This is a genomic window from Streptomyces sp. PA03-6a (assembly GCF_033792765.1).
In the GTDB taxonomy this organism is placed as follows: Bacteria; Actinomycetota; Actinomycetes; order Streptomycetales; family Streptomycetaceae; genus Actinacidiphila.
Window position 1 is genome coordinate 1 of the sequence record NZ_JARAVK010000044.1, and the last position, 47444, is coordinate 47444.

Consider the following 47444-nt stretch of genomic DNA (forward strand, 5'->3'; position numbering starts at 1 on the left):
CCCCAACAACGCCTAACCCCCGAACCCCCGCAAACAACACGCAGGACTGGAGTACAGCCGTGGAATACCGTTTGCTGGGACGCTCAGGGCTGCGAGTGTCGGCCTTGTCTCTGGGCACCATGACCTTCGGAGGCAAAGACGTCTTCGGCAACGTCGGCAACACCGACGTTGCCGGTGCAAAGAGGCAGATCGACATGAGCCTCGACGCCGGTGTGAACCTGATCGACACCGCCGACATGTACTCCGGCGGAGCCTCCGAGGAGATTCTCGGACAAGCCCTCGCCGGCAGGCGTGACAGAGTCCTGATCTCGTCCAAGGTACGACTGCCGATGGGCGACGGACCGAATGACGAGGGCCTGTCCCGGCATCACATCCTCCATCAGGCCGAGGCAAGCCTGCGAAGGCTCGGCACGGACCACCTGGACATTTACCACGTGCACCAGTGGGACGGCCTGACCCCTCTAGAGGAAACCATGCACGCGCTTGACAGCCTCGTGCGCTCTGGGAAGGTCCGGTACCTGGGCGTCTCGAACTATTCGGGCTGGCAGTTGATGAAGGCGCTGTGCACGGCCGACGCGCACGGGTACCAACGGTTCATCAGCAATCAGATCTACTACTCGTTGGAGTGCCGGGACGCGGAGTACGAACTTGTGCCCGTGTCCCTTGACCAAGGCCTCGGCATTCTCGTCTGGAGCCCGCTGGCCGGCGGCTTGCTGACGGGCAAGTACCGACGTGACCAGCAACCGGCCGACGGCCGTCACTTGACCGAATGGTCCGAGCCTCCCGTGCGCGACGAGCACAAGCTCTACGACACCATTGAGACCATCGTGGACATCGCCTCCGTGCACGGCACCTCACCAGCCCAGGTCGCCCTGGCTTACCTGCTGGCCAAACCGGGCGTGACGTCGCTGGTCGTCGGAGCCCGCAAGAACGAGCAACTGGCAGACAACCTCGGCGCGATCAATCTGCATCTGGCCCAAGAGGACATCGACCGGCTCGACAAGGTAAGTGCGCCACACCTGATCTACCCCCATTGGCACCAGGCCAACTTGGTCTCCTCCCGTTTCAGCGAACCGGACATGGCGCTGCACCGTCCGGCCAGGTGAGACCCTGGGTTCGTGGGGTCGCTTCGCGACGCCAGCGGATCAGCGACGCGTAGGCGCGAGTGCAGACGGACGTCCTGTGCCGGGCACCCGGGGACCGTTGCCCCGGGTGCCCGCCACATTCCTGTGCGCCTTCCCGATCAACCACTACCGCACGGTGTCGTTACCTACTACCCGGGTGCAGGTAGGCACTGTTGATCGTCTGCCGCACACCATTGCCCGTTGCATCCGTCGCAGTGACCCGCAGTGTCACGTAGGCGTCGCCACGTATCCGCGACGGCCGTTCGACGGTTGCGGTGACGTGCTTATCGCCACGGCGGTCAGTGCGAGCGGTTGTCCAGGTCTTCCCGTTGTCGTACGAGGCCTCGACGTTGACCGTCACGCCCCTCGGGGCAGCCAGGCCGTCGGGCATGCGGACGTCAATACCGAGAGAGTGCGTGCGCTGCGGGCCCACGGCGTTGCGCTGGTCCACCGCCACCGAATAGTCGACCTGGAGCAGCGGAAGCAGGGTCTCGCGCGTTGCGGTATCCGAACGGAACGTCCAGGACGTTTCGGTGCTGGTGCTGAACTGCCAGTCGTCGGAGTTACGCGCAGTGCTCAGGTCCAACCGGTAACCGGCTTCGCCCGAAGGCACCTCGAAGTCGCCCCACGCCCCGTTGTCGGATTCCGCGAGGCGATGACCGTTCCTGAACAGTTCCGCGTGGGCCACGTCGTCTGCGCTGGCCGACCGGGTGCCGATGCCGCCGGACGCGTCATGCTCGGCGAAGGACCAGTGGCCGGCACCGGAGTCAGTGAACTCCGGAATGTGGAAGGACATGGTGTCGCCGTTGCGTGCCGAGGCGGGCCAGCCCGCCAGACCGCGCGGGATCGACGGCCGCACGGGAGCTGCGAACCACTGTTCAGTGGAGTGCTGTCCAGGCCGGTAGGTGTGTGTTGCGTCCTGCATGCCGGCAGATAGTGCAATGTCGCGGTAAGGAACGACGTTGTGGTGCACAGTGTGCCTCCACAGCGTGTCCCCAGCCGACACATATTCGACGCGGTCCTGCCCCATCGGCACGTAGCGGCTGTGGTGCATGTCCAACACGATGAGGCTCGGCTGCGACGGCCGCCAGCCGAAGCGCTGCTCGCTGCCCCATGCGGCGGCACCGGTACGCGTGTAGGTGCTGTTCACCACCGCGCTGTTCCGGTCGGAGACCGTGTACACCACGCGCTCGGGTACGCGTCCCTTGGAAACCTGCATCACGTCATACAGGTAGGGGCTGCGCACTGTTCCGGTGAACTCGACCGTGATGGTGCGCTTCCTGGCTCGCTCCAGCAGGTCGGTCCCTTCCGCCGTCCCGGCACGCACGACGGGCAGAGGCAGCCTCTCACCTTCCGGAACCCACACAGTCCAGGGATAGAAGGACTCGGGCATAACGAACATCAGAGCCGTGGCGCCCGCGTCCGCGGCAGCCTGCGCCAGTTCCTGCTCCTTACCGAAGTTGAAGCGAATGACGGCGAGCTTTCCGCGCACGCGGGCAGCCTTCAGCTCGGCTGCCGTACCCGCACCGGCGTCCACTGCGGTCAGGCGGACACCCTTGTCATCGAAGACCGGGGAAGCCGGCACGTAGTACGGGGTGAAGGCCGCTGCAGCACCCGAGGCCTTCGCCCGGAGTTGCGGTGCCGTCATCTGCCAGCGCGAGGCGAACTCGAATTCACCATCGGTGACCTCAGCCGTGGGGCTGACGTAGATGCGCTTGAAGACGTCGAAGGCCATCACGCCCTGGCTGAGGCCCCTACCGTCGATGCTGCGGTACATGCTGTAACTGAGAGGGCCATGCTGCTCGGCAGGCTTGGGCGTGCGTATCTCCACCTTGGTGACCCGAGAGGCGTCGAGCGTCACCGTCATGTCCCTGGTCACCTTCACCTGCGGATTGACGACCTCGACCAGTTCCTGCCCGTCGGCAGCTCGCTCCTGCATGGGGAGGTTCAGCTGGTAGGTACCCTCCTCAACCTCTGCCACCGCGGGTTCCAAGCTGGTGTATGTGGCGTATCCGTCAGCACCCCAGATTGTCGGGAGGGCCGGCATGACCTTGCCATCACGGTCGCGGGAGACCACCGTGAGCCGGTGCAGTGGGGCCCGCACCACAAGAGAAGCCGTGGTGTGGGCAAGCACCTTTCCGTCCGCACCAGTGGCGGTGATGTAGCCGTAGTAGTTGCCACGAGTTGCGTCCGCGGCATCCGTGCGCAGCGGCACATCAGCGGCAGCACCGGGGGCCAGATGCACACTGGTCGAATGGGGTGCGATGACGCTGCCGGGCAGCGCACGCCCCGTCTCCGTGGCCAGGGCGACAGACAACTTCAGGTCGAGGGGCTTGTCACTGGTGTTGGTGTAGCGCAGGGTCGCCGCCTGCGGCAGACCGCCAGTGCCGCCCGTCTGCAGGGCAGGCAGGCTGACAGTCCCGGTGGCCGTGAGCGGGCCGCCGGCCGTGGCCAGGTCGATGCGGCCGCCGCCCTGCTCGGTCACCTTGGTGCCGGGCACAGTGTGGGCGGTACTGATGAGCGCGTCCTTGAGCTGCTGCGCGCCCCAGTCCTGGTGCTGCTGCGCCAGCAGTGCGGCGGCACCGGCGACGTGCGGGGTGGCCATGGACGTGCCGGAGGCTGAGGTGTAGTTGGCGTCGATCGGGGTGCCCATGGTGGTGCCCGCGGCGCGGGCAGCGACGATGCCGACGCCCGGTGCGGTGACGTCGGGCTTGACCGCCTGGTCGCCGAAGCGGGGGCCGCGGCTGGAGAAGTCGGCGAGGGAGTCGTCCCGGTCGACGGCGCCGACGGTCAGCGCCGCGTCGGCCGCGCCCGGCGAACCGACGGTGGACGGCCCCGGGCCGGCGTTGCCCGCGGCCACGACGAAGAGCGCATTCGAGGAGGCGGTCAAGGCGTTGACAGCCTGGCTCATCGGGTCGGTGCCGTCGGTCTCCATGTCTGCGCCGAGGCTCATGTTGACGATCTTGGCGTGCTCGGCAACGGCCCACTCCATGCCGTCGATGACCTGGGACTCGGAGCCGGAGCCGTCGTCGCCGAGCACCTTGCCGATCAGCAGGTCGGCCTTGGGCGCCACGCCCCGCCGGGTGCCTGATGAGGCTGCGCCGGTGCCGCCGACGGTGGCGGCGACATGGGTGCCGTGGCCGAAGTGGTCTTCTGTATTCGCGCTGCCGGAGAAGTCCTTTGACTCGGTAATCCGGCCGGCCAGGTCCGGGTGGTGGGAGTCCGCACCGGTGTCCAGCACGGCCACCTTGACGCCCTGGCCCTCGTACCCGGCTTTCCAGGCGGTGGGGGCGTTGATCTGCGCCGTGCTCCGGTCGAGTACCGGAGCCACCTTGCCGTCCAGCCAGATTCGGGGGGTCGCGGCGACGCGGGCAGCGGCCTTGGCGTCGCCTCGGTTCAGCGTCTTCCAGAAGGCGCCGAGGTCGTCGTCCGCCACCTGCAGCGATCGCGCGCCGATGCTGTCCAGCCGGCGTTCGGGGGCCGAAGTCGCGTTGAATGCGGCGATCCGATCTGCAACGGCAGCCGCTGCTTCCGCGCTCTTCGCGGTCACCTTGGCACTGTCCGACCGCGGGGCTGCCGAGACGATCAACGGCAGCGACGATGCCCGGTCCTCGTCGTACCCCTGGGCGATAAGGTCGGTGACCTCGAAGAGGCGACGGTCCAGCGTCCCGCCTGCGACCAAGTCCGCGGCGTCCGAGGGCAGCACGGTCAGCGGGCCGCCGTCTTCCTCGAATGTGCGAAAGACGATGCTCTCACGGCCCGGACCGGGCTCCACAGACGCGGTACGACGGCCGTCGGTGCCAGGTGTCACCGTCACCCGGTCGCCGGTTATAAGTCGCACGCTGGCAGAGCGGCTTCCCGGCGCGGCGACAGGATTGGCCGCGCTCTCCTCAGACGGCCGGGCGAAGGCGGACGGTACGCCCCCGGCAGTCAGCAGCAATCCCGTCGATATCGCCGCCGTCAGGCGGATCCATGCCATCAGCCAAGCACCCTTTTTGGTATGGCTGGACATCGCCTGCCGATGGCTCGATCGATCCATCACCAGCAGATGCCACAGCTTTGATGAAGCGCACTGCACCGCGAACTCGTTCTCATAAGAGATGAACCGCAACAGGATCCATGAGCGACTCACGGAGGGCAGGCGGGCCACAATTCACGTCGAAGAAGGCGTGTGGGCGGTCCGAGCAGATCACACTCGGCATCGGGCTCCATCGAAATGAGCCGCAACCTACCGGACACTCGACCCGCGTGCCAGAATCCTCACTACGCTGTGCCGGTGAGTAACAGATCGCCATTCCGGCCGGGGCCTTGAAGTGGCCAAAGCAAATAGGATCTCACTTACCGGACTCGCGATCTCCGTCGGCATGGCTCTGACCTATACCGGACCTTGCAAACTCACACACGGCTCCTGCGGCGCATGTGCTGACGAACCAGGCGACCCGCTGAAACACACCTGGGGGTAGGGATCTGGGCGGATCGCTGGAAGCCTGACCGATCCTAGAGAGCACTTGCGCACGCGGATAGACCACCGAGGTCACTCAGTTGTAGATCAGCGACAGCCAACAGGACTGACATCCCGCACTGTCGGCGGGTGTGCTGCTGCCCACACCTCTGCGACTTGTGTCTCTGATCGCCAGGTGGCGAACGCAATCCGCAACAGTCTTCTCGGCCTGACGGCGCCCCGCGTCAACACACCTGGCGTCTCAGATCCGCTCGCAAAGTCAACCCAGGTCGGGCGAGGCGCGAAACGCCCCCAGCGTTCACGCCTCGTCGCCATTCCCCCCGACGAGATATGCCGGAGAGGCAGCAATCTCACGCCAAAAATCAATGATCATACGCTCAAACCGCAACCCCACCTCCACGGTTGCCCGCTGGGGCGAGCCTGCTGGCAGAGTTCCGGAGGCAACCAACCGCTCGTACTCCTCCAGTCGGCCCTCGTGAGCCCGGATCTGCTCGGCTGCGAGCCCGCTGATCGCTTCAACCGTGTCGGCGGTGTCAGTCGCATCCTTACCACACGTCTGGGGCTGAAAGTAAAGCCTCAGCAATCCCTCGTCGTGGATCTCGGTGGTCGCCTGCGTCGGGGCAGCAAGCCACCGGCACAGCTCCTGTCGCCCCTCCTCGGTCAGTGACAAGGTGCGCCGATGACGGCCCCCAACCTCTTGATGCTCAGCGACCAGCCCGCGCCGCGCCAGCCGTCCCGCCTCCGCATACAGCTGCGAGCGGGGGAAACCCCAGAAGTATCCAATGCTCTGACGGATCCTCTGATCAAGCTGGTAGGCGGTCGATCCGCCGTGCCGGCTCAGCAGGCCGAGGACGACATAGGCACTGACCGGCAGTGCGGTGGGCATCGCTGTCTCCCGATTCAGACCAACCATCTAAAAACTAATATTCCCGCATAAACGTCCACACCGTACCATGGAATTTGACGGTGCAAGGGAATCAACGCGACTACCGCAAGTTATCCGGCCCGAGGGACGCCCTATTGGACGCACAACCATGGCCGTCCGCCACCCCCTAGAAATGCAGTGGAGTCCAGCGCCAGTCCGTCATGCCGAGCAATTGACGGCACTTCTGCACGCAGTTCATCGGCAGTCCCGGACTGATCCTCCCTGCAAGGCACTACACCTACTCAGCGCCTACAACCTCACCGTCTGGTGCGATCTGGCAGACAGGCTCGGTCCAAGTACATCGGCCGGATCGTGGCAGGGTGACACCGACAGCACGCATTCCTCGTGCTCCCGGCACGGCGGCAACGACGACCTCCACGACGATGCGGACTACCCGATCTCGTCGTCGGCGATCCAGTTGCCGTGGAAGCCGAAGGGCACGCGACGCGGCAGGTGGACCCGGGCCACCGGGGCGGCGGCAATGTCGGCCGCGTCGAGCACGACCAGTTCCGCCCGGTTCACGCCCTCGTCGTGGACGACGGAGAGGATCCAGCCGTCGTCCTCGCCCGCGGCGTCCGCTCGTGGCACAAAGGCGGGCTCCATGGTGACCCGGCCCGGCCCGTAGTCATGGGTCGCGGCTTCCCCGGTGTGGGTGTCGACCTTGACCAGCGGTCCCGCGCCGAATCCCTCGGTGCGGCTGCGCTCCACGTCGTCGGTGATCATCAGTGCGTGGGCACCGAATCCGGCGAACCATCCGTAGCGGTGCGGACGGCCGGTCAACGCACGGTCGATGCGCGGGAACTCGACCCGGTAATGGCTGATCAGCTCCTCGTTGACGGTGCCCAGCGCGGGGTTCACCGTCCAGCGCACCAGCGTCGGCTCGGCGTCGCCCGGTCCCAGCACGTCCCGGGCGAACATCTCGTCGTAGCGGATGACGTCCATGGTCAGTGAGCCGTCGGCGTTGTCGTAGGCGTTGAGGACGTGGAAGACGAAGCAGAGTGGCGCCTCGACCCACCGCACCTGGCCGGCCGTGCCGCCGACGGGGAGGACTCCGACCCGCGGAGGGTGGCTGTCGTCCCAGGTGTAGGGCAGGTTGGAGACCGGTTCTCCGGCCCGCGCGCGGCGCTCGGCGGCGGCCACGGTGACCGGGAGGTCCAGCACCACGACGCGGGTCTCGGTCAGCGCCATGTCGTGGACCATGGGCCCGTCGGCGGCCTCGATGTCGGCGCAGTGCCTGGCCTCACCGTCCGCGCCGATCACGACATACCGGACGGCCCTGAAGCGCGGGTTGTAGGTCATGGCGTGCATGGCACCGGTCGCGGGATCGGTCTTCGGATGGGCGGTGAAGCCCCGGCTGAGGGCTCCGTCGCAGTCCCAGACGGCCATGCGGGCGAGGTCGGGGCAGATCTGCACCGGCGGCTTGCCGGCCTCCACGAGGGTGAGGATGCGTCCGGCGTGGCTCACGACGTTGGTGTTCGGCGAGCCGCGGTCGCTCGTGACGAACCGGCTGCGGTACCACTCGGCCTCGCCGTCGCGCAGCCGGATGCCGTGCACCAGCCCGGCTCCGGTGAACCAGTGGTGGGTGGCGGGGTCGGCGTCGCCGCGCGGGTTCGGCCCGATGCGCAGGTAGCGGCCGTTCAGATCACGCGGCAGCTCACCGGTGACGGACAGATCGGTGGTGCTCACCTCCTCCGCCAGGGGCGCGTAGTTGCCCTCGAGATACCGGTTCGCCGGATCCGCGCCGCTCATCGTGCCGCCTTCCCGTGGGGGTGGCTCAACACATGCCCCGACCGCAAGTGGTAGCTGGGGTAGTGGAGCCAGGTAAGTCGCCAGTACGCGAAAGCCCGTCAACGATCTTGGATTCGGCGCCCATGACGAGCTCGCAGGGACCGACACTGGTGAGGGGCCAAGCAACTGAGCAGCACTAAAGGCAGCACTGCTACTACAAAACCAAACTAACTCTAATGTACCTCTGCGCAGAATTGTCGTCACTCCGAAGCGGGTGCAAGCCCCTGCCATGACTGGCGGCCGGGACCCATGCCGTCCATTGCCTGGGCCCACGATCGGCCGGAACAGATCGCGCGCTGGCACCGGAGACGGATCAGTCGCCGTCAGCGACCGATCCCCGGCAGTCAGCCCGGTACGTCATAGGACCGGTTCCAGCCAGTTTCGGCAACGGCATAAACCTCCGGATCATCGCAAATTATTTCTTGTATCCGTCGCCCGATTTCTTCCATGGGCGTACTCATCGGCTGATCGGAAACCATTGGATGCGCTGCCGAAATCTGCAGGCTCACCATGAGAATCCAGGCATCCTGTCGAGTGAGGCTGAACGCGACCGGAGGCATATCCTGCCATCGCGCATATGCGCTGGTCATCAACTCCACGCCCGCCGCATCACGTTCACCCCGATCCGCGTCCACAACAGGCCTCCTCTGCACCTTGAATTAATGAAACTTTGAATTGACGGCTGCCGAATTCACTTCCGCGGTCGACAATCACGCCGAGGTTTCACGGTCAGGCTGGACGACGATGTGGTCGGGTTCGAGGTCAAGAAGGACACGGTTGCGGATGTCCAGTGCTGTGGTGAAGTCGCGCGGCAGTTGGAGGCGGCCGGTGCGGTCCACTGTGGCGAATTCGCGAGCATGGGTGGTGGTGTTGCCTTGATCGTCGGTGGTGGTGTGACGCAGGGTCTCGGACGCGGTGCGGCCGTCTCGAATGGCGACGGTGCGGTCCACCGCCTGGGCGACGGCCTGGTCGTGTGTGACGATGACGACGGTGGTGCCCAATTCCTGGTTGGCGCTGCGAAAGGCTGCAAACACCTGTTCGGCGGTGGCGGAGTCAAGTTGACCAGTGGGCTCGTCGGCCAGGAGCAACGCGGGCTGGTTGGCCAGGGCGACGGCAATGGCAGTGCGTTGCTGCTCACCGCCGGACATCTGCTGCGGGCGACTGTCGGCACGGTGGGCTACACCGACCAGATCCAGGAGTTCCCAAGCCCGGGCGCTGCGGTCCTTGCGGCTCTTGCCAGTGCCGGCCAGGCGCATGGGCAGGACGACGTTCTGCAGGGCGGTGAGGTACGGCAGGAGATTGCGGGACGTCTGCTGCCAGACGAAGCCCACGACTTCACGCTGATAGCGCAGGCGGGCACGGCCGTCCAGGGCGAGCAGGTCGTAGCTGGCTACGGAGGCGGCACCAGCAGTGGGCGTGTCCAGTCCTGCCAGGACATTGAGCAAAGTGGACTTACCTGATCCCGAGGCGCCGACCAAGGCCATGAGTTCACCACGTGCAACCAGGAGGTCCAGACCCTGCAGTGCCTGAACCTCGACGCCCTGGGCCGTGAAAATGCGCACCAAGCGGTCGCAGACGATAAGTGCGTCGTGTCCGTAAGCGGGGAGATCGCGGTTGGCCGCGACACGTCGTTCGAGTTCCGCCAGGGTCACTCCGCCTCCCTCAGGACTGCCGGCGGAGTTGCTAGGCGAGTTGGTCTTGTACGTCATGATCGGTCCCCGATCCGCAGTTCCGTTCCTTCGCCACGCCGCCCCGTGGCCCAGGCTTGTACCGCCAGGACCGCACAAGCCAGTGAGACGAGCGCGACCGATGGCAGGAGCAGGGACCCCAGGTCGGTGCGCAGTACCGCTGCCGAGATGTCGGTAGCGGGTGAGGTGGTCGTGAAGGCCAACGCCTTCAAGTCGATGCCTGGCCGCAGCAACCGGACGGTGGCCAAGCCGACGAGGATGCCACCGATCGCCCCGAGCACGATCTGTGGCAGCATCTCCAGGACCGCCAACGACTGCCGTTGACGGTTGGTCATGCCCATCGTGCGCAATCTGGCCAGCAGCGTCCTCCGCTGAGGGGCGTTGTGGAGCAGCGACAACAGAAGTCCCAAAGCACTGAACACAGCAGCAGCCGCGACCGCCGCCAGGTACAGCTTCCGCGCACCTGCCTGCAACGCAGTCGTACTTCCGTATGCATCCCGCTCCTCCAAACGGAGCAGGACCCGCGCCTCGGGCGCGGAATCGCGTACGGCCTCACGCAAAGCCATGCCGTCGATCTCGGCGCCGGTGACGAAAAGCGTTGTCGGCCGGGTTGCTGCTGCAGCCGCACGAGGATGCGCCCGACGTACTGATGCCTCAGAGATGATCAGGAACTCGCGACCCGCGATGGCCGGGGTCGCATCCACCGTGCCTGCAATCTGGACCTCGATCCCCGCCGTCACAGAGGTTTTGATGATCGTACGGTGGCCGAGCTCCCGAGCGATACGCGGTGAAGCAATGACGGGAGCCGGGCCCCGGCCGGGGTCGTCCAGCGCTGTCGCCTGGAACGACTCCCCCACGCGGGTGTATTCGGACAGGCGTGCGTAGCGTTCCGGGTCCACAACAGCGATGTCATATCTCGTGCCTGTCGCCATCACTGTCTGCCCGGTCTCCACACGTACCCCAAGCATGTCATGCACACCGCGAACGTGACGGACACGTGAATCCAGTCCCTTCGGCAGGGCGACGTACGACTGCACGCGCGCATCCGCACCGACCTTGACCACCGCCGCGTGGTCGCGCCCGTTCGCGACGCCCGCAAGGACGGAACCTCCGAAGGACGCCACAGCCAGGGCGATCAATACCGTCACCAGCGGCAATGCCGCAGTCGAGGGAGCGCGTCCCGCGCTCGCGATGCCGATCTGAAGAAGAGCGCCCTTCAAGCGCGTTGCAGGACGCCCCATGAGCCGTACAGGCAGCGGGTACACACGCAGGAGAACCAGCGCAGCGATCACCGCGACCAGGACCGGAGCCGCAGCCATGAGGAGGTCCGCACCACCGTCGGTCCCCCTGCGGCGCAACGAGAAGACCGCACCAGCCACGACGACGGCGACCGCCAATTCGGCCACGGTCCTGCGTCGCGACGGACGCGCCGCAACCAGATCCTCCCGCTGCTCGCGCCGAAGTCTGCGGGCGGCCGCGACGCCACGTAGCGGCAGCCCGACGCAGGACAAAATGGCCACGACCGCCGCCGCAAGTGCAGCGAATCCCCAGCGCTCGGTGGGCACCACAAGCAATGCCACTGTCAGTCCCAGAGCCGCTGACGGCAGCGCGACCACCGCGCTCTCGCCAAGTAGTTGGGCGCCCAGGCCCGGCAGGGCAATGCCCCGGGCGCGCAGCAGCTTCAACTCGGCGCGCCTACGGGCCACCTGGAGCCCGGCGGCCATCAGGAGCACGAGCACCGCGACTGTACCGACACCCACGGCAGCGACCAGAATGAGCGGTTGAACCGCAGCACGCTCACGAAGAAAGGGCGCCAACGACGCCCCCAGACCGTCCTCCTCCACAGTCAGGGCACGCTGCTGAGTCAAGGCCTGCAGCCTGGCAGAGCCAGGGCCGGCGTTGAGTGCGGAGATCTGGGCTTGGACCGCAGGGACGTCGCGCGCGGTGAGCCTGTCAATGGCGGCCGGATGGTGCCAGTACGCCACGGCGCCACTGTTAAGGCGGAGCAGGGCGCTCGTGGCACTCGGGGCGATCAGCGCTGTGAAATGCCAGTAGGCGACTACCTCTGGGTAAACGCTCGGCTTCACGATGCGAGCCGGCGCGCGCAGGGCCGGCTCTGCGTTCCAGTACGCGGCCTGCGGAGAGCGGGGGGTCACGATACCGGTGATCCGGATCGTCAGCTTCGAGCCGGCCACATCCATCAGATGGACCGCTGATCCGGTGTGCAGCCCCATGCGCTTGGCGGTGCGGTCGGTGACAACAGCCTCGACTGCCCCACTGTCCTTGTCACCGGACCGTGGCAGTCGCCCGGCTACCACCCGTACGTTCCGTTCAACGTTCGGCTGCGTGACCAGCGTCATCCGGGGATCAAGTTGCGGATGCTTTCCCAGCCTGGGCAAGCCGGGGTCCTTGGCCGGGATTTCGTCCCCGCTGCGCACCCCGTAAACCGTCTGGCCCCCGTCCAGCACCAACGGTGGACGAATGACTTGCTGGAAAGCTGCCTCGCGCTTGCCAAGGGCATCCGGCGTGAGCAATGCCTCGGCATTGTTGGGGGTCGACAGCCGCGACACCTTCTGTGACATCGTAACGCTGCGGGCCGCTACGGGTGCCTGACGCAACGTGTCACGCAGTGCGTCGTTCTCGTATCTATCCATAGCTCGGGGCAATGCAGCCGCCATGAACGCCGTCATCATCACAAGCGCGGCGGTTGCGGCCGTCCAGCCGGGCGCGGACAGCAATCGCGTACGGATCCACGAAACGTCACCGTTACCGCCGCCGCGAAGCCGAGGTTCGGCCATGTCATTCCCCTCCCTGACGGCGCAGCGCCTGCACCGGATCCGCAGAGCGCAACGCCATCAATCCCACGACCAGCAGTGGCGCGGCTGCAACGACGAGGAGCAGTGTGGCCAGCGAACCGATCGGGAATTCGACGAGAACCGCGGGGACGGGTGCGTCTGCCTTGGCCGTGAGCACAATCAGCGGGACCACCAGCCGGGTCAGCAGCCCACCGAGCACCGCCCCTACTCCCACTGCTACGAGCACCAGCAACCCCTGCTCGACTGCGACGACCCGCGCCAGCGCCCTGCGCGCAGCACCAAGTGCGCCCAGGAGTGCCATTTCCTGCGCGCGCTCGCGCATCGTGCTGGCCGCAGCAGCGGCAAAACCCACTGACGCCAGCACCGCCGCCGCCAAAGCCACTGCGAGCAGAGCCGACAGGGGCCCGGCGCCCAGTGGATCGCGCTGCAACTGCACCCGCACTTCGTCACGCACAAGCATGGAAGTGATGTCGCCACGTGCCCGCAGCGCAGCCGCCACTTGCGGCGCAGCACCCTGCGCGGTCGCGATCCACCACTCGCCCGGCTGCAGACCGGTTTGGTCGAGCCCCGCAAGGGCCCGGTTTACCGTGCGGAGGTCCACAAGCAGGGCCCCGCCGTCGGTGTCGGCAGACGCAGCAAAGGTAGTCGGTAGGGCACGTACCGCCGCGTTGACGCGTACATTCAGTTTCTCACCGCCGATGTCAACGTTCACGGCGTCGCCCACGTGAGCGTTGACCGCGCGCAGGAACGCATCAGTGGCCAGCGCAGGCACGGGGTCCTTCAGAGATGCGCCGACCTGGAGGCTGACCACGGCACCCCACGAACCGGGCGAACCGTAAGCCTGCAGGGGGTCCTCACCTGTGTCATACCGCACGGACAGAAGCCCGTCGCCCGCTGAACTTGGCGTCTCCACCTGCATTTCTCGCTGCTCGCTCCCTGTCTCCTCCTGCACGGCCGAGGCGCCAGTCAGGGACTTGGCGGACCACGGGGCGTCGTCGGTGACAGGCACCGCCTTGGTATTGCCGTCGGAGGTGACCGCAGTCAGCGCGGTGACCGTGAGCCGGTGCTCCTCAGCGTGCGGAGGCACGCGATAGCCAGCCTTTAGAGAGGTGAGGCGCAGTGGCCCGGCCGGCCCGGCACTCAATGCGGGCCCGGTCTCGGCGGCGAAGTCCGCCTCCAGTATGTGTTGCTCGCCGTCCGCGGGTACGTCTCCCAGTGCAAAGCCGTAGGGCGTGCCGTAGCGGTCGGTGAATGTGGCTGACATCCGGTCCGTTACGGTGCCCTTGATGTGCTTGCCATGCGGGCCCGAGGCTTGCAACCGCACGGCGACTCTCAACCGTGTAGTGTCCTTCGGCACCGTGAACCATCCGGCATCGCGGGCAGTAGCGTAGTCCGCAGGCCGTAGGGCCTTCTGCAGGTCCAAGGACCTGTCCCTCAGGTCTTTGCGGAACGACATTGTGTCGGCGGCAACTGCGCTGTCCATCGCCAGGACGCTCACCTCGCGGTCGCCCGGGAGAGGCGTCAGCGTACGGGCGACGGGGGTGATATGCCTGATCCCCGGCACGTGGTCGTACACGCCGCCCAGGCCAAAAGGGCTGGTGGAGGTGCCGGTGACTCGGACGTCGGAGCCCACGGCAAAGTCGGCTTGGTCGCTCTGAGAACGCGTCCAACTGGCGTTCTCACCGACTGCAAAGATGCCTATGGACGTGGCAAACACCAACAGGACCACCGGAGCGGTCCCTCGTCCGGGACGCCTGGCAAGCTGCCATCCGGTCAGGGCCATTGCCAACCCCCGGGCCCGCGCGGCTTGTCGCTCCCCGAGACGTGCAGCCAGCGGCAGCAGGCGCAGCGCGAGCACCGCGCCCGCCAACAGACACAGCGCGGGCGCAACGACCAGGATCGGATCCACTCCCAGGGCGCCTCCGGTACCGACGGTGAGCGTGCCTGCCCCAGCGCCCCTTCGGGAAAGCTGCCAGAAAGCAAGAACGGCGACGACCAGTAGGGCAAGCTCGGCACCGGTCCGCAGTGCGCCGGGAAGGGATCGTCGACCGACGCCAGCGCTGTGCTCACTCGAGTATGTTCCCGGGCGCCGCAACGACGGGCCCACAACAATAAGGGCGCACGCCGAGGAAGCTGCTGCGGACGCCCACCAGCCAGTGGAGGCGGACGGCTCCAATTGCACCTCTGCCCGCAACAGGGCACCGTGCCCGGCGAGCAGGCGCACCAGAGGACCCGCCAGCAAAGGCGCCACCACCATGGCAGGTACCGCCAAGACAAGCGCCTCGGTCACGGCAAGCCAGACAACACGAGAACGGGAACCACCGCGGGCCCGCAGCCACGCGGTCTCACCCGACCGCTCCGTGGCCAGCAGCCCGGCGACCAGCAGCAGCGCGAGTGCCGCCAGTAGCCCCACCTGTATCGCGCCGACGAGGAGAGAAGAGCGGCTTACGAGGAGGCTTCGCTGCAGTTCGTCCAGAAGTTGCGGAAGCTCACTGGTGGCGACGACACCGCTGTCAGGCTTCAGATGGCCGAGCCGCTCCACAGCCTGACGGACGCTGCGACCGAGTTCGTCGATGCGAGCGGTCGTGACACTGGTCACATCAGGATGTCCCTGCCAGACCTGTTCGGCCATCGGGACATCGCCTGAAGTGAAAGCCGCTCGATCGACGAGCATGGGGCCGTAAGTGGTGAACGACAGCGTTCGCACACCACGACCACCAAGGGAATCCAGTCGCCAGTAGGAGGACAATGGTTCGACCGGCCGGTAGGTCCCTGTCAGCATCACCTTCAGAGTCCCGCCACCCAGCCGGTCCGCGAGGACGACCGAGTCACCGGGGCGCAGCTTCAGTGCGCTGGCGGCGGTCTCCGGGAGTGCCATCGGTATCGGGCCGTCCCCAAGCGGGGGGCCAGGCAGCGTTCCGGTGACCGGCGTCACCTGGGACAGGTCGAGCGTGGCAAGCAGGGTGAGGTTCGGGTCGTCGGTGTCCGGGGCGCCCGACTGACGAGGTACAGGCAGTGAGCTCTTTCAAAGTGGCCACCGATCGGATGACGTCTCAAACGACTGCTCTCCGCGGCACACTACAAGCGGCCCTGCTTGTGGCCCGGTCAACGTTCGCGACAGCGTCACCCGTTCGAGCCTCGGCTGAAAGGGCTCAGTGCATAGGCACCGGAGCGGATACTCGAAGCGACCGTCACCGGCAGCCCGGCATAGGAGCTGACGAGGGTCTTGCGAACGGCCGCGTCCAAGTCACGGCGGCCGCTGTCGTTCCCCTTGACGTCTGCGGTCACCTCTACGAGCGTCCGCCCGGACGACTGGTCCTGCAGCGCGCGCCGTAGTCCCGCGTCTCCGACCGACGCACCGAATGTGGCCAGAGCAGCCACGGTGCACGTCGCAAGGACGATGGACAACAGCGCCGCGCTGAGCAGCCATCGATGCGCACGAAGCCGCAACACAACGAACGTCGGCAACTGTCCCCAACTTCCGTCCTTCCGCAACTGCGAAAGGGATCCTCGCTCGCCGCCGCAGCTCAATCGAACACACGGTGATCATCTGATTCGGAGTGCACTTGCCAATGAATGCCAAAAAGCAATGAGCATCCACCCCAGTGGGTGCAGCTACATGCAATCCCGCGCAAGATCGGGTGTATAGAAGTGCAGCGACATGAAACTGAATGCACATGCCATGACATGTAAGCCTGAGCCTGAATTGTGCCCATCATCACGCCTACAAGCAGTAATCACGCCGTGGCTTCCCTACCCCTGCTCTGATTAAGGTGTGCGTCATGAGTGAGGGACTGCTGGAACGGCGTGAGGACCCGGCGGGCGAGGCCGCCGAGGCGATGGTGGTGGTCGAGGACCTGGTGCGCACCTTCGGCACCGGGGACACCGCGGTGCACGCCCTGGGCGGGGTGTCCTTCAGTGTGGCCCGCGGTGAACTGGTGGCGCTCAAGGGCCGCTCTGGCTCGGGCAAGACCACGCTGCTGAACATCATCGGCGGCCTGGACCGCGCCGACTCGGGCCGTGTCACCGTCGACGGCACCGCCCTGGGCGGCCTGGCCGAACGCGAACTGCTCGCCCTGCGCCGCGACCGCATGGGCTTCGTCTTCCAGTCCTTCGGCCTGCTGCCCATCCTCACCGCCGCCGAGAACGTCGGCGTCCCCCTGCGCCTGCGCAACACCCCCCGCCGCGAACGCGAAGAACGCGTCGCCCTCCTGCTCTCCCTCGTCGGCCTGCAGGGCCACGCCGGCCAGCGCCCCGGCGAGATGTCCGGCGGCCAGCAGCAACGCGTCGCCATCGCCCGCGCCCTCGCCAACCGCCCCGCCCTGATCATCGCCGACGAACCCACCGGCCAGCTCGACGCCGACACCGGCCGCGCCGTCATGGAACTCCTGCGCGCCGTCGTCCACAGCGAAGGCGTCACCGCCCTCGTCGCCACCCACGACCCCGGACTCATCGCCCTCGCCGACCGCGTCCTGGAACTCCGCGACGGCCACATCATCACCACCTGAGCCGCGGGGCCGTAAATCGAGCCGCTCCGCGCGACATTCAGCTCTTTGGGTCTACCGGAAACCGTCCAAAGGCTTCACGAGAGTCAAAGCCAAGGGCGCTGGGATCCCCAACACCCATCTGAGAGGGCGAGCAACACAAGCCCTTCGGTCCCGACCAGCTTTGGGACCACATCCCGTCGCCGCAACCAGGTGCCCCAAACACCGCTATCGCCGCAATGACGGTCCGAAGCAGGAGGACGCCCGGTTCCCGGTCCCTGCTCGAAAACCTGGATGGCGTTCCACCAAGCACCCTCAAACGCGGCGCGACGGCGGTACTCAACACGGTGAAGGGTTGCCTCCCGCGACAGCAACGCCGCAGCCGTAGGCGGCGGCGTCCCGGGACTGCTCTACGAGCTGCTCTGCACGTCATCCCGGACGGTACTGGCGGCCCGGACCAGCCTTTCACGAACGGCAGATCGGCCCCCGTCCACCAGGGGACGGGGGCCGATCAGGTCACTTCACGCGAGGCGCGGTCACTTCTTGGACGGACTGACCAGGAGCGTAACGGTGCTGCCGTCCCGGCCCTCGTGGAGGACCGTGATGCGGGTGTTGGTCGGGCTGACCTTCACGCTGCCCGTGGGGTTCTCCGAGGACCAGTACGAGTACTTGTCGTCGAAGACCGGGTTGCCGGGCAGGCTCGGGATCTTGGTGGCGACGCCGGCCTTGTGCAGGGTGACGGCGTCGGTGCGGCCCTTGGTGAACGTGGAGTCGTAGGCCTGCACGCGGTTGCGCATCAGCGTGCCGTCCTTCCACTTCAGCGCCTTGGGGTGGGCGTCGATCGGCAGGATCCGGCCGGCACCGGGGTGCGCGCTGACGTTGTTGTCGATCATCGAGGTGTCCCACAGCCAGATCAGCAGGCCGTTCTGGTACGCGTAGTGCTCGACCCAGCTGTCCTTGGGGGCGGTCCAGCCGAAGTTGTAGGGACCGACCTTCAGGGTCTTGTCGTACGAAACGTACTGCCGGTTCTCCGCGATGTAGTACTGTGCGTAGTCCTCGGAGAACGTGGAGCCCTTGACCGTGAAGCCGTTCGCGGTCCAGCCGTTGTCACCGGACTCGGCGCCGTCGCTGAACACGGTCGCGCCGTCGGCGGTCAGGGTGATCGCGTCGGCGAGGAAGCCCTTCTGCGCCACACCCAGGTCAGTCTGGTAGCGGAAGCGGAGCTTGACCGACTGGCCGGCGTAGGCGTCCAGCGGGAACACCATGTCCTGGTAGGAGGCGGCGGTGCCGGTCAGGGCGGGCTTGTCGCTGGCGTCGCGCGGGAGCGGGGCGCCGCCGATGGTGCCGTCGATCGCGGTCCAGGTGGCACCGCCGTCGGTGGACACCTCGGTGTAGAGGTAGTCGAAGTCCTCCTCGATGTCGTACCAGCCCTTGAGGGACAGGCTCGCCGAGGTCTTGCCGGTGAGGTCGACGTCGCGCGTGAGGGTGTTGCTCAGGTTGTCACCGCTGCCGCTCCACCACTGCTTCGCGCCCTCGGCCGGGGTGGCCAGCTCGGTGGCCACGGTCTTCTTCGGGAGGGTGACGACCAGGCCCTGCTTCTTCGCGGTGTTGTACTCCGCGACGCCCAGGGTGCTGACCGAGGTCCTGCCGGCCTTGGCGGTGGTGTAGTTCAGCCAGCCCAGCTGCAGCTTGTCCCAGGCGGTCATGTCGCCGGGCAGGTCGCCGATGGCGTCCTCGCCGGTGCCGAGCCAGGAACCGGACGACATCAGCGTCCAGAAACCCGTGGAGTTCTCGGCGGTGTTGGTGGTGTCGTAGTGGTCCGGCAGACCGAGGTCGTGGCCGAACTCGTGGGCGAAGACGCCGAGGCCGCCGTTCTCCGGCTGGACGGTGTAGTCGCCAACCCAGACGCCCGTGTCGCCGATCTGGCTGCCGCCGAGCAGGTTGCCCGCCGGGCCGGTGGCGCCGGCGTCGGAAACGAACGCGTACGAGCGGTGGGCCCAGATCGCGTCCTCGCCCTGGGCGCCGCCGCCGGCGGACTCGTCCTCACCGGCGTGCACGATCTGGAAGTGGTCGATGTAGCCGTCGGACTCGTTGAAGTTGCCGTCGCCGTCGTAGTCGTAGCGGTCCCACTGGTCGTACTCGGCCAGCTTCGCCTTGATCGTGGCGGCGCTGTCACCGGCGGCCTTGCGCGCGTCGACCCACTTGTTGGCGGCATCGGCCACCAACCGCCACACGGAAGCCGAACAAACATGATCACCGCAGGCGTTGTTGCCGTACCGGGCCTCGTTCCAGTCGACCTTGACCCAGTCGGCGACCTCGCCGGCGACGGAGTAGCGGCCGGAGGACTGCCTCTCGTAGTACTTGGCCACGGACTCCTTGTCCTTGGCCTTCGAGAAGTACAGGTCCTGGAAGTGCGACCGGTTGTAGTCGGCCTGCCACTCCGTGCTGTTGTCCTTGCTGCGGTCCGGCTTGGCTATCTGGTTGTGCGCGGGACCGGCGGTGCCGCCGTACGCGGGGTCGGTCTTGTCGCCGAACTCCGCGAGGATCACGAAGATCTTGTCGGTCTTCTCGCGCGCGAGCTCGACGTACTTGTTCTTGCCGAGCTTGACCACGTCCGAGGCACCGCGGTCCTCGACCTTGGACTTGCCGGAGATGACCTGCTCGATCGCCTGCTGGCGCTGGGCGGACTGGCGCTCGCTCAGCGGGCCCTTCAGATCGTGCTCGACGCGCTCCGCCTTCGCCGGGTCGTGCCGCACGACACGACCGGCCTGCGGGTCGGCCTGGGCTGCCGCGACGGGAAAGGCGGTGGCGCCTATTGAGGCGATCGCCACGGCCAGAGCGGCGGATCTGATGGTCCGTCGTTGGCTTATCACTCTGTTTTAACCTCCCTAAGGTGAAGCCATTGCACCGGAATCATGCACGAAAAGACAGATCTTGACTCGGTCATGACCGCCAAGTACGTTGAGCAGCGACCTGTCGCAAATGGCAGCCGTCATTGCCCTCAATCAGCGGGTGTGACGCCCACGACGATGTCACTCTCAATCCGGGCAAGGCGGAGTGTATGCGAAACCGCAAGGTTGCCTATAGCAAGGGGGACTCACCTTGCGGCCCTGCACGTCGGACATCGGCTTGGTGGGGATCCGACAGTATCGCCATCCGTAGCCCGCACACAGCAAGCCGCAAGGCCCAGCCATCTAGCCTGTGAACTGCGCATCTTGCGCACGCCGGTTGAGGGTCAACTCATGGACGGTCCGCCGGTTGTGATGATTGAACAGTGGTGCCAGCGCGAGGGACATCTGTGCCGCCACCAGACCGCTCAAGTCCAGGCATAAGGTCCAGGCATAAGGAAGAACATCCGTCATACGCTCCACCGCTGGCATGGAGTCATTCGTCGCCCATTTCCATGAAAGTCCGTCAGGATGTAGGCGAGGGGCAATAATGGCACTCACGTCCAAATGCCTGACATTGATGTTCAATTCTTTGACTCACGGTTAGTTCCGGCACGCCGACTTCGTGCCCTCGAGCCGTTCGCGTGTCCTTCAGACTACTGGCACGCCACTTATTCTCGAGCGGAGTGCCCTCCGGAGCCGGGTTACAAATCGGCTCAGTTGTGGGGTGCAGAGTGGGTTGCGATCCTCGCCACCCCGAGGAATCGCGATCATCGGCTACCGTCCGCGCAGGGGCGCGGTGTCGAGTGAGTTCCCGTCTCGCTGTGCGAAGCCGGAACGAGTCCTGGTCCTCCCCTGGAGGTCCATACCTACCGGACGGCTCGTGCTCCGGCATGCCTACAAACGTCGCAATCAGCGCCGTGAACAGGCTTGGCCAGCCGCTTGCTCACCGTCAGGTCATCCACCGCGGCCGATTGGATCCCTATGAAGGTCGACTGGTCTCCGGTGAGGGACCGTTCGCGACACGAACATGCGCCCGTACGACGCGACTCCTGGCATCATCCCGGTTCCTGTCGCTCCGGTCCTTATGCAACACGGAGCCCTACGCCTCCTGCTCGCGTTCTTCAGCTCGGGGCAGAAAGCGCGGGTTGTCGATCTTCGTCCCGTCGGACACGACGCCGAAGCGCCCCGGCCCCGGCCCCCAGACGATGCGCACCGCCAGCGCCGCATCCAGCCGCATCTCAGACGGGCCGGACCTCACCGCGAACGTCGCGAAGTACCGGCTCACACGCTCCTCAACCACGGCTCACCGGATTGGCGGGCACCACTCAGCATCGTCAAGCCGTACAGAACGGGCAGATCAGCCGGTCCGACCACGGCTGACGCCGACCATACAGATCTGTGCACACAAGTGAGGTCGGAACGGGGCAAGGATTCGCTTCACCACGGGGCCGAAGCCCGGCGCACTGCGAATAGACGCGGCGGGCGCAGCACCCTTCTGCGGCTGGTCTCGAGCCCGATGTGAAACACTAAGGTGTCACCCTCAGCGGTGCTGCTGTGAACCGGAATCGCCTGTGCAGACACTGCTCCCCACTGTCGCCCACAACCTCGGTCGGGTCGCTTCGACAACCTGTGGGTACTGGTGCTACGGATGATTAGATAGCGCCACCATCCAAGGAGCGCAAGGGCATGAGACTGGCGGAGTTGAGTGAACGCAGCGGCGTACCGACTACCACGATCAAGTACTACCTGCGCGAGGGTCTGCTCCCGCCCGGCCGCCGCGTCACAGCCACGCAGGCCGAGTACGGGGAGGAGCACCTACGCCGGCTGCGGTTCGTCCGGGCGCTGATCCAGATCGGCAAGGTGCCCGTGACCACCGCCCGTGAAGTGCTCACCGCGGTGGAGGACGAGTCACTCGACCAGCACATGCGGCTCGGCGCCGCCACCTTCGCCCTGCCGCACGGCCCGGAGCCCGACGAGGACGACCCCGCAACCGAAACTGCCCGCCGCGAGGTCGACAGCCTGATGACCGCACTCGGCTGGCACTACGGCAGCGAGGAACACGGCCCCTCCCCCGCATACCAGATGCTCGTCACCGCGGTCGCCGCCCTGACCCGCCTCGGATACCCCAGCAGCGCACACCACTTGACGCCCTACGCGCGGCTCGCCGCCCAACAGGCCGTCCACGACCTTGACATGGTCGAGACCTACGACACCCCGCTGGAACAAGCAGCCGCGGCCGTGGCACTCACCGTGCTCTACGAACCCGTACTGCTGAGCCTGCGTCGACTCGCCGAGGTCGGCGAGTCCCAGCGCCGCTTCGGCACCGGCTGAACTGCCCTGGAGAGACGCGGAACATCCGCCGCATAACGCAGCAGGAAGCCGCCCTCAGTGGACGGCTCCCGCTGGTCGCCTCGATGCTGCAGAAATCCTCTCGCTCCTGAGTCAACAGCCACCGCAGGCACAAACCCACGATTTCCCGCAGTCAGGAGCACGGACTGCTGACACCAGGAGGATTTCCCACACGTCCTCGGTGGGAGCCGTCAGTTCTCGGTGGCCGTGTGCTTCTCCTGTGCCCAGGCCAGGTGCCATGTGTCCAGCGGCGTCGCGGAGTTCAGCTCCAGGCCGGGCACCGGCTCGAGGCTTCCCGCGCGCAGTTCGGCGAGGAGGCGCTCGGCCTCGAGGGAGGGGTAGTCGAGGTAGCCGCGGTCGTCACCACCGAAGAAGGTGGGTCGCAGCGCCTCGCGCAGCTCCGCTCCCCGGGCCAGCCGCTCGGGCAGGTCGGGGTTGGCGATGAAGTCGCGTCCAAAGCCCACGGCGTCGACGGTGCCAGCCTCCAGGGCGCGCAGGGCCTGTTCGCGTCCGTAACCGCCGGTCGCGATCAGTCCGCCCGGGTAGCGCTTGCGGGCCCAGGTGCTGTCGATGGCATCGGCCGGCCGGCGCTCGGCCGTCGAGTCGTCGTTGCCGATGATGCCCGGCTCCACCAGGTGCAGGTACGCAAGATCGCGAGCTGCGAGTTCGTCCATGACGTAGCCGAACAGGGCCTCCGGGTCGGAGTCGGTCATGTCCTGGAAGACGCTGCTCGGGGAGATGCGAACGCCGATGCGGTCCGCACCGATGGTCCGGATGAGGCCGTCGACGATCTCCAGGAGCAGGCGCGCACGGTTCTCGACGCTCCCGCCGTAGCGGTCCGTACGCCGGTTGGCACTGTCCTGGAGGAACTGGTCGATCAGGTAGCCGTTGGCCGCGTGCACCTCCACGCCGTCGAAGCCGGCCGCCAGCGCGTTCTTGGCGGCCTTGGCGAACTGGACAATAACGGCCTGGATCTCATCGATCTCCAGCGGTCGCGGTGTGACGAAGGGGACGCGGCCCTCGTCGGTGAAGACCAGGCCGTCGATCGCGATGGGAGAAGGGCCCACCGGGGTCCTGCCGCCGGGCTGGAAGACGGGATGCGAGGCACGGCCGGTGTGCCACAGCTGCGTGACGATGGTGCTGCCCGCGTCGTGCACCGCGTCGGTGATCCTCTTCCACCCCTGGACCTGCGCCTCGCTCCACAGGCCCGGGATGCCCGGGCCGCCGACGCCCTCGGCGGAGACGACGGTGCCCTCCGTGATGATCAGCCCGGCCGAGGCGCGCTGGGTGTAGTAGAGCCGCGCGGAGGGGCCGGGGCTGCCGTCGGGCAGGGAGCGGCTGCGCGTCATCGGTGCCATGACGAAGCGGTTGGACAGCGACAGGGCGCCGAGCCGGACAGGGTCGTAGAGGGGACTGTTGTGCATGGTTCAGCTCCGGGAAATCGAGATCGCGAATAATAAAGATGCAGGTCGGAAATGGTGTACTGGCCGGGCAGCTATCCCTCACGCGGCGTGGTGGCGGACGGGGGTGTTGACCTTCCCGCCCAGCGCGGAGGCCGCGTGGAGCGCCCAGTACGGGTCGCGCAGCAGCTCCTGGCCGAGGAGGACGGCGTCGGCGCCGCCGGAGCGGACGAGTGCCTGCGCCCGGGCCGGGCTGGTGAGGGGGCCGACCGTGGCGACGGGCATGCCGGTCTCGTTGCGGACGCGCTCGGCAATGGGCATGTCGGTCTGATTGCGGACGCGCTTTGCGACGGGGGTGCTGCCGTCTGCGAAGGCGTCCATCAGGTCGACGCCCCGGGCCTGCAGTTCCTTTGCGAGACGGACGGTGTCGTCGGCGGTCCAGCTCTCCGGGTCGTCGCCCGCGGTCTCTGCCGGTTCCTCGGCGGAGGACATGCGGAAGAAGACGGGAAGGTCCTGCGGCCACACCGCCCGGACGGCCTCGACGACCTCCAGCGCGAAGCGGGTGCGGCCCGCGAAGTCCCCACCGTAGCCGTCGGTGCGGTGGTTGCCGTACGGGAACAGGAACTGGCTGACGAGGTGGCCGTGGACGCCGTGGATCTCGGCGACCTGGAACCCCGCGTCCAGGGCGCGCCGGGCGGCGTCGGCGAACGCCGCCACGATCCGGCCGATCTCCCCGGTGTCCAGCTCGTCCACCGCGGTGGAGCCCGTGCCGTACGGGACGGCGCCGGCACCGCCGGGCGCCCAGCCGTAGCGCTTGCCCGGACCCACCGGGAACTTGCGGTCCATCCAGCTTCCCCTGGCAACATCCGTGCGCGCCGCGGCGAGCTGGATGCCCGGCACGGTGCCCTGGGACTTCAGGAAGCCGGTGATCCGTCGGAGGGCCTCGACCTGGGCGTCGTTCCAGATGCCGAGGTCGTACGGGCCGGTCCGGTACTGCGGGCCGACCGCGGTGGCCTTGGAGAGGATCAGTCCCGTGCCGCCGGTGGCCCGCGCCGCGAGGTGCGCGAAGTGCCGGTCGTCCGGCACGCCCGCATGGTCCCCGTGCGAAGCGGCGCCGGCCTGGCACATGTCGGCCATCCAGATCCGGTTCGGAATCGTCAGTGAGCGCAGAGTGATGGGGTCGAACAAGGTGGTGCTCACGAAGCTGCCTCCTGGGCGATGGAGAGGGGGTGGGCGGTCGTGGTCACGGGTCCGACAGGTCTTCTGGGACAGCTGCGGTGGTCGTGTTCGTCAGTTTCGACCGTCAAAATCTACGGTACGCTATAGACGGTTATGTCTGAAATGTCGAGTTTCAGATGGTCTGGATCGGGAGGCAGCGATGCCGACCGCACTGCCGGTCACTGCCTACGGCAGCCTCGGCCTGCTGGGCCGGCACGAGGGCGCGACCCCCTACCAGCATCGGGTGCCTCTGGATCTTCCCCGACTCACAGCACTACGCCGGGGCCGGACGGCAGGTGCGGCGCGGACCGGCCGTCGAGCATCAGGAACAAGGGGCCGTCACCGGCGCACCCTGCCACTCGCCGAGGAGGCACGGCGCGAGCTGCGCCGATGAACCGCCCTGACGCGGGCGACCACCCACCGCCGAGGCCCTGCGTCCAGCCTCAGACCTGCGACGCCGACGCGAATGGCGACGCCGACACCGCGGACGTGATCAGCCGGCTCGCCGCGGAGCAGATCCAGGCCCACGAGAGCCAACTGGACGAGTACGGGCGGCTGGTCACCTCCGGAACCCTGCCGGCGGGCTCGCTCCAGCGCGCCACCGTGGAGGTGGTACTGCGGTCAAGGCGGGCGACGCTCCACGTTCCTGGAGTGTCGCCACCCACGCCTCCACGAACCCGCGCTCCAGCCGACCGGTTCCGAGTCGCGACCATCCGCCCGCAACGAACCTCAGGATGCTCGATCGCCCGACTTCAGCCGCTGTGTGGCCGTGTCACCGCGGCGGCCAACCGGTATTACGCCGGTCGCTGCGGCGAGGCCGTACGCGGGCATGTTGACGTAGATGGACTCGTATGAGCCGGCCGGCACGATGAACGTCTCGTGCCAGATGCCGACGTCCCCCTTACTATTCCTGGCGCGCCGGTTGAATGCCGCCCATGCGGGCCTGTGCTGCTTGTCCTGCTCGTAGGCGTAGGCGAGCAACTGCTCCTTGGAAGCCCAGTACTGGACGACGTAGAAGTCCCGGGGGCCACCGTAGAGAACTTTGTAGCCGAGGAGTCCGCTGTCCTTGTCCTGGGACAGCTCACGCAGCATGCGCGGCATGGAGGCGAAGGCCGGGAACCAGTTGCGTACCGCCCTGAAGCGGTTGATGCGGATTCCGATATGGAAGACGACGATGCCCCCCTCGGCAGCTGCGGTGTTGCGGCCTGGAATCACCTGCTCGGACATGGTTCTCCTCTGTTGTCCGCGGTTAACGCCCGTCGTCGCGCTTGCCGGCCGACGCTTGGACAGTAACACTATCCTAGTGGGATAGTAGGGCTATCCACAGGAGGGTGCGAGACCATGAGACTGGCGGAGTTGAGTGAACGCAGCGGCGTGGCGACAGCCACGATCAAGTACTACCTGCGCGAGGGTCTGCTCCCGCCCGGCCGCCGCGTCACAGCCACGCAGGCCGAGTACGGGGAGGAGCACCTACGCCGGCTGCGGTTCGTCCGGGCGCTGATCCAGATCGGCAAGGTGCCCGTGACCACCACCCGCGAGGTGCTCGCCGCGGTGGAGGACGAGTCACTCGGCCAGCACATGCGGCTCGGCGCCGCCACCTTCGCCCTGCCGCATGGCCCGGAGCCCGACGAGAACGATCCCGCGACCAAGACCGCCCGCCGCGAGGTGGACGTACTCATGGCCGAACTCGGCTGGCGCTACGGCGGCGAGGAGCGCGGTCCCTCCCCCGCGTACCGCATGCTCGTCACGGCGGTTGCCGCCCTGACCCGCCTCGGATACCCCAGCAGCGCAAGCCACTTGACGCCCTACGCGCGGCTCGCCGCCCAACAGGCCGCCCACGACCTGGATCTCGTCGAGACCTACGACACCCCGCTGGAACAGGCGGCCGCCACAGTGACGCTCACGGTGCTCTACGAGCCTGTGCTGCTGAGCCTGCGCCGGCTCGCCGAAGCCGAGGAGTCCCGGCGCCGCTTCGCTCCCGAGTAGCAGACACTCCTGAAACGACGAAGAGGCATCGCCACAGTTGTGCCTCGTCGGGCTCGACTCGCGGTGGGCCGACCCGGGCGGGCACGGAGTGGGCATTCACGCCTCCCCGAAGGGGCGAGCTCGGGCGGGTTACCGCAACACCATGCGGCACCGGGACGAGCCCTGAGCCTTCCTGCGCTCACAGCGCTGACCGACTTCTCCACCGAACTGAAGCCCGGTGCACTGCGCATAGACCCCGGCAGCGCTCCCACGATCAGGGTGTCGTTTGGCCGACGCCAGGCGCCGCTGCAGGCGCGTTCAACATCCCGGCAAGGGCCCCACGCAAGACGGCATCCGCCCACCCGTCGCCACCGCCATGCCGCTGGGTTCACTCGCTCCCCTGTGGTCACATGCGCAACTTCCTACGTCTCCCACTTGCATCTCCCACTGGATAGTGGCACTCTCCATAGAGGATAGCCCCACTATCTAGTGCGGGACCGGTGCACCAGCCGACGTCCCATGCCCTGCCCGGCCCACACGTTCCGCGGCCGCGAAAATCGCCGCCGCAGCCCCGAAGGAGAATCGATGTCCCACCGCCGTCCTGTCCGTCGTATCCGTATCGCTGTCGCCACTGCGTTCGGTCTCGCCCTGGCCGCCGGACTGGCCACGACCGCCTCCGCCACCCAGGGACATCACACCGAGCCGGCGCCCAAGCCGACCGTCGTCCTCGTCCACGGCGCCTGGGCCGACTCCGCCGGCTGGACCGGCGTCGCCAAGCGGCTGCAGGCCGACGGCTATCCGGTCACCGCCCCCGCCACCCCGCTGCGCGGACTGGGCAGCGACGCCGCCTACCTGGCCGACTACCTCAAGACGGTCAAGGGCCCGGTCGTCCTGGTGGGCCACTCCTACGGGGGCGCCGTCATCACCGACGCCGCCACCGGCAACCCCAACGTCAAGGCCCTCGTCTACATCGCCGCATTTGCCCCCGACAAGGGCGAGAGCATCGCCGACCTGGTCGGCAAGTACCCCGGCAGCCACCTCAGCGACGACCCCGCCGCCCCCGTGCCCACGGCCCTGAACGCCGTCCCCTTCACCCAGGCCGACGGCAGCACCGGCGTCGACCTCTACATCAAGCCCGACAAGTTCCGGGACGTCTTCATGAGCAACCGCGTCAGCAAGAGCAAGGCCGCCGCACTCGCCGCCACGCAGCGTCCCATCACCGCGCAGGCCGTCGGCGAGCCCTCCGCCGCGACGCCGGCCTGGAAGACCATCCCCTCCTGGTACCTCGTCGCCCGCGACGACCGGACGATACCCCCCGCCGCCGAGCGGTTCATGGCCTCGCGCGCACACGCCCACACCGTCGAGACCGACGGCCCGCACGCCGTCCACGTGACCGACCCCGGAGTCGTCACGCGCCTCGTCGAGAAGGCCGCGACGACCACGCGCTGACCCACCCCCGACCCCACCAGCTCTGGCAGCAGCGCGAACCTCGATGCCTTCAGAGCTTGATGGAAGTCCTCCGGAAACTGCGGTTGCGCTGACCAGGGTGATTCCACCCTGGTCAGCAGGGAACACGAAGGCCTGATTAACAAGCTGAGAGCTGGACGAGATACCCCAGCTCGACGCCTGACAAGCCGTTGACCATAAACATCCCAGCACCGTGACCAGGCCGAACTGTCTGTTCGGCCCCTCCTCAGCAGACACACAATGGATTGGCGGAACGATGACGAGCACCGGTCCGGCGTCCGACAGGTCGCGTGGGGCATTCAGCACGGACTCCACGGCCCCAGACACGGCCCCACAAGGGTTCGTCGCCTTCCGGCAGGGATGGCAGACACAACTGGGCAATCAGTTTCCCCTGCCGACCTTCAACCCGGCCACGACGGGTGACTTCCGAGTCAAGGGACGCGGTAGCCGGCTACACGACGTAGTGATCCTTGATCTCCACGGCGCGTCAGCCGTCCGCGCCCTGGGCACTCCCAAAAGAGCGGAAGATCAAGTGCGGATGTACATGGTGCACCGCGGCGCATGGACCATGAGCTCACCCTCCCAACGCAACGAGGACACCGTCCCGGCGGGACAGTTCCTCATCCGGCACTTCGAGGCACCGCCACGCTTCGAGACCCTCCCGGGAACCACAGCAAGGATGCTCTACCTGCCTTCAGCGGTGGCCAGGCCACTGCTCAAGGACCGGATCGTCACCGGGTCGGCAGATTCCGCCGAGATGCGCCTGCTGCTCGCCCACATCAATATGGTCCATTCGACCGCGACCAATCTCGGCGCCGCAGGCGTGCATGCCGCCCGCAGCACCTTGATCGAGCTGTCCAAGGCAGTGGTGAAACAGCAGTTCGACGATGTGGAACCCTTGCTGGCACCTTCCCTGGCCCAGGCAGCAAAGGATCTCGCGGACAGGCATCTGGCCAATCCCGAACTCTCGGTGGCAATGCTCGCAGGCGAGCTCAAGGTATCCGTACGTACCCTCCACCGGGCGTTCGCCATGACAGAAGAGTCAGTCGCCACCTACATCCGGAACCGCCGCCTGGAAGAAGCCCGGCTCGCTCTCACCGCCCCATCCAGCCCGCTGAGCATCTCGGAAATCGCCGCCTATTGGCACTTCAACGACAGCAGCCACTTCATCCGGTCATTCAAAAGGCGCTATGGCCAGACACCCGCCAGCTATGCTCGCTCGACCCGGCCACACAACCGTTGAACGACCCCACGTGCACGCGACTACCCAGCTCGTCCAGCCACCCATCAGTGGCCGACGAATGATCCAAGCCGAACCTGCCCACCGGCGGACCGTCTTCAACGACGCCATGCTGACGCGCTGCGAAGACATCATGCGGAAGGTGTGCGAGGACTTCGAGGCCGACCTGATCGAGTTCAACGGCGAAGAGGATCACGTACACCTGTTGGTGCACTACCCACCGAAAGTCGCACTTTCCCACCTGGTCAACTCCCTCAAAGGCGTCTCCTCGCGCCGCCTGCGGCAGGAATACACCGGCCAGGTCAACCAGGCGATCATGCACGGCCGCTTCTGGTCCGGCTACTACTTCGCCGGCTCATGCGGTGGAGCGCCCCTCCAGGTGGTCAAGGACTATATCGAGAACCAGAAGCGGCCCGACTGAGCGCGGGCCACTGGCGGAGCGTTCCGGAGCGATGCTGCGGCGCTCCGCGCCGCAGGGCTCAGGATCGGATTCCCTCCCCGCCTGAAGGCGGGGATTCCCTCCGAAGAAGAGGGATGGAACGAACCAACCACGCACGTACGAGTCCACTGCAGCACGGACCATAGAATCCCTCCCTATGCCCGCCCCCGCGTCTTCGCTGATGTCCGCGGCGCCCCGCCGCCCTGCCCGCAGCCGTGTCCGGCACGGACAGGCTTCCTGCGCAGACTACGGCTGCGCGCAGCCTTCCTGTCTCGAGGCCGCAAGCAGAGCTCGACGCCGAAGAGCACTCGACCACGCAGCGGGCCTGACCGCTCGAGTCGACTCCACTCAGGCCGCGGAGCACGCCACATTGATCCGCCGTTATGGCATGGCCGCCCAGGACATCGCCGATGCCTCCGGCATCTCGGTCACCCTCGTTCGCCGTCTGCTTCGCTCGCCCGCCGACCGACCGACTCGGATCTCCCGCACTACAGCCGACGCAATCCTCGGCATCCCCATCCCCACACGGAATTCTTCACACGCGAGCGGAGGACGGGGCCTGACCAACTCCATGCATGCCGCCGCCATCCTCACCACATTGGCCGGAGCCGGCTGGCCGGCCACCTACCTCGCCAGCCGCCTGGGGATCAGCACCCAAACCATCGCGGCCATCCGCGACCAGCGCCGCCGCCGCATCCGCATCCCCCTTGACCAAAGCATCCGCGCCCTGTACCCGAGGCTCGCCGCCACCAGCCCCGCCGCAGCCGGCATCCCATCCCGCGATGCCGCCCGCGCTATCGCCTTCAACCAACGTCGACGTGCCTCTGGCTGCCGCTACTGAGGACTCGCTGCTGCGCTTCTGGCCCTGAAGGCAGGGCAGTTCATCGTCAGGAGCGATTGCGGCGTGTCGCTGCTGACACGCACGAAGTCGCCAGGTCGAGCAATGGCGTCGTGTCCATGGTCCATCCCTGCGCATCGCTCGACTGCCGCCCGCGTGTCGCCAAGCCCGTAGCATCCGGCATCAACATGCAGCGCCGCCCCGTGAGCCGCTCGGCACTGTCAAGGGACAGCAGGAGTGTTCCCGCTCGCGGACAGTTAATCTTCCTGTTTGCAGGTCAGGCGAGTGAGACGACGCCTCACCCGGTGGTGGCCTCGGTGCGACGGTGGCCGTCGCCCTGCGGGACCACGGCGTGGACGTGATGCAGGAGCCGGTCGACGGTTGCGGAGGCCAGGGCCGTGGCCATGATTTCGTCGAATCCAGACGGATGAAGTTTGCTGCTGACGGCCAAACACCGCCGTTCGTAGGTCGCATCGACCAGGCGGTAGAAGCCTTCGGCGACGTCCGGCGAGACAGGCAGGTGCCCGATGTCGCCAACAATGATCAAGTCGGTTCGTGCGGTCCGGCCGATGGCCTTCGAGACAGAATCGTTGACGCGGTGACGGCTGGATCAGGCTCCGAGGTCCTCGATGGTTACCGGTAGTTCGTTAAATCCGGTGGTGGTGTGGGTTGACGGCAGTTCCGGTTGGTCGTAGGCCGGTGGTAGGGGTCAACTGCCAGGCTGGGGGCTGAAGATGACTGCTCGCCGTCCGTGTCCGCTCGCCCCGGGGCCGCTGGAGGAGTACGCGGCCCGGTTCGTCGACCTCTTCTTCAGCCTGGCCCAGCGGCGAGGGTTCCGCGAGTACCTGACCGGGCTGCTGGCGCCGCGGGAGCGGAACAAGACGATCACCTGCCTGGCCGGGGCGGAACCGGTGGCTGGTGCAGGGATGCCGGGGGTGCAGCGCCTGCAGTTCTTCCTGTCCGAGTCGCCCTGGGAGGCCGAGCTGGTCAACGACCGGCGGCTTGAGTTGCTGCGCGAGGAGCCAGCAACTGCCCCGCACGACGGCGGGGTCATCGTGATCGACGATTCCGGGGACCGCAAGGACGGCACCGCGACCGCGCACGTGGGCCGGCAATGGCTGGGCCGACTGGGCAAGACAGACAACGGCATCGTCACGGTGACCACGGTGTGGACCGACGGCCGCGTGTACTACCCACTGCACGCGACTCCCTACACCCCTGCCCACCACTTCACCAGCGGCCGCTCCGATCCGGCCTTCCGCACGAAACCGCAACTGTCCGCTGCCCTCGCGGCCCGCGGGAAGAAGGCAGGCTTCGGCTGCCAGGCAGTGGTCGCCGACTGCGCCTACTCCGTCAGCGACGACTGGTACCTCGCACTGCGCGATGCCGGCCTGGCCTACGTGGTCGCGCTCAAGCCGCACCGCGGCACCTGGGCCCGGGCCGGCCAGCCGCACACCCCCATCGAAGCCGCACATGCCCTGACCTGGAAGGATGCCAAGCATCCCGGGGACTGGAAGGCCGTGGAGCGTCACTTCCGCGACGGGCACACCAAGACCTGGTGGACCGCCGACGCCCGGCTGGGCGGCTACGGACCCGACTCACCCTGCCGACTGGTCGTGACCACCACCGACCCAGCCAGCCTGCCGGAGAAGGCCACCTGGTACCTGGCCACCAACCTGGGACCAGACATACCCCACCAGCCCCAGCAGCCCTGCTGGCCCAAGGCCTTACGCGCTATCCGGTCCTGGCTCACCCCAGCCATCACCCTCACCCGATGGTGGCAAGCCAGGACCGACACGGATCCACCCCATGAGCTCCAGGCCCTCATCGACGCGGTCACCACCGGACACGGCATCGACCTATACCTCCGGATTTAACGAACTACCGGTAACCAGGCGACGGTCATCCCAGCGTCGACCGCCGACTGGCTGAGGGCCTCGTAGAAGTGCGACTTTCCGGTCCGGGAAGCGCCAACGACGCAGAGGTTCTCGCTTCAGCCGCCCCGTTTCAGGGGCCGCAGTGCGGACTGCGTCGGGACCGGGATCGAGGAGCCTTCTTCGTTCCAGGCGTGGAAGGTCCTGCCGGTCGGGAAGGCCGCCCGGGTGCGGTGAGTGCGGAGGTGGTCGGAACTGGCTGACGCACTCACCGATTACCGACAGGGGAGCCCATCGCGTGACCTTGGCACGCAGGCAAGATACACGGCTTGAACCGCCCATTTCGACGACCTCGAAGACTCGATGGCTACGAGCGATGCCCGCGCGAGCCGGACACGGTTTTCTTCGAGGAATACGTCCGAAGTATGCGTCCTTCGGGCACAGCTGCTACCTGAATCTTATGGAGAGCCGCTTCTGCGATTCGGTGCGGATCGCCTTACAGACCGTCCGGATGTCCTCCGCACAGCGCCTTTTCAAAGCCGTTGACACTGGCGACCGATGTGAGCCTCCCGCCGCGGCACTCCGGAGGCAACCTTACCGCTGAGCAAGAGAAGGCCCGGCAGGCATACGCAGACGACCTGATCGGCATTCCCCAACGTCTACAAGACCCGGAAACCGGCCCTGGCCTTCCCGTGCTGCCCTGCTTTCAGGTCGTCCACGTACTGCGGAACGAGCTGACTGCACTACACGCCGACAGGTTGTTCAACATAGCCCGAAGACAGCCGGTCGCCCACGCCCTGCAGCGCTGTCGGCACCTTCTCCTGAAGAGGATGGACATCAGTGCGGAAAGAAAAGTGCTTGCGCGGACTTTCCCGGCGCGCCACCGCCATCGTGATGTTCTGACGGCCAGGGCCAGGGGACTTGGCTGCTGCTCCACCGCAACCTGAGGGTGCCCTGTGCGCTAGCCACGAGATGTTCTTCTTTGCACTGCGTCGCAATCCCAGTGAATTTCTCCCGCCAGCCCTATCTATCCCTGGAACCGGGTAGGTAGACCACAAAGTACGTGTGTCGCTTCACCACGTCCGGATCCTCGTGTGAGGCCGTCTCGTGAGGATCGAGGCCAGATGATCGCGACACGACCTCGATTTCCGATGCCGTGACGATGGTCTTCCCGTCGGCCTGCATCTGCGAGAGATGGCGCTCCAGCGCCGAACGGAACGCTTCTGCCGCGCGGTCAGCGCGTTCCTGGCCGAGTCGCAGTGCCTCACCAAAGTGCGACTGCAGCGCGTCGCGTGTCCCGCTGTCATGACCGACCACCACGACGCGGGGCGGCAGGAAGCCACCTCGAGCTCTGTCACTGGCTACATATGCCACTTCGAAGGCCCACCGATCGATCTCCTTGCGATGTTGTGCCGTGACCTCGGAAGAGCCCTCGTCGAACGCGATTCCTCCAATCGTCGTAGGTTCTCCCTCGTCATGGTCCCGCTCCGATTCGGGCCGTGACCATATATCGAGCGCTTCGTGGACGCGCTGATAGTCCTCGTTGCCCGGCTCCAGCCGACTCAGCCGCTCATGCAGCACGCCCTGCGGGGACACGTCCATATCGGCGCCTCCCGTTTCCACCGGCAGCACCTGGATGATCATCTGATGGTCGTGACCTTGGGGCGCCTGCTCCCCCTGGAGCGCACGCCGGCGCCTCCATCCGTCTATAAGGCGATCGCTAAATTCAGCCCGAAGTGGAGCATTCTCCCTCAGGACAGATTCGCCCGCGAACCGCCCCCGCATCGTCTCGGCTAGGTCCTCCCATGCATCTTTTTCACCGTATGCAGTTATCGGCCGCTCCATGCCCGCAGGGAAGAAGACCTTCGGCTTCCCGTCAAAGGTCCAAGTTTTGACCTCATGCTCAAAGATTCCGACATACGCCTTCAGTGCTCGGGCGATTCGCTTGCCAGCTTGCCTGGCATCCTCTCCCGGCTCAATCTTCACCAGGTTGGGGTACTGGCTCTCCCAAGCTCGAACTACCTTCGCGTGGAGAGGGTAGTCCCGATCCATGGTGTCAGGATTTTTCAGATATAGAGCGAACGAGAACTCGAAATCCTGATGAGGATTTACAGCCTTTGCCCCGTCAAGAAATACCACTTCCTCAACACCACTCCAGAACTTATCAATGAACTCCTTCTGGGCATATCCGACAAGCCCGTGAGCCAGTTCATGGATGGCAGCCTCCTCAAACGCGCCGACATCATTCAGGACCCCCCCATACAAATTAACAAGGCGCACAGAGGAGAAATACTGTCCGGCCAAATCTCGAGCAATCCTTTTATTCCTAACACCCCAGTTGACCAATCCAACGATTCTCACCTCCTGCACCTTACTTCTGCGACTGGAATTCATCCGATTACTTCCCAGGATCTGCGCGAAATGCGTCAGCGCTGCATGCAGTTCCTTCAACTGGGACAAGGTCCACTGCTGTGGCTGCACCTGCTCCAGAACATCGTCCGGAGCATCCCGGTTGAGATGCTTGACTGCTTCAACCCCGGCCACCGAGTTCAGACTGATTCCGAACTCTTCCTCGATCCTCTGCTTGAGCTCATCGACTGTACTCACAACTTGGGCGCCTACTCCTGCACTCGCGCCTGGGATCTCGGCACTCGAAGGGTAAGCTTCCGCCCCACTGCGCGGTGACCTGCGGAATATGGACATTGCAGATTTCAGAAAATCCTGCCCAATGCCGGCATCAGAGCCGTCCTCCGCTGGGTGCCCAGAGGAGAGCGTATCCGGCGTCTCATCAGGCATCACCTCCTGCGGCGATGTCTCCTGCCCTCGCGGCGCGACGTCGGACAGTAGCCCAGAATCGCTGTCGCGCACAGAGCTCGAAGGAGGCGTAAGCGGCTTCTCGGCGAACGTTGCACTGTCAGTCGCGGGCAAGGCTACCCGGGGACCTGTGCTCCCCTGGCGGATGGCAGCCATGAAGCTGTCTCCACGCCGGTAGACGATCACCGAAGGATGGATGCCAGAGGGGCTGGCGGCCGTCCCAAGGTGTGTCTGATGGGTGCCGTCCTCGTTAACGACCGTCAGATCAATGCGCAAGTTTCGCGCGGTCAGAGCTGAGGCCAGACCCATAGTCCTTTCGTCCCACCGCCGCGCAGTCCGCAGGTTCAACCTAGCCAGTTGCTCCTTCTGCATCGAGGTGAGGCGGATCCGTGCCGGAAGTCGACCGCCGCCCGTTTCGATCTCCCTGACCAGTTCTGGGTCCCCTTGCAACACCGCCTTGAAGACTCCGGAGTTGAGTTCATCGATGTGGAAGACGGCCCGCGGATCGAGGAAGAGGGCATGGTCGCCCTGTACTGGGCTGTCGGCGACGCGGTGGGCCAAATCTAGTGGGGTGCTGGGGCGTTCATCACCCGCGTGACTGCCCATGGCTCTGAGGACAGCTGCGTAGAACCCGTTCCCTCCGGTTGCGGGCCAACGCAGGTCAAGGATCTCAGTCTCGCCGTCAGGCCGGGTCAGGGTCAGGGTGCGGTGGCTGGTGTCTGCATCGAATGACCACTCGTCTGTGCTGTGTTCGCCTTGCCGCCGCCATGGTGGAATGGCGTACGCCGGGTGCGTGGCTGCGTCATCGTGCATGTCCGCCGACGGCGCATCGGTCGTTGAGTCAGCGCCCCCCGTGCTCAACGGCGCGGAGTCCGTCGCTTCTGGATCGGAGGGCTCCTCCGACCCGGGCTCTACGAACCTTACCGGCTCGGGTTCCGGGATGTCCCCGAGACGAACGCGGCCGTCTTCAGTAGCGTGCAATTGGTGCCAAGCGGTGATCCGATCGGCGCCCAGGCGTACCCGGGCGAACTCTGCGGCCAGATCTTCGGCCTTCGTTCTGAGGGCCCACAGGGTTTCCCGAGTGTCGCTCACCCGACGCAACGCGCCGACCATACTGATCAGAGCGTCACGCCATCCCTGCTCCTGCCGTTGTGCGGTCTCCAGTACCTCGCGAGCGTTCTCGGTCTGCTCGTCTCGAGCCGCATCCCATTGTTCGTGGGCGACTTCACGCTGCCGCTGCAACTCGGCCAGCGCTTCCTCAGCTTCCCGTACTGCCGGCGCGCTATCGGCATCGGCTCCGTCCTGCTGCGCGTGTGCCCGCGCCGCTTCCAAATCCGTCCGAACCTCGTCGATTCGTGCGGACCAGGGTGCGTCCCAGTTCTCGCGGGCGGCGACCCGCTGCGCTTCGAGTGTGGACAAGAACTCCTGTGCTTCCCTGACCTCTGACCTAGCCGTGTCGCCGACGACGGATGCCCATGCCTGTGTCCGCGCCTCCTCCAGGTCCTTCAGCTTCGCCCGGACGTCCTCGATCCGCACGGACCGCGGCGTTCCTTCGGTATCTGGCCCAGCGCTGCTGTGCTTCTCCAGTTCGGCGAGAGCCTCTTCGGCGTCCTTGACCGTCGGCGCCGTGTTCACGTCGCGGCCGGTGAGGCTCTTCAACGTCGACTCGGCCCGCGCCAGTTCGGCAACCCTCATCGCCCCCTCATCACGGCGCAGGTCCCAGTAGGCCTTGTCGGCGGCGGTCCATGCGGCGTCCGCTTTGGTCACCTCGTCCCAGGACGAGGCAACGTGGGCTGGGAAGTTGGTGTCGTTGATCAGGTCGAACCGGCGGGCTACGTCCTCGCGTATCCACGCCAGCGCCGTGGTGTCGGTCTCCATGGCCTGTGGCACGCGCTGGAGAAGGCCGAAGACGCTGCGGCCCCAATCGACAACCTTGCTGTCCTTCACATGGTGGTGAACGTGGGCGATGCTCAGCCACTTCGTGGGCACAGCGAACAGGAATGCCCGTGCGGCGTCGTGGCGTTTGACATTGGCCGAAGCAAGCCGGTCCCCGGCCGAAGGGAAAGTCACGGCGTCAAGCTCCGGAGCGCCAGATCCGCTGTTCTGCTGGCCGAACCCTGTCGCTGGCGTCGAAATGGTCGGTCCCCCATGCACTGTGTGGTGGGACGCTCCGGCACGACTGAAAGAGAAACCGCTGCCCTCAACGCTCCGCGTGGTGCCATCGAACCTCACTCCATCTGCGACGTGCAGCAGCCGCGCCTGAGAAAGGTCGGGCTTGGAATGGAGCCTAAGGCTGCCGTCTGCACCCCCGAGAGCGCCAGTGTGGGTCAGGCCGGCCACCTGATAACCATCGGGCGTCCGGGTCTTGTAGTAGAAGGACGCGAGTGCGCCGTTGGAGGTGCCGTCCTCCAAACTCTGTGCCGCCCCGGTTCCGGAGAGGGTCAGCGGCGTCCTCATGGCTCGCGCGAGCATCCCAGCATCGGTGTCGCCGTTCTCGGGCAACTTCAGCGAAGCGTCGTATGCGGCGCCTAGGGCCAACGTATTCGCCGTGTGCAAGCCATCCAATCCCACGATCGCGCGCATCGAGAAACCTTCATCAGGCATCTCGAACCGTCTTTCCGCGGCGTCGCTTGAGTCATGGCGGAGCGGCACGTCGTACCAGCCGTCCGCGCCCGCGGACTGCGGCAACGGGACCCGTCGGGGCGGGCCGTGCTTTTCGAACGGCTGGGGCGCCAGCGGATCGTCCTGTTCCAGCGAATCCCTCGGCGCGGGCCGCATCAAACTGATCGGGAATTGCTCGATAAAGGTGCCGGCGTCAGCGTCTACGGATAGGTAGTGCGTTCGCTGCCCCGTCACGACGCTCTGCAGCGGATCAGCCACAGCGTCGTCCGACTCGAGGTCGATCCTGATTCTGTACTTCGTAGCGTACTCTCCGTGAGCCTGCGTGGTCGTCACGGCAGAGATGTACCCCTCGCCCTCGGAATGCATCTGGGTAACCGACTGCATGGTTGAACCTGACTGGAGATACGTCGGTCCGGCGTACGCGGCCACATCGTCACCGGTGCGCGCCAGCTCAGACACCGCGAGGCCGATCACACGACCCGAAGACTGATCAGTGCTCTCCTGAACGGTCTCCGCCGCCATCAAGTAGTCCTCCAGGTCCACACTGTGGCCGAGGCCTCGGAAGTCCCCAGCCTGGCCAGATCCCACAGGAATCAGCCTGACTCGCAGCCGCACCGGACGGCCGCCGATCCAGATCCCGGCCCTCTTCGAGCCCCACCGTCCGATATGCGCCGGTACTGAGGAACCCGTGCGGGTCATCTCCTTGTTGAGGGCCCGCACCACCCGTTGTGACAACAAGGCGCGGAGGTGATCCTGTTCTTCCCTCGACACCCCAAGGCTCCGCAGCCCCTCTGCGAACTGGACCGCCGCCCGCGACGTGTCGGGTACATTGACTGGCCAGCTGCCGAACCGGTGCTCCATCAGCCACGGCATGGGCCGCCAGGTCCACCGCTCGTTGTACCGCGGCACGTCGCCAAGGCCATCATCGAGCACCTTCAGTAGGTGTGCGCTCTTTTCTGGTATGTGTGCCATCAGGCCCTGTGGAAACTCCAGCTTCGCTCCTGCGACTCCGGCCAAGGACGCCGGCACAACACGTGAGCCTGCCACCCGATACCCGACTCTGCTGGAGAGGGCGGCGACCTCGTGCAGCACAGGGGCAGTCACCAGGACTTGGTGACCCGCGTCCGTGCGGGTGATCTCGGATGTCGCCGTGCGCCGGACCACCTCTGTAGTGACAGCATCATGGTGGTAGGGACTGGCAACCATGCCATAGCTGCCGAGTACACCGTCCCCCACGTCGTGGGGCTTCAGGTAGCTCGTTTGGCCACCGATGAAGAGCGTGCGGGTCCTGGTGGTACGGCCGACCGCATGGAGGCTGCCGAAGACGCTGATCTCAGTCTCCACCTCTTCGGCTGGGGTGAGTGCCGCAATCTCGGGGAGGACGGTGGTTCGGTGCACGAGATCTGTCCACCGGTCCAGGTACGGTGCCGTGGAAAGCAATCCCGTCATGCGCAGCCCGTCCGGGGATGATGTCTGGTCGAAGTTTGCGACCAGACTTTCATACCGGAAGTTACGCTCGGCAGCGTCGTACGCCGCAGCCCCCCTTTGCGTCACTAGCCACGAATCGCCCGACGCCTTGCCGAGCACCTGCTGAACGACGTTGGCAGTCTGTTCGCCGCCCATGACCGCGACAATCTGGTGAGGATGCTCCAACAGCGCGGAGGGCCGCCACGTCTCCAACGCCCGTGCCGTCCCCAGCGCCAGGTCACGAGCATCGCCGGCAGACATTCCCTCCTTCCGCGGTTTGTCGTCGGTCGGCAGCAAGGAGCCGGTGGGATTCGTGTGCTCAACTGGAACGCTCAGCAGCACCCGCCCTAGGACCGGCACGTCCATCTGTGCAGAATCCGGTTGTGACGGTACGACCAGAACGCTCTCCTGCTCGGGGAACACGAAAGCGCGCGTCCCTAGGAGGTTCAGGAAGAGGAGGCCGCGCAACCACCGGCGGAAACGCCAATAGCCACCACGTCGGATTTCAAGACTGACTTTGTAGCTGTAGGGCTCTGAGCCGCCGGTAGAGATCGACATCGCTTCGTGGGTGGCCGTTGCGCCAAACCCGCTTCCGGACTCCGTGCGCCTGCCATAGCTACCACCCGCGGATGCCGTGCCTATTTGAATTGGCACATTGTTGGCGTCGCGTTCCGTGTCGCGGACGGATACCAGCCCCATAACACCGCCCTCGCCGGTGCGGGATCTGCTCTGATGTCCGTTCACGTTCGTGCTGCCTGGGGCGCTGTACCGGATGCGCTGATCTTTTGGTCCGTCGGGCTCGTAGCGCAAATCGGTGAGTTGTGCCTTCACTGACACATAGCGGTGCCCACGGCTGAAGCGACCCGTTTCAATCAAGTGTATCGGCAAGGCTTTGGTAGTCATTGCATGGAGGGTCGCCTCCATACCTTGAGACGACAGTTGTCGGCGCACTTCCTGCGTGTTGGCCTGCACGGTCAAGAAATGTGTCCGGCCACGCCACCGAGGATCGTCGGGGTGCATGGGCTGCTTCGTCGCATCGACCACACCCGGGTAAGCCTTGTCGATCTCTCTGAGCACCGCGTCAGCAAGGTGCGTCGCAAAGTCAACCGTCTCTCCGTCGATGTTTCGGAACGTCTTCCCGTCGAGGAACTGGAACTCCGTCATTCGACTCTGACCGAGTGTGTATGGCAAGTCCGGTAGAAGATAGGGAGGCGGCTTGGGCGCCACGGCCGGCGCATCCACGGCCGGCGCATCCACGGCCGGCGCATCCACGGCCGGCGCATCCACGGCCGGCGCATCCACGGCCGGCGCATCCACGGCCGGCGCATCCACGGCCGGCGCATCCACGGCCGGCGCCGCAAATCGGCGTGCCTCGGTGAGGGTCAGTCGCTCCAGCGCCCATGTATGGAATACCTGGGTTTGTGGTTTCTCGCTCCACATCCACGGCGGGTTCTTACGCAGCTTCCCAGGACGCCCGGACCCATCTCGAGCAGCCTTGGGCGGATTCGCCTTAGCACGAGGCGGGGAAGTGACGGTGACTGCTTTGTGTACTAGATACAGACCGGTAGGAGCGTCCTTGACCTGTGCGGCAATCTTTATGCCCCCAGCGCCCCCGAAGAGAATACTGCGAATGCGCGCGGCAATGAGTCGGATTGTTCCGCCCAGCAGCATTCGCAGGTCGAAGGCGCCGTCTGCCATGCCGAACAGATGACCACCGGGACCGGCTGAGCCACTGGCGTCAATACTGCGGAACTTCGTGGCGAGCCGCTCGTTGCGCACCGTTGACTCAAGGCTTTCACGCAGTTCTGCGGCATCCGTCTCGCTGATCAGAACCGCCTTGCCGGAAGTGACCCGCACTGAGAAAGAGCCCAGCGGGACCCTGCCGTCGAACAAGCAAGGAGTGGGCAATTCACCCATGTGCAAGTGTCGGCTCATCTGCTGGAAACCAGCGGATGAGAAGAACGTGTCGATCTGAGCGGCGGCCTTGCTGTCTGCCTTCACCGCGGCCTGTTCCTCGACCCATTTTCTGATGTGGCGCAACGGGCCGAACGCCTCGGTGTTCACGATCCGGGGTCGCGAGTGGCGAAGATCCAGCTCCTTCGGCAACGGTTCCTCGTCCCGCGGCTTCCGAAAGGTGAGAGAATCGGAGAGCCGCGCGATCAGCCCGCTGCGCACCGCGAAGCCGAACCGCGCCAACGTCGGGTCGTCGTGCACGGACTGTCGCTTCCCGCTGGGGCCGGCGTGGTGGCTGTCCTCCGTGACCGAGAACTCGTACCAGACGTCATCCAAGTGAGCGTGTGAGGCGTCGCTCGTACGGGTCTCGGTCTGGTTCATCACGTGGTTATGCATGTTGTAGCGCACCTGCTTACCGAAGGTAACGCCCGCTGAGACCGAGCCAGCTCCGGCAACGTCCACAAGGGCGGGGCCTAGAGAAGCCGTCGCGGCCACCCTCATAGAGGTGGCGTTAAGCTTGCTCTCCCCGCCGGTGAGGGTAAAGCGCTGCATCGTGTCGGTATTCACGGGATTGCCAAGTCCGAAGGTGAAGCGCTCCCAGTTACCGTATGGTCGTATAGTCAGATCCAGCGTCCGGGCCCGTCCGTCCGCTGCTTTGTAAACAAACGGCTTGACGTCGCCGAAGAACCCCTGTGGATTCGATTTCAGTTGCCGTTCCACCTTTGCGAGCAGAGCCTGACTCTGCTCTGGCCGTGTACGGCTCGATATTTCCAGGTGGGCGCTCAGTTCCTCCAGGACTTTGTCGATGCCGCGCAGTCTGTGACCGCCGTGGCCGAGAGCACCCGACGAGCCCTGAGCCTCAGTTTTCGGCAGATTCTGCATCGCTTCGTCATCCAGCACTTGGCGCAGCAAGAAATCGACCTCGCCGGTCAGGTAGACGGGCAGCCGGGCGCCATCACCGAACCGTACCGGCCCGGTGGTCACTGGAGCCGGAGGCAAATCCCGATCAAGCCGCGCCGGACGCCGCTCGTCCAGACCCTGTCCAATCGGCACAAAGTCATGGATGGCGGCGCCGGGGACAATCGGCGCAGGTACCCGAACGGGCGTGGACGCCTCTCCCTCCTCGGCAAGGGTGCTCAGCGCGGTGCCGAGGGCGCCGTGTACAGGCGCGGCGCCCTCCCGCCCGTCCTTGGAGGTGCGGATCGTTTCGGCGTCCGAGGTGTCCGTGGGCAGGACGGCGTCGTAGTGGCTACTGCCGTCGTAACGGATGTTCGCTGTACGCCCTGTGTCTCGCGGCCCAAGTTCGGCCCAATGCGTAAGGCGATCACCGCCCGTCTCACTGAAGGAGCGCAGACGGATTTCGAGAGTGTGCGCCACCAGGGCGGGGAACATCTCGCCCTCTCCAGATGCCCAGGCAGCGTTGCCAGGCGCCCAATTCTTAAGGGCGTTGATCAGAGCCATACGCTCGTCCGCCGTCAACGGCTGACGCAACATCGAATCAGAGACAGCCACGGCCAGGCGCTCGGGGGTTCGGATGTGGTCAACGGAGACCCCACCAGTGCGAGCAACCAGGTAATCGAGCTGTGCGGACGGCGATTTGCGGCCCTCACCGGACAGCTCAGTTCCTGCTACTTGGCTGCGGGCTTCCTCGTCCGCGAGAAGTTCACGCGCCTCCTTCAGCTCCCGGACCCGCTCCTCCAGGTAGAGCTTGCTGAGCTCATCGGCCTCCAGCCACTCCGGCTTGTCCACATGCTGGACTGAGAGGGAGATGAGCTTCGTGCGCAGCTCGTCCTCATCGTTCGCTTCCAACGCCCTTGTCATGGCGTCTTGCTGACCGCGGCGGTACGCCTCAACCACGTCGAGCGGTATGTCCTCCGCCGACCGTTCCCGCACCCACTCCAAGACCCTCGTGTGCAGCCTTTCCGCGGTGCGGCCCAGGACCGTGCCGGGTCCCACGCCCTCCCCGGCCCTATGTGCGCGGATCTGGCGCACCACGGCTTGATGCTGATCGGAGGCATCTGGGTACCTGGCATCGCGCAAGTACGAGGGCCAGTGTTCGGGCGGAAGGGACGCCACCACGGAGTACAGCAGGCATCGGCCGTCACCTGGCACCTTGACCCGCCGCTGCGACCGTCGGCTTGCCCGAGCACCGAACGAACCGGTTCTCCCGGATGGCTCGGACGCCTTGCGGTCTCCACGCCCTGGCTGGTGCGGATCCTCGGTGCTGCCGTGCCCTGCTGCTCCCTTGGAAGGTGCCCCGGCCGACTTCGCATCGCCCAGCGGCTGCGCCAACATGTCAGGCGCGGAGGCGAGCTTGGGTGCCGAAGCCGGCCGGATGTCGTCGACCGTCGCCGTTTCTTCCAGGAGATCCGCCCGCGGAGCGCCGTGCTCATCCAGCAGGCTGGCGATGAAACGAAGGTCCTCGAAACTCTCGGGGACCCCCGTGCCGGCCTCGAGAACCGGGTCCCCGCCACGGCGCGGCTTGGGGAAGACCGGCACCGTATCCACAGTGAACGACAGGTCGTTGTCGCGGGCGAACGTCTCAAGGACAGTCTTCTGGGTGAGGGCCTCCCCCGCCTTCGTCGCGTCCGCGCCATCATGGAAGAGCACGACCAGGTCCAAATCCTCCCAGGCGATCCGGCCGTGGACCTGCGCCTCAATGAACTGCTGAAGCTGGGACGGCAGATCTCCGGAGTCCCGCAGGCCGCGGTAGGTCGTGTCGAGCGCAAAGTCCGTGGCCTCGGCGAACGCCAGCCGGACCAGGGATTCAGGGCCGTGGTTGAGCAGCGGCACCATGTTGCCGAGGCCGGTCACCCCCTCTGCCCCGCCCGGGCCGCTGTCGAAGCTGTCGGTCGGTGTGAAGGTAGCTCGTTCCATCACCTGCGGCTTGAGGTGGAAGACGGCCGAGCCGTGCTGCTGAAGCGCCTGCGGCCGGTGAGAGGAAGTCAGGACTGTAGAAACGGGCAGAAGCGAGCGGTCGAAGTCGGTCGGCGCGAAGAGATCGCCCGGGGTGTTCGTACGGGCGGGGTAGACGCCCGCCCGGTCCGGACCGCCGGTACGCTTGACCGTAGCGGCGTAGCCCAGGGATTCCTCGACGGGGCGGCTCTTCAAGAGGTAGCTCAGGTGGTCGGACGTGCCCTCCCAGGCGTTGCGCACCAGCACGGTGTTGTCCTGCACCATCGCGTCAAGCACGGAACCATCGGTGCCCTCGACCGCCTTGCCCAGGTCTACGTTGATCGTCAGGCTCATGTCGTTGCGCAGGTAGTGCAAGACCTTGGTCACCAGCGAGTCCAGTAGCCAGTCGATGCCGCCGCCCACCAGGTACGGCTTGGCCCATGGCCAGTCGCCGCTGCGCAGCTTGGAGGTCAGCGCGGCACGGTCGGCGTCTAGGGTCCTCAGGGCGCGCCGCTCCACCATGACGAGCGCGGCCACCTGTGGGGTTCGCAGTTCGCTCCAGACCGGTCGGTCCTCCAGGCTGCGGAAAAGTTCCAGGTCGTCGATGAGCGACGCAATCCGCGTGTCCAGGGCAGTGATGAGTTCGTCGTGAGTCGCCCCGGCGCGTGCCTTGGTCAGGGCGTCCATGTCAGCCTGGAAGGCCCGATCGACGTCGGCGGGGTGCTGCAGCCAGTGGGCCACCGTCAGGTCGCGGCTGGTGGGGATCAGCACGTGGACATCCCTGCCCGTGGCCTCAGCAGCCCGCGTGCGATCGATGATGACATGGCTCGCGGAGGGTACGGGCATCACCGACCGGACGACACTGGGAGGGCCGCCGGCCACGTCGCGCTGCCCTCGCAGTCCCCGTAGCCAGCGCGAGACGGGCGAGCCCCCCGGCAGCACACCATAGCGGGCCTCGACCTCACGCACCTCGGGGAGCGGGGAGCCGCCGGTCGTCTCGGACCATTGCTGCTCGGCGAGGGCCCGTTCCATGTCGGTCCGGACGAACCCTTCCCAGGCGCGCGCGAGGGCGGAACCGTCGGCATGGCCGGAACTACCGACGCCCTGCAGATGCTGCTGCTCAACGTCCTCGAAGGCATCCAGCGCGTCGTCCCAGCCGCGCCGGGCGTCGGTGAGGGCGACGCTCGCGTCGCCCGAGGCGCGCCAGTCGCCGCCCGGCACGGTGAGGTCGATCCCGTGCGGGGTGGCCGGGGTAGCGCGTCCCTTGCCCTTCGACCGTGCCGCGGGCGGCTCAAGTACTTCCGGACCGTGGTGCGCAGCGGCCGTTTCGGTCCACGGATTAACGAGGCGCTCGTCAACCGCCCAGGGCGCCACGATTGATGGAGGGTCAGGTACTGCAGCCACGAAGTCGACAACGGAGACTGTAAGGGGCTCGTGCTCCTCCCGCCAGGCGCTGTCCCTTGCCGTGTCGGAGGTGTCGGTCGCGGTCTGGGTGGTGCCGACCGCGGCGTCCGCCACGAGCGGGAGGTGGTCAAGCACGTACTTGAGTGCCTGCAGTACCTGGTCGTTCTGTGGATCCTGAGCCCGCCGCTTCAACTCTCTGAAGTACTCATCAACATCCGAACCCGGTCGCAGCACATCACGAATGGCGGAAGCAACAACCGCGACCTGACTCACCCTCGGAGCCACCGAATACCCGCCCAGCTCCGCCTGCAGCTCAGCCTTCGCCGTCTCGCGCCGGCCCTCAACCAGACCCCTCAACTCACCGAACTGTTCCGCGGTGATCTCCACCGAGGGCGATATGACGTCACCGTTCTCGTCATAACGAACATGCCGAGGATTCGCCTTCGACGGATCTTGAAGCACAGCCCGCACCTCAGGTCGATCGCCGAGCACACCCACGATCTCCGCCGCGGAGACCCCAACCTTCGTCAGCCGCGGCACCTCCTCTTGCCCCAGCACCCGACCACCGGACAACCCGTTTGCCACCGGAAGCCGGCCAAGCACCGACCGCGCGGTGCGGATGTCGGACATCAACGGCCAGGCATCGGCGAACTCAAGCTCCTCCCCCCACGCACTCGGCCGGGTAATGGCATCCGTGACCGCCTGCAGACGACTGGCGACCTCCAGATCGTGTATGTCATAAGGCGTATGCTTGGTAAGCACCGAGAAAAACGGACGGCCCAGCAATTGCACAAGGTTCGCAGTATTCGCGCCCTCCAGCAACGCAGGCAGCGAACCCAGCTGATAAAGCTGCTGGAATACACCCTGCGGAATATGGCCACCCTTGACGACCGCAACCTCACCTGGCTGAAGCGCATCAAGCGCCGCATGGAACCCGGGATCACTCAGATCCCCATACATCAGCCAGTCGGCCTGATATTCCGGCGCAAAGTCCACACCGAAATCACCCAAGCCCAAAATCACCGCCGGCCGGCCGACCTCAGCCTGACGCAGACTCTCAGCAAGCGCCGGCATCACACCCGCGCGATTCGCCTCTGGCAGATTGTGCAGGCCATATGCCGGCATCAACTCCACACGCCCGGACTCAACGGAATCCACCAGTGACCGCAAACCCGCCCGCTGGACAAGATCGCTCACCTGGGCATCGATCAGACCAGCCAAAGCAGAACCTGTCATATGCGGAACGTCGAAACGGAACAGCGCACCCGCCCCGATCCCCTCTGCCACCTCTTCTAGATTGTGCACTCGCACAGGCCCACCC

20 protein-coding genes and 3 pseudogenes are annotated in these 47444 nt (G+C 66.1%); 9 read left to right on the forward strand and 14 right to left on the reverse strand.

Annotation, left to right across the window (positions count from 1 at the left end; all coding sequences use genetic code 11):
- Positions 1–59 precede the first annotated feature (59 nt).
- The gene (locus PV350_RS13525) at positions 60–1106 is read left to right on the forward strand and encodes an aldo/keto reductase (RefSeq protein ID WP_500333914.1); all 1047 of its coding nucleotides are present in this window, start codon (positions 60–62) and stop codon (positions 1104–1106) included.
- A 160-nt stretch (positions 1107–1266) separates the two neighbouring features.
- On the opposite strand, the gene PV350_RS13530 is transcribed toward PV350_RS13525, so the two are convergent.
- The 7 genes from PV350_RS13530 to PV350_RS13560 form a co-directional block, all read right to left on the reverse strand.
- On the reverse strand, positions 1267–5235 hold the full coding sequence (locus PV350_RS13530; protein WP_500333916.1) for a S8 family peptidase: 3969 nt from the start codon (positions 5233–5235) through the stop codon (positions 1267–1269).
- A 649-nt stretch (positions 5236–5884) separates the two neighbouring features.
- Complete coding sequence (locus PV350_RS13535; protein WP_500333918.1) at positions 5885–6472, reverse strand: PadR family transcriptional regulator; 588 nt, start codon at positions 6470–6472, stop codon at positions 5885–5887.
- Between the two features lie 429 nt (positions 6473–6901).
- Positions 6902–8260 carry a carotenoid oxygenase family protein gene (locus PV350_RS13540; protein ID WP_500333920.1) on the reverse strand — a complete coding sequence of 453 codons (1359 nt, stop codon included), beginning with the start codon at positions 8258–8260 and terminating at the stop codon, positions 6902–6904.
- A 383-nt stretch (positions 8261–8643) separates the two neighbouring features.
- Positions 8644–8934: a hypothetical protein gene (locus tag PV350_RS13545; RefSeq protein ID WP_500333922.1), complete on the reverse strand. Its 291-nt coding sequence runs from the start codon at positions 8932–8934 to the stop codon at positions 8644–8646.
- Positions 8935–9009: 75 nt separating this feature from the next.
- On the reverse strand, positions 9010–10008 hold the full coding sequence (locus PV350_RS13550; protein ID WP_500333924.1) for an ABC transporter ATP-binding protein: 999 nt from the start codon (positions 10006–10008) through the stop codon (positions 9010–9012).
- Entirely contained in the window at positions 10005–12785 is a 2781-nt protein-coding gene (locus PV350_RS13555; protein WP_500333925.1) for an FtsX-like permease family protein, read from the reverse strand. The genes PV350_RS13550 and PV350_RS13555 overlap by 4 nt, the downstream gene beginning before the upstream one ends.
- A 1-nt stretch (position 12786) precedes the next feature.
- Positions 12787–15681 (reverse strand): FtsX-like permease family protein, encoded by a 2895-nt coding sequence (locus PV350_RS13560; RefSeq protein WP_500333927.1) that lies wholly within the window; start codon positions 15679–15681, stop codon positions 12787–12789.
- Between the two features lie 904 nt (positions 15682–16585).
- On the opposite strand from PV350_RS13560, the gene PV350_RS13565 reads away from it, so the two are divergent.
- Entirely contained in the window at positions 16586–17311 is a 726-nt protein-coding gene (locus tag PV350_RS13565; protein ID WP_500333929.1) for an ABC transporter ATP-binding protein, read from the forward strand.
- A 512-nt stretch (positions 17312–17823) separates the two neighbouring features.
- Here the strand turns inward: PV350_RS13565 and PV350_RS13570 are convergent.
- Positions 17824–20160, reverse strand: coding sequence for an immune inhibitor A domain-containing protein (locus PV350_RS13570; protein WP_500333931.1), 2337 nt, complete (start codon positions 20158–20160; stop codon positions 17824–17826).
- Between the two features lie 1117 nt (positions 20161–21277).
- The gene (locus PV350_RS13575) at positions 21278–21463 is read right to left on the reverse strand and encodes a hypothetical protein (RefSeq protein WP_500333933.1); all 186 of its coding nucleotides are present in this window, start codon (positions 21461–21463) and stop codon (positions 21278–21280) included.
- A gap of 401 nt (positions 21464–21864) precedes the next feature.
- On the opposite strand from PV350_RS13575, the gene PV350_RS13580 reads away from it, so the two are divergent.
- Complete coding sequence (locus tag PV350_RS13580; protein WP_500333934.1) at positions 21865–22509, forward strand: MerR family transcriptional regulator; 645 nt, start codon at positions 21865–21867, stop codon at positions 22507–22509.
- 209 nt (positions 22510–22718) lie between these two features.
- On the opposite strand, the gene PV350_RS13585 is transcribed toward PV350_RS13580, so the two are convergent.
- From PV350_RS13585 to PV350_RS13595, 3 genes are all read right to left on the reverse strand, one after another.
- A complete protein-coding gene (locus PV350_RS13585; protein ID WP_500333936.1) occupies positions 22719–23951 on the reverse strand; it encodes an alkene reductase in 1233 nt (410 codons plus the stop codon).
- A gap of 78 nt (positions 23952–24029) precedes the next feature.
- The gene (locus tag PV350_RS13590) at positions 24030–25127 is read right to left on the reverse strand and encodes an oxidoreductase (protein ID WP_500333938.1); all 1098 of its coding nucleotides are present in this window, start codon (positions 25125–25127) and stop codon (positions 24030–24032) included.
- Between the two features lie 747 nt (positions 25128–25874).
- Positions 25875–26372 carry a DUF4188 domain-containing protein gene (locus tag PV350_RS13595; protein WP_500333940.1) on the reverse strand — a complete coding sequence of 166 codons (498 nt, stop codon included), beginning with the start codon at positions 26370–26372 and terminating at the stop codon, positions 25875–25877.
- A 114-nt stretch (positions 26373–26486) separates the two neighbouring features.
- On the opposite strand from PV350_RS13595, the gene PV350_RS13600 reads away from it, so the two are divergent.
- The 5 genes and pseudogenes from PV350_RS13600 (at position 26487) to PV350_RS13620 (ending at position 31097) form a co-directional block, all read left to right on the forward strand.
- On the forward strand, positions 26487–27131 hold the full coding sequence (locus PV350_RS13600) for a MerR family transcriptional regulator (RefSeq protein ID WP_500333942.1): 645 nt from the start codon (positions 26487–26489) through the stop codon (positions 27129–27131).
- Positions 27132–27695: 564 nt separating this feature from the next.
- Entirely contained in the window at positions 27696–28559 is an 864-nt protein-coding gene (locus tag PV350_RS13605; protein ID WP_500333944.1) for an alpha/beta fold hydrolase, read from the forward strand.
- Between the two features lie 556 nt (positions 28560–29115).
- On the forward strand, positions 29116–29820 hold the full coding sequence (locus PV350_RS13610) for a helix-turn-helix domain-containing protein (protein ID WP_500333946.1): 705 nt from the start codon (positions 29116–29118) through the stop codon (positions 29818–29820).
- Between the two features lie 82 nt (positions 29821–29902).
- Positions 29903–30238: pseudogene (tnpA, locus tag PV350_RS13615) on the forward strand (IS200/IS605 family transposase); the annotation flags it as partial.
- Positions 30239–30644: 406 nt separating this feature from the next.
- Positions 30645–31097 carry a hypothetical protein gene (locus PV350_RS13620; protein ID WP_500333948.1) on the forward strand — a complete coding sequence of 151 codons (453 nt, stop codon included), beginning with the start codon at positions 30645–30647 and terminating at the stop codon, positions 31095–31097.
- A gap of 295 nt (positions 31098–31392) precedes the next feature.
- On the opposite strand, the pseudogene PV350_RS13625 reads toward PV350_RS13620, so the two are convergent.
- Positions 31393–31728: pseudogene (locus PV350_RS13625) on the reverse strand (ATP-binding protein); the annotation flags it as partial.
- A gap of 100 nt (positions 31729–31828) precedes the next feature.
- On the opposite strand from PV350_RS13625, the pseudogene PV350_RS13630 reads away from it, so the two are divergent.
- Positions 31829–32907 (forward strand): annotated as a pseudogene (locus PV350_RS13630) (IS701 family transposase).
- A 1084-nt stretch (positions 32908–33991) separates the two neighbouring features.
- Here the strand turns inward: PV350_RS13630 and PV350_RS13635 are convergent.
- On the reverse strand, positions 33992–47410 hold the full coding sequence (locus tag PV350_RS13635) for a hypothetical protein (RefSeq protein ID WP_500333949.1): 13419 nt from the start codon (positions 47408–47410) through the stop codon (positions 33992–33994).
- Between the last annotated feature and the right edge of the window lie 34 nt (positions 47411–47444).

What these genes read in the sequence shown, in the direction of transcription:
- PV350_RS13535 (WP_500333918.1), bottom strand. Translation starts at nt 6,472, where the DNA reads ATGCCCACCGCACTGCCGGTCAGTGCCTATGTCGTCCTCGGCCTGCTG.
- PV350_RS13540 (WP_500333920.1), bottom strand. Translation starts at nt 8,260, where the DNA reads ATGAGCGGCGCGGATCCGGCGAACCGGTATCTCGAGGGCAACTACGCG.
- PV350_RS13550 (WP_500333924.1), bottom strand. Translation starts at nt 10,008, where the DNA reads ATGACGTACAAGACCAACTCGCCTAGCAACTCCGCCGGCAGTCCTGAG.
- PV350_RS13555 (WP_500333925.1), bottom strand. Translation starts at nt 12,785, where the DNA reads ATGGCCGAACCTCGGCTTCGCGGCGGCGGTAACGGTGACGTTTCGTGG.
- PV350_RS13560 (WP_500333927.1), bottom strand. Translation starts at nt 15,681, where the DNA reads ATGGCACTCCCGGAGACCGCCGCCAGCGCACTGAAGCTGCGCCCCGGT.
- PV350_RS13565 (WP_500333929.1), top strand. Translation starts at nt 16,586, where the DNA reads ATGAGTGAGGGACTGCTGGAACGGCGTGAGGACCCGGCGGGCGAGGCC.
- PV350_RS13580 (WP_500333934.1), top strand. Translation starts at nt 21,865, where the DNA reads ATGAGACTGGCGGAGTTGAGTGAACGCAGCGGCGTACCGACTACCACG.
- PV350_RS13585 (WP_500333936.1), bottom strand. Translation starts at nt 23,951, where the DNA reads ATGCACAACAGTCCCCTCTACGACCCTGTCCGGCTCGGCGCCCTGTCG.
- PV350_RS13595 (WP_500333940.1), bottom strand. Translation starts at nt 26,372, where the DNA reads ATGTCCGAGCAGGTGATTCCAGGCCGCAACACCGCAGCTGCCGAGGGG.
- PV350_RS13600 (WP_500333942.1), top strand. Translation starts at nt 26,487, where the DNA reads ATGAGACTGGCGGAGTTGAGTGAACGCAGCGGCGTGGCGACAGCCACG.
- PV350_RS13605 (WP_500333944.1), top strand. Translation starts at nt 27,696, where the DNA reads ATGTCCCACCGCCGTCCTGTCCGTCGTATCCGTATCGCTGTCGCCACT.
- PV350_RS13610 (WP_500333946.1), top strand. Translation starts at nt 29,116, where the DNA reads ATGTACATGGTGCACCGCGGCGCATGGACCATGAGCTCACCCTCCCAA.
- PV350_RS13620 (WP_500333948.1), top strand. Translation starts at nt 30,645, where the DNA reads ATGGCCGCCCAGGACATCGCCGATGCCTCCGGCATCTCGGTCACCCTC.